The 57,671-nt window shown below is 73.4% G+C and carries 17 protein-coding genes and 4 pseudogenes (1 of these 21 running past the window's edge); 14 read left to right on the forward strand and 7 right to left on the reverse strand.

Features of this window, described 5'->3' with window-relative positions:
* Positions 1–221, reverse strand: a 221-nt coding sequence (locus tag ACIQHQ_RS31265; RefSeq protein ID WP_402618590.1) for a hypothetical protein, incomplete at its 3' end; no start/stop codon positions are given.
* Between ACIQHQ_RS31265 and ACIQHQ_RS31270 the strand changes: the two are divergent.
* From ACIQHQ_RS31270 to ACIQHQ_RS31290, 5 genes and pseudogenes are all read left to right on the forward strand, one after another.
* A pseudogene (locus ACIQHQ_RS31270) lies at positions 132–13,337 on the forward strand (amino acid adenylation domain-containing protein); the annotation flags it as partial. The gene ACIQHQ_RS31265 and the pseudogene ACIQHQ_RS31270 sit on opposite strands and share 90 nt — an antisense overlap.
* A 6-nt stretch (positions 13,338–13,343) precedes the next feature.
* Positions 13,344–15,161: pseudogene (locus tag ACIQHQ_RS31275) on the forward strand (amino acid adenylation domain-containing protein); the annotation flags it as partial.
* A 13-nt stretch (positions 15,162–15,174) separates the two neighbouring features.
* Positions 15,175–35,094, forward strand: coding sequence for a non-ribosomal peptide synthase/polyketide synthase (locus ACIQHQ_RS31280; RefSeq protein WP_402618269.1), 19,920 nt, complete (start codon positions 15,175–15,177; stop codon positions 35,092–35,094).
* 99 nt (positions 35,095–35,193) lie between these two features.
* The gene (locus ACIQHQ_RS31285) at positions 35,194–35,397 is read left to right on the forward strand and encodes an MbtH family NRPS accessory protein (protein ID WP_309060599.1); all 204 of its coding nucleotides are present in this window, start codon (positions 35,194–35,196) and stop codon (positions 35,395–35,397) included.
* Positions 35,398–35,499: 102 nt separating this feature from the next.
* Positions 35,500–36,012, forward strand: coding sequence for a GNAT family N-acetyltransferase (locus ACIQHQ_RS31290; RefSeq protein ID WP_402618272.1), 513 nt, complete (start codon positions 35,500–35,502; stop codon positions 36,010–36,012).
* Between the two features lie 611 nt (positions 36,013–36,623).
* Here the strand turns inward: ACIQHQ_RS31290 and ACIQHQ_RS31295 are convergent.
* Positions 36,624–36,956: a hypothetical protein gene (locus tag ACIQHQ_RS31295; protein ID WP_402618275.1), complete on the reverse strand. Its 333-nt coding sequence runs from the start codon at positions 36,954–36,956 to the stop codon at positions 36,624–36,626.
* A 418-nt stretch (positions 36,957–37,374) separates the two neighbouring features.
* Positions 37,375–37,854 carry an RICIN domain-containing protein gene (locus ACIQHQ_RS31300; RefSeq protein ID WP_402618277.1) on the reverse strand — a complete coding sequence of 160 codons (480 nt, stop codon included), beginning with the start codon at positions 37,852–37,854 and terminating at the stop codon, positions 37,375–37,377.
* A 125-nt stretch (positions 37,855–37,979) separates the two neighbouring features.
* Between ACIQHQ_RS31300 and ACIQHQ_RS31305 the strand changes: the two are divergent.
* The 4 genes and pseudogenes from ACIQHQ_RS31305 to ACIQHQ_RS31320 form a co-directional block, all read left to right on the forward strand.
* A pseudogene (locus ACIQHQ_RS31305) lies at positions 37,980–38,205 on the forward strand (transposase family protein); the annotation flags it as partial.
* 144 nt (positions 38,206–38,349) lie between these two features.
* Complete coding sequence (locus ACIQHQ_RS31310; RefSeq protein ID WP_402618280.1) at positions 38,350–38,871, forward strand: hypothetical protein; 522 nt, start codon at positions 38,350–38,352, stop codon at positions 38,869–38,871.
* Between the two features lie 648 nt (positions 38,872–39,519).
* Positions 39,520–40,053, forward strand: a complete 534-nt coding sequence (locus ACIQHQ_RS31315; protein ID WP_402618573.1) for a kinase — start codon at positions 39,520–39,522, stop codon at positions 40,051–40,053.
* Positions 40,054–40,284: 231 nt separating this feature from the next.
* The gene (locus tag ACIQHQ_RS31320; RefSeq protein ID WP_402618282.1) at positions 40,285–40,890 is read left to right on the forward strand and encodes a hypothetical protein; all 606 of its coding nucleotides are present in this window, start codon (positions 40,285–40,287) and stop codon (positions 40,888–40,890) included.
* A gap of 280 nt (positions 40,891–41,170) precedes the next feature.
* Here the strand turns inward: ACIQHQ_RS31320 and ACIQHQ_RS31325 are convergent, their stop codons facing one another.
* On the reverse strand, positions 41,171–43,753 hold the full coding sequence (locus ACIQHQ_RS31325) for an AMP-binding protein (protein ID WP_402618284.1): 2,583 nt from the start codon (positions 43,751–43,753) through the stop codon (positions 41,171–41,173).
* A 247-nt stretch (positions 43,754–44,000) separates the two neighbouring features.
* On the opposite strand from ACIQHQ_RS31325, the gene ACIQHQ_RS31330 reads away from it, so the two are divergent.
* The 4 genes and pseudogenes from ACIQHQ_RS31330 to ACIQHQ_RS31345 all read left to right on the forward strand — a co-directional run.
* Entirely contained in the window at positions 44,001–45,047 is a 1,047-nt protein-coding gene (locus ACIQHQ_RS31330) for an iron ABC transporter substrate-binding protein (RefSeq protein ID WP_402618286.1), read from the forward strand.
* A gap of 120 nt (positions 45,048–45,167) precedes the next feature.
* Positions 45,168–46,703 (forward strand): ABC transporter permease, encoded by a 1,536-nt coding sequence (locus ACIQHQ_RS31335; RefSeq protein WP_402618576.1) that lies wholly within the window; start codon positions 45,168–45,170, stop codon positions 46,701–46,703.
* The gene (locus ACIQHQ_RS31340; RefSeq protein WP_402618288.1) at positions 46,700–47,743 is read left to right on the forward strand and encodes an ABC transporter ATP-binding protein; all 1,044 of its coding nucleotides are present in this window, start codon (positions 46,700–46,702) and stop codon (positions 47,741–47,743) included. The genes ACIQHQ_RS31335 and ACIQHQ_RS31340 overlap by 4 nt, the downstream gene beginning before the upstream one ends.
* A gap of 426 nt (positions 47,744–48,169) precedes the next feature.
* Positions 48,170–48,382: pseudogene (locus tag ACIQHQ_RS31345) on the forward strand (transposase); the annotation flags it as partial.
* A 22-nt stretch (positions 48,383–48,404) separates the two neighbouring features.
* On the opposite strand, the gene ACIQHQ_RS31350 reads toward ACIQHQ_RS31345, so the two are convergent.
* Both ACIQHQ_RS31350 and ACIQHQ_RS31355 read right to left on the reverse strand, forming a co-directional pair.
* On the reverse strand, positions 48,405–49,649 hold the full coding sequence (locus ACIQHQ_RS31350; RefSeq protein WP_402618290.1) for a glycosyltransferase: 1,245 nt from the start codon (positions 49,647–49,649) through the stop codon (positions 48,405–48,407).
* A gap of 42 nt (positions 49,650–49,691) precedes the next feature.
* The gene (locus ACIQHQ_RS31355; RefSeq protein ID WP_402618293.1) at positions 49,692–50,489 is read right to left on the reverse strand and encodes an alpha/beta hydrolase; all 798 of its coding nucleotides are present in this window, start codon (positions 50,487–50,489) and stop codon (positions 49,692–49,694) included.
* A gap of 434 nt (positions 50,490–50,923) precedes the next feature.
* Between ACIQHQ_RS31355 and ccrA the strand changes: the two genes are divergently transcribed.
* Positions 50,924–52,252, forward strand: coding sequence for a crotonyl-CoA carboxylase/reductase (gene ccrA / locus ACIQHQ_RS31360; protein WP_402618295.1), 1,329 nt, complete (start codon positions 50,924–50,926; stop codon positions 52,250–52,252).
* A gap of 183 nt (positions 52,253–52,435) precedes the next feature.
* Here ccrA and ACIQHQ_RS31365 read toward each other — a convergent pair whose 3' ends face one another.
* On the reverse strand, positions 52,436–57,671 hold the 3' portion of the coding sequence (locus tag ACIQHQ_RS31365; protein WP_402618298.1) for an SDR family NAD(P)-dependent oxidoreductase. 1,472 nt of this gene lie beyond the right edge of the window; 5,236 of the gene's 6,708 nt are visible here — the last part of the coding sequence; the start codon falls outside the window, past its right edge; the stop codon is at positions 52,436–52,438.

Below are 57,671 nucleotides of genomic sequence, written 5' to 3' on the forward strand. Positions count from 1 at the left end.
ACGTCTCGGATCCGGCCGATGCCGATGCCGCCGACCTGAGCGACGCTGACGTCTCGGATCCGGCCGATGCCGATGCCGCCGACCTGAGCGACGCTGACGTCTCGGATCCGGCCGATGCCGATGCCGCCGACCTGAGCGACGCTGACGTCTCGGATCCGGCCGATGCCGGCGCCGCCGACCTGACCGACGCCGAGCGGACGGGACCGCTCGACCCGTCCCATCCCGCCTACGTCATCTACACCTCCGGCTCCACCGGCCGGCCCAAGGGCGTGGTCGTCACCCACCGCAGCGTGGCCGCGCTCGCCGCCTGGGCCGGGGACACGTTCGGTTCGCGCGGGTTCTCCCACGTCGTCGCCTCCACCTCCCTCAACTTCGACGTGTCCGTCTTCGAGTTGCTGTGCCCCCTGCTGGTCGGCGGCAGCGTCGAAGTGGTCGCCGACCTCACCGCCCTCGCCGACCTCGCCGCCCCCACCGACGGCTCCCGCCCGCGCCGGGCCGGACTGCTCAGCGGTGTGCCGTCCGCGCTGTCCCGCGTGTTCGGCGGCGACGGTGCCATCGAGGCGGACACCGTCGTCCTGGCCGGTGAGGCCCTGCCCGCCCGGACCGTCCGGGACATCAAGGACGCCATGCCCGCGGCCGAGGTGGCGAACATCTACGGCCCCACCGAGGCCACCGTCTACGCCACCGCCTGGTTCGCCGACGGCACCCTTCCCGACCAGGCCCCTCCCATCGGCCGTCCCGTCGCCCGCACCCGCGCCTACGTGCTGGACCGCCTGCTGCGCCCCCAGCCGCCGGGCGTCACCGGCGAGCTGTACCTCGGCGGCGGCGGACTCGCACGCGGTTACCTGCGCCGCCCGGGGCTGACCGCCGCCCGCTTCGTCGCCGACCCGTTCGGCGCTCCCGGGGACCGCATGTACCGCACGGGTGACCTGGTGCGCTGGAGCGCCGACGGCCAGCTCGAATACCTCGGCCGCGTCGACCAGCAGGTCAAGGTGCGCGGCTTCCGCATCGAACTCGGCGAGGTCGAGGAGGCCCTGCGCGGCTGCGCGGGCGTCACCGAGGCCGCCGCCACCGTCCGCGACGGCGACGGCCACCGCCGCCTGGCCGGATACGTGGTCGCCGGCCCCGGCGCCCGGGTGGAGCCCGAGGCCGTACGCCGCGAACTCGGGCGCACCCTTCCCGACTACATGGTCCCCTCGGCCGTCGTGGTGCTGCCCGCCCTGCCGCTCAACCCCAACGGCAAACTGGACCGCGGCCGGCTCCCCGACCCGGCACCGGCCGAACCCGCCGCACGCCATGTCGCGCCCCGCACCCCCACCGAACGGACCCTCGCCGCCATCTGGTCCGCGGTCCTGCACGTGGAGCGGGTCGGAGCGGACGACAACTTCTTCGCGCTGGGCGGCGACTCCATCCTCAGCATCCAGGTCGTGGCCCAGGCCAGGCAGGCGGGCCTGACGATCACCTCGCGGGACGTCTACCAGCACCAAACGGTCGCGGCCCTGGCCCGCCGCGCCGACGAGACGCACAGCCACCGGACCGCCGCCCCGCCCGCCCCCGTCGACGCCACCGGCGCCGCGCCGCTGACACCCATCCAGCACTGGCTCTTCGACAGCGCCGGCGAGCGGGCCGGACACTTCGCCCAGACCCTCTCGGTGGAACTACCCGTTGACGTCCAGGAGAGCGCGCTCCAAGCAGCCCTCGACGACGTGGTCGCCCACCACGACGCCTTGCGCTCCCGCTTCCTCGCCGACGGCACAGGCATACGGTGGGTGATCGACGGCCCGGCCGTCCGCTGCGGCCTCACCCAGCACACCGGCCCGGACACCGACACCCCGCACCTGGGCCCGTACGACCTGGGCCACGGCCCGCTGCTGCGCGCCGTCCTGCACGACCGGGGCGACGGACGGCCGCCCGTCCTGCACCTGTCCGTCCACCACTTGGTCGTGGACGGAGTCTCCTGGCGTCTGCTCCTGGAAGACCTCGACCGCGCCTACCGCGCCCGCCGCGAGGGCCGGGACGGCGAGGCCGCGCTGCCCCGTAAGTCCTCCCCGCTGCGGCAGTGGGCCGAGCGCCTGGCCGCGCACACCGCCGCCGGTGGTTTCGACGACGAGCAGGCGTACTGGATCCGCGAGACCGAAGGCGCCCGGGCGGCTCTGCCCGTGGACCGGGAGGGCACCGGCAGCTACGCCTCCCAGCGCTCGGTGACGGTGCGACTCGGCCCCGAGGACACAGAAGCGCTGCTGCGGACTCTCCCCGAGACGTACCGCACCCAGGCCAACGACGTTCTGCTCGCCGCCCTCGGCCGGGTGCTGTGCGGCTGGAGCGGGCACGACCGGGTACTGGTCGACGTCGAAGGGCACGGGCGTGAGGAGCTCTTCGCCGACGTCGACACCAGCCGCACCGTCGGCTGGTTCACCACCCGCCACCCCGTCGCCCTGACCGTCCCGCCCCAGGCACCCTGGGACACCGTGCTCAAGCAGGTCAAGGAACACCTGCGCGCCGTGCCCCGGCACGGCATCGGCCACGGCGCCCTGGCCCTGCCGGGCCGCGACGGCGCACCCCTGCCGGCAACCGGCGCGCAGATCAGCTTCAACTACCTCGGCCGGTTCGGTCTGTCCGAGACCTCCGGCGGCCTGTACCGCGGGCTGGTCCGCCCGCTGGAGCTGGACGCCGACCCGTCGGCGACGCGCCCGCACGCGCTGGAGGTCGTGGGACGGCTGGACGGCGACGGCCTGGAATTCACCTGGTTCTACTCCGACCAGGTGCACCGGCCGGAGACCGTCACCGACCTGGCGGAACGCTACGCCGACGCGCTGGCCGGCCTCGCCCGGTACGCGGCCCGCCCCGGCACCGCCGGACGCACCCCCTCGGACTTCCCGCTGGCCCGGCTCGACCAGACCCACGTCGACCGCATCGTGGGGGAGGACCCCGCCGGTGTGGAGGACGTCCACCCCGTGACGCCCACCCAGGCCGGCATGCTCTTCCACCGGCTCTCCCAGGACGATCGCGCCGTGTACTTCCAGCAGCTGACGTTCGTCCTCGACGGCGTGCCCGACCCCCGGCTGCTGGCGGACGCCTGGCAGCGGGTCACGGACCGCACGCCGGTGCTGCGCTCGCGGGTGGTGTGGCAGGACGTGCCGGAGCCGCTGTTGGTGGTGCTGCGCCGGGCGGCGGTGCCGGTGGAACTGTCCGACTGGCGTGGCCTGACCGCCGCCGAACGGGACGAGCGGCTGCGCGACCTGCTCGACCGCGACCGCGCCCGAGGGGTCGACCTGACCCGCGCACCGCTCCAGCGCCTGGTGCTGGCCCGGCTCTCCGACCGCGCGGTCCGCGTCGTGTGGTCCTTCGACCACCTGATCCTGGACGGCTGGAGCCTGTTCCAGGTCCTCTCCGACGTCTTCGCCTGCCACGCGGGACTGTCCGGCACCGCACAGATCGCGCTGCCCGAGCGCCGCCCCTTCCGTGACTACGTCGCCTGGCTGCGTGAGCGCGCCGACCGGGCCGAGGCCGAAGCGCACTGGCGCACCCGCCTGAACGGCCTGAGCGAGACCACAGCGCTCCCCTTCGACCGCGAGCCCCGAGAGAGCCACCGCGCGGAGTCGACGGCGGCGGTGCGCGTCACCCTGGCCGAGCCCGCCACGAAAGCGCTGGAGGACCTGGCCAGGGCGGCGGGCCTCACGATGAACACCCTCGTCCAGGGCGCCTGGGCGGTGCTGCTGAGCCGTCAGGCGGGCCGCGACGAGGCGGTCTTCGGCACCACCGTCTCCGGGCGGCCCGACGAACTGCCCGGGGCCGACGCCATCACCGGCCTGTTCATCGCGACCCTGCCCACCCGTGTGACCGTGCCGCGCGACGAGCCGCTGCTCACCTGGCTGGCCCGGCTCCAGCAGGAGCAGAGCGAGGACCGGCGTCACGACCACGTGCCGCTGCACCGGATGACGGCGTACACCGATCTGCCCGAGCGGGCCGCCCTCTTCGACAGCATCGTCGTGTTCGAGAACTACCCGGTCGACGACGACCTCGCCGCCGCGCACGGCCTGCGGCTGACCGGTCTGTACGGCATCGAGACCACCAACTACCCGCTGAGCCTCGTCGCCTACCCCGGCACGGAACTCGCCCTGCGCCTCGGATACGACCCCGACCTCTTCGACGCCGCCACCGTCGAGCGGATGGCCGAATACCTCACCGTCCTGCTGGAGGGCTTCGCCGCCACCCCGCGGCGCACTCCCGCACGCCTGCCCCTGCTGACGGCCGCCCGCCGTGAGCAGGTGCTCCACGCCTGGAACGACACGGCCACCGGCACCCCGGCGGCGACCGCCGCGGAACTCTTCGCCGCGCAGGTGGAGCGCACCCCGGACGCCGTCGCGCTGCTGGCCGGTGCCGAGCGGCTGACCTATCGCGAACTCGACTCGCGGGCGGCGGCACTGGCCGGCCGGCTGGCCGCGCTCGGGGTGCGCCCGGAGGTCGCCGTCGGCGTGCTGATGGACCGCTCGACCGCCCTGATCGTCACCCAGCTCGCCCTCGCCCGCCTCGGCGGCGTGTACGTCCCGCTCGACGGCCGGGCACCCCGGGAACGGCAGCGCACGATGCTCGCGGAGGCCGGCGCCGGCCTGCTGCTCACGGACGCGGAGTGGCACGAGACGGCCACAAGTCTTCTCCCGGAAGGACGCGTGCTGCGCCCGGACGAGGACACCGCCGCGACCGCGGACCTCACCACCGTGCCGCGCGTGGACCCGGACCACGTCCAGTACCTCATGTTCACCTCCGGCTCCACCGGCACCCCCAAGGGCGTGGCCGCGCGGCAGCGAGACGTCGCCGCGCTCGCGCTCGACCGTGCCTTCGCCGGCCACGACCGGGTCCTCGTGCACTCCCCGCACGCCTTCGACGCCTCCACCTACGAACTGTGGGTGCCGCTGCTGCGCGGCGGCACGGCCGTCCTCGCCCCACCGGGCGACCTGGACGCCGCCGCCGTCCGCTTCGCGATCAGCGAACAGGGCGTGACGTGCCTGTTCCTGACGGTCGGCCTGTTCCGCCTGCTCGCCCAGGAGGACCCCGGCTGCCTGCGCGGCGCCCGGGAGGTGTGGACGGGCGGCGAGGCCGTACCCGGCGCCGCCGTACGGCGCGTGCTGGACGCCTGCCCCGACCTCACCGTCGTCGACGTGTACGGCCCGACCGAGACCACCACCTTCGCCACCCGCCAGGCCTTCCGCGCCGGTGACGCGCTGCCCGCGTCACTCCCCATCGGCCGTCCCCTCGACGACACCCGCGCCTACGTCCTGGACGGGGCGCTCCAGCCGCAGCCGCCCGGCGTGCCCGGCGAGCTGTACCTCGCGGGCGCCGGACTGGCCCGCGGCTACGCCGGACGCCCCGGCGCCACCGCGGCCCGCTACCTGGCCGACCCCTACGGACCGCCCGGCGGACGGATGTACCGCACCGGCGACATCGTGCGCTGGAGCGCCGACGGCGCACTGCACTTCGTGGGACGCGTCGACGACCAGATCAAGATCCGCGGCTTCCGCGTCGAGCCCGCCGAGATCGAGGCCCGGCTCACCGCCCACCCGGCGATCGCCGAGGCGGTGGTGTCGGTCTCCCGGCACGAGGGACGCAAACGCCTGGTCGCACACCTGGTGCCGGGCCCCGGCACGACCGTGCCGCAGGCGGCCGAACTGCGCGCCCACGTGGCCGCGGAACTGCCCGACTACATGGTCCCGGCCGCGTTCGTCACCGTGGCCGAGCTGCCCCTGACCGCGAACGGCAAGGTCGACCGGCGCCGGCTGCCCGAACCCGAGTGGTCCGCGGCGGCCGACACCGCCTACCGCGCGCCGCGCACCGAGGCCGAGCGGGTGCTCGCCGGCATCTGGGCCAAGCTGCTCGGCGTGGACCGCGTCGGCCTCGACGACCACTTCTTCATGCTGGGCGGCGACTCGATCGTCAGCATCCAGGTCGTCTCCCGTGCTCGCACCGCCGGGCTCGCCCTGACGCCGAGGGACCTGTTCCGCCACCCCACGCTCGCCGACCTGGCCGCCGCCGCGACCGGCACCGCTGCGACCGTCGCGGGCACCGGCCCGGTCTCGGGGGAGGTCGCGCTCACTCCGATCCAGCACTGGTTCCTCGACGCCGAGCCACCGCGCCCGGAGTACTTCAACCAGTCGGTCGTCGTAGAGACGGCCGAGGACGTCGACCCCGGCGCGCTGAACGCCGCCCTGGCCGCGCTGTGGACCCACCACGACGCCCTGCGCGCCCGCTTCCTCCGCGCGGCGGACGGTACCTGGCGCCAGGAGTACGCCACCGCCGACGCGGAAGTGCCCGAGCTGCTGCGGGTCCACGACCTGGGTGGTCAGGACGCCCATGCCGCCGGACAGGCCGAGGCCCGCCTCTCCCACGAGGCGCACACCGGCTTCCGGCTGGACACCGGGCCGCTGATCGCCGCCCGCCTCTTCACCGGCGGCGGCCGGCCCTCGCGCCTGCTGCTGACGGCCCATCACCTGATCGTCGACGGCGTCTCCTGGCGCGTCCTGCTCGAGGACCTGGAGACCGCCTACCGGCAGGCCCTGATCGGTGAACCGGTACGGCTGCCGCAGCGCACCACGTCCGTGCGGGAATGGGTGCGGCGGCTCACCGTACGCACCGGCGAGGCGGACCTCGCCGCGCAGCGCGCCCACTGGGCGGACGTCTCGCGGCACTGCGCCGAACCGCTGCCGGTGGACCTCGACGGCGGCAACACCGTCGCCGACCTGCGCGCCGTGACCGTACGCATGGACCGGCGGCGCACCGAGGATCTCCTGCGCGAGGTCCCCGGCACCTACCGCACCCGCGTCGACGACGTCCTGCTGACCGCCCTCGGCCGCGTCCTGGCGGACTGGACCGGCCGCCGTGTCGTCGCCGTGGGTCTGGAGGGGCACGGACGCGAGGACCAGCTCTTCGACGACCTCGACCTGTCCCGCACGGTCGGCTGGTTCACCAGCCTCTTCCCGGTCGCCCTCGATCTGCCCGAGGGCGACTGGGGCACCGCGCTGAAAGCCGTGAAGGAACAGCTGCGGGCCGTGCCCGACCGGGGGATCGGCTACGGCGCCCTGCGCCACCTCGCGGGCGACGAACGGCTCACCGCCGCGCCGCTGCCCGGCATCAGCTTCAACTACCTGGGCCGGTTCGACTGGACCACCGCCGACGCCGCGCTGGTCCGGGCCGTTCCCGGCGGCCTTGACGGCGCGGAGGACCCCGCGGCGCCGCGCCCGCACCTGCTGGACGTGGTGGCCCGCGTCGAGGACGGCCGACTGGAGATCACCTGGCACTACAGCGGCGGCCGCCACCGCGAGGAGACCGTCGCCGCCCTCGCCGAGGGCATGCTGCGCTCCCTGGAGGAGATCGTCGCGCACTGCGCCGCCCCGCAGTCCGGCGGCCGCACGCCCTCGGACTTCCCGCTGGCCCGGCTCGACCAGGCCGCCGTGGACCGGGTCGTGGGCGACGGCCGTGGCGTCGAGGACGTGTACCCGCTGACGCCGATGCAGGCGGGCATGCTGTTCCACAGCCTGATGGACCCCCAGGGCCGCACCTACGTCAACCAGGTGCAGCTCGTACTGCGCGGTGTCACCGACCCCCACGCCCTCGCCGAGGCGTGGCAGCGCACCGCGGACGCCAACCCGATCCTGCGCACCCGCCTGGTGTGGCAGGAGACCGCCGAACCCCTCCAGGTGGTGGAGCGGCGGGCCGCCGTGCCGGTCACCCACCACGACTGGACCGGCTGGACCGCCGAGCGGTGCGCGCGGGAGACGGAGGCACTGCTCGCCGCGGACCGGGAGGCCGGGATCGACCTCGGCGCGGCCCCGCTGATGCGGCTCGCGCTGATCCGGCTCGCCCCGGACCGGGTGCGCATGGTGTGGACGTTCCACCACGTGCTGCTCGACGGCTGGAGCGCGGCCCAGGTGTTCGACGAGGTGTGCGAGCGGTACGCGGCCCTGACCGCCGGCCGCCGCCCGCAGGTGCCCGACCGGGCCCCCTTCGCCCGCTACCTGGAGTGGCTGGCCGCCCAGGACACCGCCCGCGCGGAACGCCACTGGCGCGACACCCTCGCCGGATTCGCCGCCTCCACCGAACTGCCCCGCGACCGGCGCCCCGCCGACGCCCACCGCGCCTCCTCCTCGGGGACGGTGCGGGTGGCCCTCGGGGAGGAGGTGTCGGCGCGACTGAGGGACACCGCCCAGCGGGCCGGCCTCACGGTCAACACGGTGCTCCAGGGCGCCTGGGGCCTGCTGCTGCACCACTACGGCGGCGGTGACGACGTCGTCTTCGGTACGACCGTGTCCGGCCGCCCGGCCGAACTGCCCGGCGTGACCTCCATGGTGGGCCTGTTCATCAACACCCTCCCCACCCGGCTGCGCATCGACCGGGACCGTCCCCTGCTGGAGTGGCTGCGCGAGGTGCAGGCCACCCAGTCGGAGTCCCGGCGCCACGATTTCGTGTCCCTCGCCCAGTTGCAGACGTGGAGCGAGGTGCCCGGCGGGACCAGCCTGTTCGACAGCATCGTCGTCTTCGAGAACTATCCGTTCGACGCGGGCGCCCTCGCCCGGCACGCACTCGCCGTCGAGCAGGAACGCGACGTCGAACCGACCAACTACCCGCTCAGCGTCGTCGTCGCCCCCGGCGACGACGTGACGGTCACCCTCGACTACGACCCGGCCGCCTTCGACGCGACCACCGTCGAAGGGATCGGCGCGAGCCTGCGCACGCTGCTGACCCAGGTCGCCGCCGACGCCACCGCCGACCGCCGGCTGTCCGACCTCGTACCGCTCGAACCGGCCGAGGGGCGCCGCCTGCTGGACCGGCTCGCGGGGCCGGGGGCGAACCTCCCGCGGCGCACCCTCGCGGACGCCTTCGCGGCCCGAGCCGCCCGCACCCCCGACGCCCCCGCCGTCAGCGCGGGCGCCGACCACCTCACGTACCGGCAACTGGACGAGCGCGCCAACCGGCTGGCCCGCCTGCTCATCGACGCCGGAGCCGGGCCGGAGCGGTTCGTCGCCCTGGCCCTGCCCCGGACCGCCGACCTGATCGTGGCGCTCCTCGCCGTCCACAAGAGCGGCGCCGCCTATCTGCCCGTCGACCCCGGCCATCCCGAAGAGCGCATCGCTTTCCTGTTCGAGGACGTGCGACCCGACGCGGTGATCACCTGCGCGGACACCTCCGCACGGCTGCCGGACGGCCCGTACACCAGGATCGCGCTGGACGACCCGGGCTGCGCCGCCCGGCTGGCCGCCGCGTCCGCCGCACCCGTCGGCGACGGCGAGCGGCGTGCCCGGCTGCTGCCGGACCACCCCGCCTACGTCATCCACACCTCCGGCTCCACCGGCCGGCCGAAGGGCGTGGTCGTCTCCCACGCCTCGGTGGTGGCTTTGACCGACTGGGCCGCCGCCGAGTTCACCGGCCGCGGGCTCGCCCACATCGTGGCCTCCACCTCGCTCAACTTCGACGTGTCGGTGTTCGAGATCTTCTCGCCGCTGCTGGCGGGCGGCCGGGTGGAGGTCGTCCGCGACCTGCTGGCCCTCGCCGAGCGACCCGAACCGTGGCGAGCGGGGCTGCTCAGCGCCGTCCCCTCAGCCCTCGGCCGGCTGCTGGCCGAGGACACCGTGCTGGTCGGTGCCGACACCGTCGTCCTGGCCGGCGAGGCCCTGCCCGCCCGCGCCGTCCGGCAGGTGCGCGCGGCGATCCCCGGCTGCCGGGTGATGAACATCTACGGCCCCACCGAGGCCACCGTCTACGCCACCGCCTTCACCTGCGACCCGGACGAGCCCGACCGGGTCCCGCCCATCGGCCGGCCCGTCGGCGGCGCCCGCGCCTACGTCCTCGACGCCCGGATGCGGCCCGTGCCGATCGGGGCGCCCGGTGAGCTGTACCTCGCCGGAACCGGGGTGGCCCGCGGCTACCTGAACCGGCCCGGCCTGACCGCGTCCCGCTTCCTCGCCGACCCGTTCGGCCCGTCCGGCAGCCGCATGTACCGCACCGGCGACCTGGTCCGCTGGACCGCCGACGGCGACCTGCTGTACCTGGGCCGCACCGACGACCAGGTGAAGGTGCGCGGCTTCCGCATCGAACTCGGCGAGGTGGAGGCCGCGCTGGCCCGGCACCCGCGGGTGGCGGCGGCCGCCGCGCGCGTCGTGGAACACGACGGCCACAAACGCCTGGTGGCCTACGCCGTCCCGCGGGGCGGCGACGCCCCCGAACCGGCCGACCTGCGGGCCTTCCTCGCCCGCACCCTGCCCGACCACCTGGTGCCGGCGGCCGTGGTGCCCCTGGAGCGGCTGCCGCTGGGCGCCACCGGCAAACTGGACCGGCGGGCCCTGCCGGAACCGGTGTGGTCCGCGGCCCTCACCTTGGAGGACGCCCGGCCGCCGCGCACCGCCACCGAGCAGACCCTCGCCGCGATCTGGTCGCAGGTGCTGGGCGTGCCCGAAGTGGGCGCGACGGACAACTACTTCACGCTCGGCGGAGACTCCATCCTCGGCATCCAGATCGTCTCCGCCGCCCGCCGGGCCGGACTGAACCTGACGCCCCGCCACCTCTTCCAGCACCAGACGGTCGCCGAACTCGCCGCCGCGGTCGACGAGTCACCGGCCGGCCCGGCCACCGCCACCGCCGACCAGGGCCCGGTCGTCGGGGACGTCCCCCTCACGCCCGTACAGCACTGGCTGTTCGACACCCTCACCGGCGACCCCGCCCGCTTCACCCAGGCGGTCTCCTTCGAGGTGGCGCCCGGCACCGACGAGACACTGCTGCGCGCCGCCCTCGCGGCGGTGCTGGAGCAGCACGACGCGCTGCGCATGCGCTACGAACCGGTGGGCGAGGGCCGGTGGCGGCAGCTGGGCACGCCGCCCGGCGCCGATCCGCACCTGGAGGTGCACCACACCCCCGAGGACCCGGCCGCCGTGGCCGCCGGTCTGTGCGCCGGGTTCGACCTGGCGAGCGGACCGCTGCTGAAGTCCGCCCTGTGCCACCGGGACGGCGACCGGCCGCCCGTCCTGCTGCTGGCCGCCCACCACCTGGTCGTCGACGCGGTGTCCTGGCGGGTGATCCTCGAAGACCTCGACACCGCCCACCGGGCGCTGCGCGCCGGCGAGACCCCCGACCTGGGGGCGAAGACGACCTCCTTCCGCGACTGGGCCCGGCGCCTGGCCGCGCACACCGCCGCCGACGGCGGCTTCGACGACGAGATCGCCCACTGGAGCGCCCTGCACCCGACGCCCCTGCCGGCCGACTTGCCCGGCGGCAACACCGCCGCCGACGAGGAGACCGTGACGGTGAGTCTCGGCGCCGAGGAGACGCGCCGGCTCCTCCAGGAGGTGCCCGACGCCTACCGCACGCGCGTCAACGACGTCCTGCTGTGCGCGCTCGGCCGGGTCCTGGGCCGCTGGACGGGACAGGACCGGGTGGTGCTCGCGCTGGAGGGCCACGGCCGCGAGGACCTCTTCGACGACGTCGACTTGTCCCGCACCGTCGGCTGGTTCACCACCATGTTCCCCGTGGGCCTCGACGTGCCCCACGACGCCGGTCTCGGCACCGCGCTGAAGACCGTCAAGGAGAACCTGCGGGCCGTACCGCGCGGGGGAGTGGGCTACGGCGCGCTGCGGCACCTGCACCCCACGGCGGGATCCGGGCTGCCCGCGCTGCCGCAGGTGGGCTTCAACTACCTGGGGCAACAGGACCGGAGCGCGGCGGGCGACGGTCTGCTGCGGGCGCCCCACGAGGGCCTCACCGGCGGCATGGACCGCTCGGCGGACCGGCCCCACCTCATCGACGTCCTCGGTCGGGTCACCGACAAGCGGCTCGAGTTCACCTGGTCGTACTCCCGCCGCGTGCACCGGCACGACACCGTCGCCCGGCTCGCCGAGGAGACGGCGGAGGAACTGCGCCGGATCGTCCGGCACTGCGCCGAGTCCGGCGCGGGCGGCCGGACACCGTCCGACTTCCCGCTGGCCGTCCTGGACCAGGCCGCCGTCGACCGGCTCGTCGGCGACGGGCAGGACGTGAGCGACGTGTACCCGCTCACCCCCACCCAGACCGGCATGGTCGTGCACGGCATGGACGAGCCCGGCGAGGGCCTGTACGTCGAGCAGATCACCTTCGTCGCCGACGGTGTGCGCGAAGACGCGCTGCTGGCGGACGCCTGGCAGCACGTCGTGGACGCCACGCCCGTGCTGCGCACCGCCGTCGCCCTGGGCCAGGGCCCGGCCCCGCTGCAGACCGTGCACCGCCGTGTCACCCTGCCCGTCACCCGGCTCGACTGGAGCGGTCTGGACCCGGCGCGGCGGGAGAGCGCACTGCGGCGGCTGCTCGACGAGGACCGGGCCCGCGGCATCGACCTGGACCGCCCCCCGCTGCTGCGCGTCACCCTCATCCGGCTCGGTCCGGACGAGGTGCGCGTGGTGTGGACCTTCCACCACGTCCTGCTGGACGGCTGGAGCGTCTTCCACGTGCTGTCGGACGTGCTTCAGGCGCACGCCGCGCTCGCCGCCGGGACCGAGCCGCGGCTGCCGCTGCGGCGGCCGTTCGCGGACTACGCCGCATGGCTGGCCGGCCGGGACACGGCCGCCGCCGAGGAACACTGGAAGGCCGCCCTCGCCGGACACGCCGCGCCCACCCCGCTGCCGTTCGACCGCAGGCCCGCCCCGGGCGCCGCCGCCCGGTCGGGCACCTGGCTGTCGCAGCGGCTCGACGCGGCCGGCACGGCCCGCCTGGCGGACTTCGCCCGCCGTCACCGGCTCACCCTCAACACCCTGGTCCAGGGCGCGTGGGCGCTGCTGCTGGCGCGATACAGCGGCGAGGGCGAGGTGTGCTTCGGCACCACCGTCTCCGGCAGGCCCGCCGACCTGCCGGGCGCGGACACCATCACCGGCCTGTTCATCACCACCCTGCCCGCGCGGGTGACCGTGGACGAGTCCGCGCCGTGCACCGCCTGGCTGCGGGAGCTGCAGGCCGCCCGCGCGGAGGACCGGCGCTTCGACCACGTGCCGCTGACGGACCTCCACCAGTGGAGCGCACTGCCCCCCGGCACGCCCCTGTTCGACAGCCTGCTGGTGTTCGAGAACTACCCGGTCGGCGACGCCACCGCAGGCGCGCACGGCGTGCGCGTGCGCGACCTGGACGCCCGCGAGGCGACCAACTACCCGCTCACCGTGGTGATCTCGCCCGGCGACGAGCTGACCGTGGAACTCGGCTACGACACGCGGTACTTCGACGAGACCACCGCCCGCGCCCTGGCCGACCGGCTGACCCACGCCCTGACCGCGCTCGCCGGGACGGAGGACCGGACCCGCCTGCACACGGTCGACGTCCTGCCCCCCGCCGAACGCCACCGGCTGCTGCACGGCCCCACCCGCCCGCAACTCCCGATACCGCCCCCGGCGACGCTGCCCGCGCTGATCGAGGCCGCCGTCGACCGGTGGCCGGACCGGCCCGCCCTCGACACCGGGGAGTCGCGGCTCGCCTTCGCCGAGGCGGAGGACCGCGCGAACCGGCTGGCGCACCGGCTCATCGCGCGCGGGGTGGGGCCGGGTGACATCGTCGCGCTGGTCCTGCCGCGCTCGGCGGACATGGTGCTGGCCCAGCTCGCCGTGACCAAGGCGGGCGCCGCGTTCCTCCCCGTGGACCCCGGCTACCCGGCCGAGCGGGTCACGCTGATGCTGCGCGACGCGCGGCCCGCCGTCACCCTCACCGCCGAGGAGGTCGCCGCCCTGCTCGCCGCGCCGCCCGACGACACGCCCGGCCACCGGCCCGCCGACACCGACCGCGTGCGCCCGCTGCACCCCGACGACCCGGCGTACGTCATCTACACCTCCGGCTCCACCGGCATCCCGAAGGGCGTCGTCGTCACCCACCGGGGACTGGCCGCGTTCACCGCCGCCGAGGCCGCGCATTACGAGGTCCGCGCCGGGGACCGCGTGCTGGCCTTCGCCACGCCCAGCTTCGACGCCTCCGTGCTGGAGCTGTGCATGTCCCTGCCGCAGGGCGCGGCCCTGGTCGTACCGCCTCCCGGACCGCTGCTCGGCGCGGAACTCGCGGGCGTCCTGCGCACCGCGCGCATCACGCACACTTTGTTGCCGCCCGCCGCGCTCGCCACCCTCCCGCCGGACACCCCCGGCACCCTGCCCGACCTGCACACCCTGATCGTCGGCGCGGACGCCTGCCGGGCCGAACTGGTCGCCCGATGGGCACCGCACCACCGCATGATCAACTCCTACGGGCCCACCGAGGCCACCGTCGTGGCCACCTGGTCCGGCCCGCTGGAGCCGGACGGCGGCGCACCCCCCATCGGCCGCGCGCTGCCCGCCACCGCCGCCTACGTCCTCGACGCGCGCCTGCGCCCCGTCCCCGACGGCGTGCCCGGCGAACTGTGGCTCGCCGGACCGGCCCTGGCCCGCGGCTACCTGGGCCGCCCCGGGCTGACGGCGACCCGCTTCACCGCCGACCCGTTCGGGCCGCCCGGCACCCGCATGTACCGCACCGGCGACCTGGTCCGCCGCGACGCCCGCGGCGAGCTGCACTACCTCGGCCGCACCGACCACCAGCTCAAGCTGCGCGGCCACCGCATCGAGGCCGGCGAGGTGGAAGCCACCCTGGTGCGCCACCCGGCGGTGCTGGACGCCGTGGTGAGCGTGCGGGAGGACGAACCGGGGCTGCCGCGTCTGGTGGCCCACGTGCTCGTCGCCCCCGGCGCCGAACCGCCCGCCGGCGCGGACCTGCGGGCTCTCGCCGCCCGCACCCTGCCCGGCCCCATGGTGCCGTCGGCGTTCGTGGTCCTGGACCGTTTCCCGCTGACGGAGAACGGCAAGACCGACCGGGCCGCGCTGCCAGCCCCCGTCCCGGAGACGCCGGAGCCGGCCGCCGGGCACGTACCGCCCCGCACACCCACCGAGGAGGCCGTCGCCGCCCTCTGGGAGGAGACGCTGGCGACCACCGTGGGCGCCGAGGACGACTTCTTCGCCCTGGGCGGCGACTCCCTGCGCGCCCTGCTCATCGCCTCCCGCGCCAACGACACCTTCGGCGTGACCCTCACGCCCCGCGATGTCCTGGTCAACCGCACCGTCGCCGCACTGGCGGACCTGGTGGAGGAACAGGTGCTGAGCGAACTCGAAGACGCCGCACGCGGCGACAGCGACCACGATGAACGGTGAGGACCGGACGACCATGACGTCTTCGAAGCGAAACCGTGCCGAGGCCCTCCCGCAGGACCTCCAGGAAGCACTCCGCCGCCGGCTGGCCGGACGGGCCGCCGCGGGCGCCCCCGGCACCACCGCCCGGCAGGCCATCCCGCGCGCCGACCGCACCCGGCCGCTGCCGTTGTCCTTCGCCCAGCAGCGGCTGTGGTTCCTGGACCGGCTGCGCCCCGGCGACCCGCGCTACAACAGCGCCGTGGCGCTGCGCCTGACCGGCGCCCTCGACCACACGGCCCTGTCCGCCGCACTGGAGCACGTGGTGGCGCGACACGAGGCGCTGCGCACCACGTTCGAGGAGAACGACGGCACCCCCGCGCAGACCGTGCACCCCGCCGGGCCGCTCCCGCTGCCCGTCCGGGACCTCACGGCCGCGGACGAGGCCGGGACCGACCCGGACGCGGCCCTGCTGGCCGAGTACGAGCGGCCCTTCGACCTTCAGGCCGGGCCGCTGCTGCGCGCCCTGCTGCTGCGGGAGGCACCCGACACGCACGTCCTGCTGCTGACGGCCCACCACATCGTCACCGACGGCTGGTCGATGGGCGTCCTGCTGGACGAGCTGTGCACCGCCTACGACGCCCTCGCCCAGGGCGCGCGGCCCGCACTGGCGCCGGTCACCACGCAGTACCCGGACTTCGCCGTCTGGCAGCGCGAGCAGCTGTCAGGCACCCGGCTGGAACGTCACCTGGCGCACTGGAAGGAGAAACTGTCCGGGGCGCTCGCCCCCGAACTGCCGCTGGACCGCCCCCGCCGGGGCGAGGAGTCCGGCGCGGGCGCGGTGCACACCTTCACCGTCCCCGCCGCCACCACCGCTCGCCTGAAGCAGCTCGCGGCCGACCAGCACACCACCCTGTTCACCGCCCTGGTCGCCGCCTGCCAGACGCTGCTGGCCCGCTGGTCCGGGCAGGACGACATCACCGTCGGCTCGCTCACCCCCGGACGCGGGCGCACCGACCTGGAGCGGGCCGTCGGGTTCTTCGTCAACACCGTCGCGCTGCGCACCCGCGTGGAGACGGGCGGTTCCTTCCGCGCGCTGCTCGCCGCCGCCGCGGACACCGTCAACGACGCCTTCGCGCACGGCGACACCCCGTTCGAGCGGCTGGTCGAGGCCGTCGGGGCGACCCGCGAGGCGGGCCGCAACCCGCTGTTCGACGTGATGGTCCTGCTGCACCCCGCGCCACCCGTGGCACCCGACCCGCACGGCCTGACCGCCTCTCCGGTCACCGTGCCCCGGCGGGCCGCCACGTTCGACCTGAGCGTCGAGTTCGTGCCCGACGGGGACGGACTGACCGGTCTGCTGGAGTACCGCACCGACCTGTTCGACGCGGCCACCGCCGAGCGCATGGCGGACCAGCTGCTGCGCACGCTGGACGGTGCCGCCGCCGATCCCGACCGCCCCCTCGGCGCCCTGCCGCTGCTCTCGCCCGAGCAGGAGCGGCAGGTGACGCGGGAGTGGAACGCCACCGCGCGCCCGGTGCCCGAGGAGACCCTGCCGGAGCTGTTCGCACGGCAGGCGGCCCGCACCCCGCACGCCACCGCCCTCGTCGCCGGGGAGGTCCGCCTCGACTACGCGGCGCTCGACGCGCGCGCCGACCGTCTGGCCCGTCATCTGGTGGCGCGCGGCGCGGGACCCGAGCGCCTGGTCGCCCTCGCGCTGCCGCGCACCGCCGACATGATCGTGGCGATCCTCGCCGTCTGGAAGGCCGGCGCCGGCTACCTGCCCCTGGACCCCGCGCTGCCGAAGGACCGGGTGCGCTTCCTGCTGGACGACGCGCGGCCCGCGCTGGTGCTGGACGAGGCCGCACTGCGGGAGGCCGGGGACACCACCGGTGGCCCGCTCGCCCCACCGCACCCCGACACCACCGCCTACGTCATCTACACCTCCGGCTCCACCGGCCGCCCCAAGGGCGTGGCCGTGACGCACCGGTCCGCGGCGAACCTCCTGGCGGGCCACCGCGAGGGCTTCGTCGCCGAGGCGGGCGGCGGTCCGCTGCGGGTGGCGCTGACGGCGTCGTTCTCCTTCGACACCTCGCTGGAGGGCGTGCTGCTGATGGCCGACGGCCACCCGCTGCACCTGGTCGACGAGTCGACCCGGCTGGACGCCGCCGCCCTGGTCGCGTACGTCGTCGAGCACCGCATCGACTTCCTCGACCTCACCCCCACCTACCTGCGCCAGCTGCTGCCCGCCGGACTGCTCGACGACCCGCGCCACCACCCGCGGGTCCTCATGCTCGGCGGCGAGGCCGTCGGGCCCGCGCTGTGGCGGGAACTGGCGACACGGCGGGACGTGGCCGCGTACAACTTCTACGGGCCCACCGAGTGCACCGTCGACGCGCTGGCCTGCCGCATCGAGGGCGACGGCCGGCCGGCCGTGGGACGGCCGCTGGCCAACGTGCGCGCCTACGTCCTCGACGACCGGCTGCGGCCCGTGCCGCCCGGCGTCGGCGGCGAGCTGTACCTGGCCGGTGTGCAACTGGCGCGCGGTTACAGCGGGCGGCCGGGGCTGACGGCCGCACGATTCCTGCCCGACCCGTTCGGCCCGCCCGGCGCCCGCATGTACCGCACCGGCGACCTGGCCCGCTGGACCGCCGACGGACGCCTGGACTACCTCGGGCGCGCCGACGACCAGGTCAAGGTGCGCGGCCACCGCATCGAGCCCGGCGAGGTCGAAGCGGCCCTGACCGACCTGCCCGAGGTCGCCGCAGCCGCGGTCGTCGCCGTCACCGATCCGCACGACCACGTCCGGCTCGCCGCCTACCTCGTCCCCGCCGACAGCGACGCGCCGCCCGCCGCGGGCGAGGTGCGGGCGGCCGTACGGCGGGTGCTGCCCGACCACATGGTGCCCTCCACCTTCACCGTCCTCGACGCCCTGCCGATGACGGTCAGCGGCAAGGTCGACCGCCGTGCCCTGCCTGCCCCCGACATCGAACACGGCGAGCGCGAGCGGGAGTTCGTCGCCCCGCGCACCCCAGAGGAGGAGACCCTCGCCCGCATCTGGGCCGAGGTGCTGGGCGCGCGCCGGGTCGGGGTGACGGACAACTTCTTCGAGCTGGGCGGCGACTCCATCCTCAGCATCCAGGCCGTCTCCCGCGCCCGCGCGGCCGGGCTGCACCTGACCTCGCGGGACGTCTTCCGCCACCAGACCGTCGCCGACCTCGCCGCCGCCGCGTCCGTGCGCACCGCGCAAGTGCCCGCGCCCCGGCGCCCGGCCGAGCAGGGACCGGCGCCGCTGACCCCCGTACAGGAGTGGTTCTTCGCCACCCACGGCCCGCTGCGGCACTTCACCATGTCGATGCTGCTGGACCTGCCCCACGACCTGGACGAGCCGGCCCTGGAGCGCGCCCTGGAGGCACTGGCCGCCCACCACCCGGCGCTGCGCACCCGCTTCGCCCGCTCGGAGGACACCTGGCTCCAGCACCCCGGCGAGGGCCCGGCCACCGGCCTGCTCACCCGCCACGACCTCTCCCGCGCCGCCGACCCGGCGGCAGAGCGCGAACAGGCCGCCGGCGCCGCCCGCGCCGCACTCGACCCGGAGACCGGCGCCCTGCTGCGCGCCGCCCTGCTGACCCGGTCCGGTGAACGCCCCCAACTCTTCGTCACGGCACACCACCTGGCGGTGGACAGCGTCTCCTGGCGCATCCTGCTCGCCGACCTCGCCGAGGCCTACCGGCAGGCGCACCGGGGCGAGACGGTCCGGCTGGAGCCCGTCCCCACGCCGTTCACCGACTGGGCCGCGCACCTCTCGCGCCGGGTGCGCGCCGGTGACCTCGACGCCGACCTGCCGCACTGGGCGGCCGAGGCCGCCGAGCCTCGCACCCCGCTGCCCGTGGACCGCCCCGGCACTCCGCTGGCCGGCTCGGTGCGCACCCTCGGCACCCACGTGGACCGCGCCACCACCGAGGCCCTGCTGCGCCGGGTGCCCGCGGTCTACCGCACCCAGGTCAACGACGTCCTCCTCGGCGCGCTCAGCCGGGTCCTCGCCGACTGGACGGGCGCCGAGCGGGTGACCGTCCTGCTGGAGGGCCACGGCCGCGAGGACGACACGCTGGACCTGTCCCGCACGGTGGGCTGGTTCACCGCCCAGTACCCCGTCACCCTCGCGCCCGCCGGACCGTCCGGGGCACCCGACTGGGGCGCCACCCTCAAGGCCGTGAAGGAGCGGCTGCGATCCGTGCCCCGGCACGGCCTGAGCCACGAGGCCCTGGCCCGTCTCGGCTCGCCCGACCCGGCCGCCCGCGCCCTGCGGGAGGTGCCGCTGCCGCAGTTCAGCTTCAACTACCACGGCCAGTGGGAGGCCGCCGACGGCGGGGACTTCGCCCCGGCGGGCGAGGCACCCGGCCGCGACATCGACGCCGGCGAACCGCTGGACCACCTGCTGGACGTCTCCGCCGTGGTCACCGACGGCGAACTGCGGATCACCTGGCACTACAGCGACCAGGTGCACGACGAGAACACCGTCCGCGACCTCGCCGACCGCATGACCCGCGCGCTCGCCGCGATCACCGAGCACTGCGCCCGCCCCGGCGCGGGCGGCCGCACCCCGTCCGACTTCCCGCTGGCCCGTCTCGACCAGGACCGCCTGGACCGGCTCGTCGGCGACGGCCGGGAGGTGGAGGACCTCCTGCCACTGACCCCGTTGCAGGAGGGCATGCTCTTCCACCGGCTGGTCGGCGGCCCCGACGACGTCTACGTCGACCAGGCGGGCCTGCTGCTGGACGGCGTCGCCGACCCGCACGCCTTCGCCGTCGCCTGGCAGCGCGTCACCGACCGCACGCCCGCCCTGCGTACCTGCGTGGTCTGGGAGGACGTCCCGGTGCCCCTCCAGGTCGTGCGCCGCGATGTACGGGTGCCGATCACCCATCTCGACTGGCGCGACCTGGACGAGGCGGAACGCGCGGAGCGCCTGGCCCGGCTGCGGGCCGACGACCTCGCGCGGGGCATCGACCTCGCCACGGCGCCCCTGATGCGGCTGACCCTGGTCCGGCTGCCCGACGCCCGGCTGCACGTGCTGTGGACCTCCCACCACCTCATCCTGGACGGCTGGAGCCTCGCCCAGGTGCTGACCGAGGTGTGCGAGGAGTACGCGGCGCTCACCTCGGGCACCGTGTCCCGGCCGCAGCTGCGGCGCCCCTTCGGCGACTACGTGCACTGGCTCGCCGGCCAGGACCCCGACGCCGCACGCACCCACTGGCAGGGGGTCCTCGCCGCCTTCGCCGAACCCACCCCGCTGCCCGCCGACCGCCCCCTGCGCGAGGCTCACCAGGCCCGCTCCGCGCACGTGCACACGGCCGGCCTGGACCAAGAGACGTCGGCCCGTCTCGCGCGCACCGCCCGTGAGGCCGGACTCACCCTCAACACGGTCGTGCAGGGCGCCTGGGCCCTCCTGCTGGCCCGCTACGCCGCGCAGGACGACGTCGTGTTCGGCACCACCGTCTCCGGGCGGCCCGACGACCTGCCGGGCGTCGAGTCGATGGTCGGCATGTTCATCAACACCGTGCCCACCCGCGTCCGCGTCGACGCCGCGCACCCGGCCGGGGACTGGCTGCGCCGACTCCAGGACGCTCAGGCCGAGTCGAGACGATTCGCCGCCGTGTCGCTCGCCGAGCTGACCCAGCTGAGCGACGTGCCGTCCGGCAGCCCGCTCTTCCACAGCATGGTCGCCTTCGAGAACTACCCCTTCGACGAGGCCCGCACGGCCGGCTCCGGGATCCGGCTGGCCGAGGTGACCTCCCGCGACGCCACCAACTATCCGCTCGTCCTGCGGGCCTACCACGGCGAACGCCTCGGCTTCGACCTCGCCTACGACCCGGCCCTGTTCGACGCCGCGACCGTCCGCGCGCTCGCCGGCCGGCTGTGCCTGCTGCTCACCGGGCTGGCCGACGGCATCGACCGGCCGCTGCGTACCCTGGCCTGGACGACGGCCGAGGAACGGCGCCGCATGCTCACCCACTGGAACGGCGCCGAGAGCGGCCGCCCCGCCGAGACGCTGGTGGACCTGTTCGAGGCGCAGGCCGCCCGCACCCCCGGCGCCGTCGCCGTCACCTGCGGAACCGAGCACCTGGACTACGCGACCCTCGACGCCCGCGCCGGCCGCCTCGCCCACCGGCTCGCCGAACTCGGCGCCGGACCCGAGCGGTTCGTCGCCCTCGCCCTGCCCCGCTCCACCGACCAGGTCGTGGCGATCGTGGCCGTGCTGAAGACCGGCGCGGCCTACCTGCCGATCGACCCGAACTCGCCCGCCGAACGCATCGCCCACCTCCTCGCCGACGCCGCCCCGGTGACCCTGGTGACCACCAGCGCCGCCGCGGACCGCGCCGACGGCACCGGCGTGCCCGCCCTCCTCCTCGACGACCCGGACGTGGCAGCCGACCTGGCCCGGCGCCCGGCCACCGGACCCGCCCCGGCCCGACGCCCCCTCCCGGAGAGCCCCGCCTACGCCATCTACACATCCGGCTCCACCGGCCAGCCCAAGGGCGTGGTGATCCCGCACGCCAACGTGGTGCGGCTGTTCACCCGCACCCAACCGTGGTTCGGCTTCGGCCCGGACGACGTGTGGACGCTGTTCCACTCCTACGCGTTCGACTTCTCCGTGTGGGAGCTGTGGGGCCCGCTGCTGCACGGCGGCCGGCTCGTCGTCGTGCCCGACGAGACCGCCCGCTCCCCGGAGGACTTCCTGCGGCTGCTGGCCGACGAGCGGGTCACCGTCCTCAACCAGACGCCGTCCGCGTTCTACCCGCTCATCCGCGCCGACGCCGAACACCCCGACACCGGCGACCGGCTCGCCCTGCGCACCGTGATCTTCGGAGGAGAGGCCCTGGACGTCGGACGGCTCGCCGACTGGTGGGCACGCCACCCGGCCGCCGCCCCGCGCCTGGTCAACATGTACGGCATCACCGAGACCACCGTGCACGTCACCCACGCCCCGCTCGACCCCGCCACCGCGGCGAGCGGCCCCGCCAGCCCCATCGGCGTGGCCATCCCCGACCTGCGGGTGTACGTGCTCGACCCGGACCTGGCACCCGTGCCGCCGGGGGCGACCGGTGAACTGTACGTGGCGGGGGAGGGGCTGGCCCGCGGCTACCTGGGCCGCCCCGGCCTGACCGCCACCCGGTTCCTCGCCGACCCGTTCGGCCCGGCAGGCAGCCGCATGTACCGCACCGGCGACCGGGCGAAGTGGCGGGCCGACGGCACCCTGGAGTACCTCGGCCGCGCGGACGCCCAGGTGAAGATCCGCGGCTACCGCATCGAGCCCGGCGAGATCGAGGCCGCCCTGCACACCCACCCCGGCGTCGCCGAAACCGCCGTCGGCGTGTTCGAGGACACCTCCGGCACCCGCCGGCTGGTGGCGCACGTCGTCGGCTCCGGCGGCGCGACGCCTCCCGCCGCCGAGCTGCGCGCCCACCTGGAACGGCTGCTGCCCGCCCACATGGTGCCCGCCGCCTACGTGCCGATGGACGCGCTGCCGCTCACCGTCAACGGCAAGCTCGACCGGCGCGCCCTGCCCGCCCCGACGGCGGACGGCTACGCCGCCGACACCGAACGGACCTTGCCGCGCACACCCGCCGAACGGGCCGTCGCCGCCGCCTGGTCGGACGTCCTCGGGGCCGAGGACGTGTACGCCGGGGACGACTTCTTCGCGCTCGGCGGTGACTCCATCCTCGCCGTCCGCGTCACCGCCCGGCTGCGCGCCGCGTTCGGCCCCGACGTCTCCCCGAGACTGCTGTTCACCCACAGCACGGTGGCCGCGCTCGCCGCCGAACTGGGCGACCCGGTCGGCGACGCCTCCGCCCCGCCCGCCGACGCGATACCGGCGACCGCCCCGCAGACCCCGGCACCGCTGTCGTACGCCCAGCAGCGCCTGTGGTTCCTCGACCGGTTCGAGCCCGGCAGCACCGAGTACACGACGCTGTCCGTGCTGCGCCTGCGCGGCCCGCTCGACGAGCAGGCCCTGCGCACCGCCCTGAACGGCCTCGTCGCCCGCCACGAGGCGCTGCGCACCACCTTCGCCGAACAGGACGGACAGCCCCGGCAGCTGGTGCGCCCGCCGCACCCGGTCGACGTCACCGTGGACGACCTCACCACCGCCCCCGACCCGCGGGCCGCGCTGGAGCAGCTGCTGGAGCGCGAGGCCGCCACGCCCTTCGACCTGGCGACCGGGCCGCTGCTGCGTGCCCGGCTGGCCCGCACGGCGGCCGGCGAACACGTGCTGACCCTCGCCGTTCACCACATCGTGACCGACGGCTGGTCGCTCGGCGTCCTCGGCCGGGACCTGGGCGAGCTGTACGCGGCGGCCCTCGAAGGCCGCAGCCCCGAACTCCCCGAGCTGCCCGTCCGGTACGCCGACCACGCCACTTGGCAGCGTGCCCGCACCGAACAGGCCGAGCGGCAACTCGCCCACTGGCGCCAGAAGCTGGACGGCGTACCGCCTCTCGAGCTGCCGACCGACCGGCCGCGTCCCGCCGAACGCACCCGGGACGGCGCGCTCGTGACCTTCACCCTGCCCGCCGAGCTGACCGACCGGCTGCGCGAGCGGGGTCGGGAGGCGGACGCCACCCTGTACATGTCCCTGCTGACCGCGTGCACGGTCCTGCTGTCCCGCTGGGCGGACCAGGACGACTTCGCCGTCGGCACCGTCACCGCCGGCCGCGAGCGTCCCGAACTGCACGACGTCGTCGGCATGTTCGTCAACACCCTCGTGCTGCGCAACCAGGTGCGCCCCGGCATGTCGTTCCGCGTCCTGCTGGAGCAGGTGCGCGAAACCGTCCTGGACGCGTTCGCCCACCAGGACGTGCCCTTCGAACAGCTCGTGGACGCCCTCCAGCCCGAACGGGACACCAGCCGCACCCCCCTGTTCCAGGTCATGGTCGCCCTGCACAACCTGGGCGCTGAGGCACCCGCGCTGCCGGGCCTGGAGGCCGAACCGGTCCTGCCGCCGGTCCGGCACGCCACCTTCGACCTGGCCTTCGACTTCGTGGAGAGCGACGGCGGCGTCACCGGCCACCTGGAGTACAACACCGGCCTGTTCGACGAGGACACCGTCCGCCGCCTGGCCGCCCGCCTGCGGCTGCTGCTGGAAGCGGCGGTGCGGGACCCGGACCGCGACGTACGGGTGCTGGAGCTGATGACCGCCGACGAACAGCGGCGGGTGCTGCACGATGGGCAGGGACCGCACCTCACCGTCCCGGACACCACCTTCCCCGCGCTGTTCGAGGCACAGGCCGCCCGCACCCCGCACGCCACCGCGCTAGTGGCCCGGGACGCCACCCTCGACTTCGCCGCCCTGAACGAGCGCGCGAACCGGCTCGCCCACCACCTGCTGGCCCTGGGCGCCGGCCCCGAACGGGTGGTCGCCATACAACTGCCGCGCACTTCCGCCCTGATGGTGGCAGTCCTCGCCGTCGCCAAGGCGGGCGGCACCCTGCTCTACCTCGACCCCGACCTGCCCGCCGAACGCGCCGCCGGACTCCTCGGGGACGCCGCCCCGCACACCGTGCTCACCGCCGACGCGCTGTGCGACACGCCGTGGGACCGGCTGCCCGCCCACAACCCCACCGACCACGACCGCCCGGCCCCGCTGCGTCCCGACCACGCCGCCTACATCATCTACACCTCCGGCTCCACCGGCCGCCCCAAGGGCGTCGTCGTGGAACACCGCCACCTGGTCAACCTGTGCCACGACCACCGCGAAGGACTCGTCGCCCCGCCCACCGCGGACGGGCGGCGGTTGCGCGCCGCGCTCAGCGCCTCGTTCTCCTTCGACACCTCCTGGGAGGGGCCGCTGCTGCTCGCCCTCGGCCAGGAGGTCCACCTCGTCGACGAGGACGTACGCCTGGACCCCGAGGCGTTCTGCGCACAGATCACCGAACGACGCCTGGACCTGGTCAACGTCACCCCGTCCTTCCTGCGCGAACTCCTCGCCGCGGGACTCCTCGCGCCCGGCCGCCACCACCCGCGCGTCCTGCTCGTCGGCGGCGAGGCGACGGGCCCCGACACCTGGCGCGAACTGTGCGCCGCCGCCGAACTGGGCGTCACCGCCTACAACATGTACGGCCCCACCGAGTGCACCGTCGACGCCACCTACGGGCGGGTCGCCGACCACCCCGACCGGCCGGTCATCGGGCGGCCCGGCGGCAACCTGCGCGCCTACGTCCTCGACGGCGCCCTGCGCCCGGTGCCGCCCGGCACGCCGGGCGAGCTGTACCTCGCCGGCGCGCAGGTGGCCCGCGGCTACCTGAACCGCCCCGGCCTGACCGCCGCGCGTTTCCTCGCCGACCCGTTCGGCGCGCCGGGGGAGCGGATGTACCGCACCGGCGACCGCGTCCGCCGCGACGAGCGGGGAGCGCTGGAGTTCCTGGGCCGCGCCGACGAGCAGATCAAGATCCGCGGGTTTCGCGTCGAGCCCGGCGAGGTCGAAGCCGCGCTGCTCGCCCACCCGGACGTGGCCGAGGCCGTCGTGACGGCACGCGAGCACCTGGGCCGGCTCATGCTCGTCGCCTACCTCGTGCCCGCCGGGGGTACCGTCCCGGCCGCCGACGAACTGCGCCTCACGCTGCGGCGCACCCTGCCCGACCGCATGGTGCCGGCGGCGTTCGTGCCCCTGGCCCGGATCCCGCGCACCGCCGGCGGCAAGACCGACCGGCGTGCCCTGCCCGACCCGCCCGCGCAGCCCGAATCCGACGCCGCGTACGTGGCGCCCCGCCCCGGCCCCGAGGAGACGCTGGCCGCGATCTGGGCCGACGTCCTGCGGGTCGAACGGGTGGGCGCGCGCGACAACTTCTTCGCGCTCGGCGGCGACTCCATCCTCAGCATCCAGATCGTCTCCCGGGCCCGCCAGGCCGGACTGGCGCTGACCACCAAGGACGTCTTCCGCCACCAGACCGTCGCCGAACTCGCCCTGCGGGTCAGCGAGTCGGCGCCTGTCGCGGCGGACACCGCCGCCCCTGCCGAGGCACCGCTCGCACCCATCCAGCGCTGGTACCTCGACGGCCGCGCCCCCGGCGACCCGCTGCGCTTCACCATGTCACAACGCCTGGAACTGGCCCCCGGAACCGACCTGTCCGCCCTGCGCCACGCCGTGGACGCCCTCGTACGCCACCACCCGGCGCTGCGCACCCGCTTCCGCCGCACCGACGACGTCTGGCGCCAGGAGGTCCTGCCCGGCGTCCCGGACGGCGTCGTCACCCAGCACGACGTGACCGGCCTGGACGGCCCCGTCCTGGAGGCCGAGACGGCCCGCCTCGCGGACGAGGCCCGCGCCGCCCTCGACCCAGCCGAGGGCCGGGTGGCGCGCGTCCTGGTCCTCGACCGCGGCCCGCACCTGCCCGCCCACCTGCTGTTCACCGTCCACCACCTGGTCGTCGACGGCGTCTCCTGGCGGATCCTGCTGGCCGACCTGGAGACCGCCCACCGGCAGGCCGCCGCCGGGCACCCCGTCGAGCTGCCCCCGGCCACCACCGCGTACGGCCACTGGGCGGCCCGGCTGGAGGCCCACACCCGCTCCGGCGCCCTGGACGGCGACCTCGACCACTGGCGGCGCACCGCGACGGCGCCCGCCGACCTGCCCGCCGGCCGACCCGGCCCCAACACCCACGGCACCGCCGCCACGGTCACCGTGGAACTGGAGCCGGAGACCACCCAGGCCCTGCTGCGGCAGGTCCCGGAGGCCTACCGCACGCAGGTCAACGACGTCCTGCTCAGCGCCCTCGGCCGCACCCTGGCCCGCTGGTGCGGGCGCGAGAGCGTACTCGTCGGCGTGGAGGGCCACGGCCGCGAGGACCTCTTCGACGACCTGGACCTGTCGCGGACGGTCGGCTGGTTCACCGCCGAATTCCCCCTCGCGCTGACCGTCGCCCCCGACGCCGGCTGGCACGACACCCTGCGCTCGGTCAAGGAACAGCTGCGCGCGGTGCCCCTGCACGGCCTGAGCCACGGCGCGCTGCGCCACCTCCTGCCCGGCAGCCCGCTGGCCGACGCGCCGGCACCGCGCATCGGCTTCAACTACCACGGCCGGTGGGACGCCGACGGCGGCGGCAGCGGCCTGTACGGCGCCGCCCTGCCACCGGCCGGCTCCGACACCGACCCCGACGCCCCCCGGCCCTACCTGCTGGACATCACCGGTGTGGTCCAGGACGGCCGGCTCGAACTCGGCTGGACCTACCCGCCGGCCGTCTACGACGAATCCACCGTCCGTGCGCTCGCCGACGAGATGTGCGCGGCGCTGCGCGAGATCGCCGCCCACTGCGTCCGCCCGGACGCGGGCGGCCGCACCCCGTCGGACTTCCCGCTCGCCGGGCTCGACCAGAGCGAACTGGACCGCCTCGTGGGCGACGGGCGGCACGTGGCCGACGTCCTGCCGCTGACACCGTTGCAGGCCGGCATGCTCTTCCACGGCCTGGTGGACACCGAGGGCGCCTACTCCGACCGCGTGGCCGTCCGCCTGGCCGGGGTGAGCGACCCGCAGGGCTTCGCCGCCGCCTGGCAGCAGGTCACCGACCGTACGGAGGCCCTGCGCACCAGCGTCCACTGGCAGGGTCTGCCGCACCCCGTGCAGGTCGTGCACCGGCGCGTGGAGCTGCCCGTCACCCACCTGGACTGGCGGCGCCTGACGCCCGAGGAGCGCGCGGCGGCCATCGAGGAAGTGCTGGCCGCCGACCGCGCGGCGGGCATGGACCTGAACAACGCACCGCTCACCCGCATCACCCTGGCCACGCTGCCCGGCGACGAGATCTGGCTGCTGTGGTCCTCCCACCACCTGATCCTGGACGGCTGGAGCACCGGGCAACTGCTCACCGAGGTGTGCGAGCGCTACGCCGCGCTCACCGGCGGCCGAGCGGCCCCCGCCCCACTCCGGCGCCCGTTCGCCGACTTCCTGCGCTGGCGGCACGACCAGGACGAGAACGCCGCCGAGGCCCACTGGGCCGAGACCCTCGCCGGGTTCCCCGCCCGCACCCCGCTGCCGTACGACCGCACCCCGGCCGAGGAGCACCGCGCCCGCGCCGCCGCCCTGGCGCACCGGCAGCTGGACGAGCACCTGTCGGCGCGACTGCGGCAGACCGCCGCCCGGGCCGGGCTGACGGTGAACACCGTGATCGAGGGCGCTTGGGCGCTGCTGCTGGCCCGCCACAGCGGCCGCGACGACGTCGTGTTCGGCACCACCGTCTCCGGGCGCCCGGCCGAACTGCCCGGTGTGGAGTCGATGATCGGCATGTTCATCAACACCGTGCCCACCCGCGTCCGGGTCCCGGGCGGGGGAGCGGCGTCCTGGCTGCGGGAGGTGCAGGAACGGCAGAGCGACACCCGGCGCTTCGACTTCCTCGCCCTGCCCCGCATCCAGGCGCTGAGCGAGACCCCGGCAGGCGAGGCGCTCTTCGACAGCATGGTGGTGTTCGAGAACTACCCCGTCGACGAGTCCGCCACGGCCCGCACGGGTGTGCGGGTCGAGGAGGTACAGGCCGAGGACGCGCCCACTTTCCCGCTGTGTCTGCGCGCCCACCTCGGCGACCGCCTCGGTATCGACCTCGCCTACGACGCCCGGCTGTTCGACGCGGACACGGCCGAACGCCTCACGGACCGCCTCACGGTCGTCCTGCGCGCCCTCGCCGACGCCCTGGAGACCGACGCCGACGTCACCGGCCTGGAACCGCTGACCCAGGACGACCGCGCCCTGCTGCAGCGGTGGAACACCACCGCCCGGCGGACGGTGCCGCGCAGCCCCGTCGATCTGTTCACCGAGCAGGCCTACCGCACCCCCGAAGCGCCCGCGCTGCGCGACGGCGAAACGCAGCTGACCTACCGTCACCTCGACGACTGGTCGGACGCCGTGGCCTGTCGCCTCCTCGCCGAGGGACTGCGGGCCGAGGACCGGGTGGCGCTGCTGATGGACCGGGGCGCCGCACTCGTCGTCGCCCAGCTCGCCGTCCTCAAGGCGGGCGGCGCCTATGTGCCCGTGGACGCCCGCGCCCCCGAGGACCGGCGCCGCACGCTGATCCAGCGGGCGGGCGCGACGGCCCGGTTGACCGCCGAGGACGTCGCCGCCACGCGGACTCCCGTGCCGGGCGCGCCCGTTTCCGTACCGGCGGACCCCGAGCGGCTCGCGTACGTGATGTTCACCTCCGGGTCGACCGGCGAACCCAAAGCGGTCGCGGTACGCCACCGTGACGTGGCCGCCCTCGCCACCGACAGCCGCTTCACCGGCGGAGTGTGCGAGCAGGTGCTGCTGCACTCCCCGGTGGCCTTCGACGCCGCCACCTTCGAGGTGTGGGCGCCCCTGCTCACCGGCGGCTGCGTCGTCGTGGCACCCGAGCGGCCGCTGGACGCGGCACTGCTGCGGCGCCTGGTCCGTGACACCCCTCTGAGTGCCCTGTGGCTGACCGCCGGCCTCTTCCGTCTGCTGGCGCAGGACGCACCGGACTGCTTCACCGGTCTGCGCCAGGTGTGGACCGGCGGCGACGTCGTACCCGCCGCGGCCGTCCGCCGTGTCCTGGCGGCCTGCCCCGGCCTGACCGTCGTGGACGGCTACGGGCCCACCGAGACGACGACGTTCGCGACGTCCTTCGCGCTCGCCGACGCGACCGCCGTCCCCGACACCGTGCCCATCGGCCACCCGCTCGACGACCTCCGCGTGCACATCCTCGACGGCGGGCTGCGGCCCGTGCCGCCGGGCTGCGCCGGCGAGCTGTACCTCGCCGGCGAGGGCGTGGCCCGCGGCTACCTGGGCCGTCCCGGTGACACCGCCGCCCGCTTCCTCGCCGACCCGGCCGGCCCGCCCGGCACCCGCATGTACCGCACCGGCGACCTGGCCCGCCGCCGGCCCGACGGCACCGTGGAATTCCTTGGCCGCGCCGACGACCAGGTGAAGATCCGCGGCTTCCGCGTCGAACCCGGCGAAGTCGAGGCGGTCCTCGCGGCGCACCCCGGCGTCACCGACGTGACGGTCCTGGCCCGCGAGGACCGGCCCGGCAGCCGCCGCCTGGTGGCCTACGTCGTCGGCATCCATGACGTCACGGCCCTGCGGGAGTTCGCCCGGCGCTCACTGCCCGACTACCTCGTCCCGTCCGCGTTCGTCGTCCTGCCCGCGCTGCCGCTCAGCCGCAACGGCAAGGTCGACCGGGCCGCGCTCCCCGCGCCCGAGCCCACGAGCGACCCACAGGACGCACCGGCCGAACCACGCACCGACGCCGAGCGGCGCACGGTGGAGATCTTCGCCGACGTCCTCTCCGGGCCGCGCCCCGGCGTGCGGGACGACTTCTTCCAGCTGGGCGGTGACTCCATCCTCAGCATCCGGCTGGCCGTCCGCCTGTCGGAGGCGTTCGGCACCGACCTGTCCCCGCGTGCGGTGTTCACCCACCCCACCCCCGCCGCCCTCGCCGCCCTGCTCACCGAGGAACGCCCCGGTGACTCCACGCCCACCGCGATCGTCCCGGTCAGCCGTGACACGCCCGCCCCGATGTCGTACGCCCAGCAACGCCTCTGGTTCCTGGAGGAGTTCGCGCCGGGCAGCGGAGAGTACGTCACCGCACTGGCCCTGCGGCTGCGCGGCCGGCTCGACGTGCCCGCCCTCACCGCGGCCCTGCGCGCCCTGGTCGAGCGGCACGAGGCGCTGCGCACCACCTTCGACGCGGTGGACGGCCACGGCGTGCAGATCGTCCATCCTGCGCGGGACGTGCCCTTGACGCTGCACGACCTGTCGGCAGAGGCCGGTCCCGACCGGGGGAAGCGGCTCGCGGACCTGCTGGAGGCCGAACGCGCCCGCACCTTCGACCTGCGGAGCGGTCCGCTCCTGCACACGGGACTGATCAGGCTCGCGGACGACGAGCACGTCCTGACGCTGACCCTGCACCACATCGTCACCGACGGCTGGTCCACGGGCGTGCTCACCGCAGACCTCGCCCACTTCTACCGCGCCGAAGTCGGTGCGGAGACAGGCACGTTGGAGCCGCTGCCGGTGCAGTACGCCGACTACGCCCACTGGCAGCGCGGGCGCGGCACGGACGACCACCTCGCGTACTGGAAGGAGCACCTGGCCGGGCTGGAGACGCTCGACCTGCCCACCGACCGGCCCCGTCCGGCGGTGCGCACCCACCACGGCGCCACGGTCCGCCTCGTCCTGCCCCGCGACACGACCCGCCGCCTCGCCAGGGTGGGCCGGGACCGGCAGGCCACCCTCTTCACCACGCTGGTCGCCGCCGCCCAGGCCTACCTGGCCCGGCTGACCGGCGGTGAGGACATCACCGTCGGCACGGTCACCTCCGGCCGCGACCGCGCCGAGACCCAGCACCTCGTCGGGTTCTTCGTCAACACCCTCGTCCTGCGCTCCCGCGTCGAACCCGACCGCCCCTTCCCCGAGTTCCTCGGCGAGGTCCGCGGCACCGTCCTCGACGCCTTCGCCCACCAGGAGGCGCCGTTCGAGCAGGTGGTGGACGAGGTGCAGCCGGTCCGCGACACCAGCCGCACCCCTTTGTTCCAGGTCATGGTGGTCCTCCAGAACGCCCCGGCCGCCGCCCTCGACCTGCCCGGCATCGAGGTCACCGACGTCGACACCGAGCTGCGGCACGCCGCGTTCGACCTCACCCTGGAGTTCGCCGAGGTCGGCACCGGGGAACTGCACGGCGTCCTCACCTACAACACCGACCTGTTCGACGCGGCCACCGCCGAACGCATGGCCGACCAGCTCGCCACCCTCCTGACCGCCGTCGCCGACGACCCCGACCGGCCCCTGGGCGCCCTGCCCCTCGCCACCGACGAGACGCTCAAGGCCGTTCTCGACCAGGGCCGCGGCACCGCCCGCCCCATCCCGGCGGCGACCCTGCCCGAGCTGTTCGAACGACAGGCCGCCCGCACCCCCGACGCCGTCGCCCTGGCCGACGCCGACGGCCGCGAGCTGACCTACGCGCACGTCGAACGCGCCGCCAACCGACTGGCACACCGCCTCATCGCCCGGGGCGCGGGACCCGAGCGGATCGTGGCGCTGGCCCTGCCCCGCAGCGCCGAGACGGTCGTGGCGCAGCTCGCCGTCACCAAGGCCGGCGGCGCCTTCCTGCCCGTCGACCCGGACTACCCGCAGCAACGCCGGGAGTTCATGCTGCGCGACGCGGGCGCCTGCCTCGTCCTGGACGACCCCGCCGCCGTATGGGACGCGGACGGCCCGGACACCGCCCCCACGGACGCCGACCGCACGACGGCGCTGACCGTCGACCACCCGGCGTACGTGATCTACACGTCCGGCTCCACGGGCACGCCGAAGGGGGTGACGGTGCCGCACCGCGGCCTCGCCGCCTTCGCCGCGGCAGCCGCCGACCGCTACGACGCCGGCCCGGGCGACCGGGTCCTCCAGTTCGCCTCACCCAGCTTCGACGCCTCCGTACTGGAGCTGTGCGTATCCCTGCTCAGCGGAGCCACCCTGATCACGGGGGAGGAGGGCCCCCTCGTCGGCGAGCGCCTCGCCCAGGCCCTCGCCGAGCGACGCGTCAGCCACACGCTGATCCCGCCCGCCGCCCTCGCGACGGTCGCTCCCGAGACCGCCGACACCCTGCCGCACCTGCGCACCCTCATCGTCGGAGCCGAGGCCTGCCCCGCCCACCTCGTCGAACGGTGGGCCCCCGGCCGGCGGATGATCAACTCGTACGGCCCGACCGAGGCCACCGTCGTCGCCACCTGGACCGGCCCGCTCGTCCCGGGCACGGGCACCCCGCCCATCGGACGCCCCGCCGGCGCCACCCGCGTCCACGTGCTGGACGCCGCCCTGCGCCCCGTCCCGCCCGGTGTCACCGGCGAACTGTACGTATCCGGACCCGGACTGGCCCGCGGCTACCTCGACCGGCCCGGCCTGACCGCGTCCCGCTTCGTCGCCGACCCGTTCGGCGCCCCCGGAGAGCGCATGTACCGCACCGGCGACCTGGCCCGCTGGGACGCGAGCGGCGAACTGCGCTTCGCCGGACGCGCCGACGACCAGGTCAAACTGCGCGGCTTCCGCATCGAACCCGGAGAGATCGAGAGCGCGCTGCGCACCAGTCCGCTCGTGCGCGACGCGGTGGTCACCGTACGCGGCGGCGGCAGCGACCCGGACGGCCGCTCCGGCGGACGGCTGGTCGCCCACGTCGTCCCTGCCGAGGGCTCCCCGGAGGCACTCCCGGGACCCGAGCTGCGCGACCACCTCGCCGGGCTGCTCCCGCCGCACATGATCCCCTCGGCGTTCGTACCGCTGGCACGGCTGCCGCTCACCGCGAACGGCAAGACCGACCGGGGCGCGCTGCCCGAACCCGGCCCCACCCACACCGCCACCGGCCCGCACACGCCACCGCGCACCGACACCGAGCGCCGCATCGCCCGCATCTGGGCCGACGTCCTCGGCGTGGCCGACATCGGGGCGCACGACAACTTCTTCCATCTCGGCGGCGATTCGATCCTCAGCATGCAGGTCGTCTCACGGCTGCGGCGCGACGGACTGCACCTGACCACCCGAGACCTGTTCACCCATCAGACCGTCGCCGAGCTGGCCGACGTCGTCACCGCCGCGCCCCGGCCCTCCCGGAGCGAAGCGGTGAGCGGAGAAGTACCGCTCACCCCCATCCAGCACTGGTTCCTGACCAGCCCGCGCGCCAGCCACGCCCACTTCAACCAGTCCCTGCTGGTGGAACTCGCCTCCGGCGTGGACGCCACCACTCTGGAAACGGCCCTCGACGCCCTGCTCGACCACCACGACGCTCTGCGCATGCACTTCACGGCGGACCAGGACGGCTGGCGCCAGTTCAACCCGCCGGCGACCGACACCGACCGCGACCGTCTCCTGACCCGCCACGACCTCAGCGGACTGACCTCCACCGAGGCCGACGCGGCGATGGAGAAGACCGCCGACGACCTGCACACCTCCTTCGACCTGGCACGCGGCCCGCTGCTGCGGGCGGCCCTGTTCACCGGCGCCGCCGACCGGCCCGCATTCCTCCTCCTGGTCGCCCATCACTTGGTCGTGGACGCCGTCTCCTGGCGCATCCTGCGCGACGACCTGGAGGCCGCCTACCGGCAGGCCGCCCAGGGCGAACCCGTGACACTGGGCGAACGCACCACCTCGTTCCGCGACTGGGCCCGAGGCCTCGCCGCGCATGTCGCGGCCGGTGCCCTCGACCACGAACTGCCCTACTGGGAACGCGCGGTGAACGCCGAACCACTCCCGGCCGAGACAACGGCAGGGGCGGAGACGGGCGCCGTCGACACGCTCACCGTCGAACTGAACGAGGCGGACACCGAAGCGCTGCTGCGCGCGGCGCCGACCGCCTACCGCACTCGCGTCAACGACGTGCTGCTCGCCGCCCTCGCCCTCGCCCTGGCCCGCTGGACCGGCCGCGAGGAGATCCGCCTGGACCTGGAGGGACACGGCCGCGAAGACGTCCTCGACGACGTCGACCTGACCCGCACGGTCGGCTGGTTCACCACCGTCCACCCCGTCGCCCTCCACGTGCCGGACCCCGCCGACCTCGGTCCCGCCCGCGACTGGCGGAACCTGGTGAAGTCGGTACGCCGCCAACTGCGCGCCGTGCCCGGCAACGGGCTCGGCTTCGGCGCGCTGCGCACCTTCGGCCCTCCCGAGGTGCGTGAACGCCTGGGACGGGCCGCACACGGACAGGTCGTCTTCAACTACCTCGGGCAGTGGGACGCCCGCCCCGAACACGCCGGTGACGGCCTGGTGCGCGCCGAGCACGGCTCGTTCGGCCGCCACCACGACCCACGCGACAGCGGGTCCCACCCGCTGGAGATCGTCGGCGCGGTCCAGCGCGGCCGGCTGTCCTTCACCTGGCACCACCGGCCCGCCCTGCACCCCACCGGCACGGTGCGGCGGGTCGCCGAGGACTTCGCCCAGGCGCTGCGCCACATCGCCCGCCACGCCCGCGACCGCCGGTGAGGCCCCGCCCCGTGGGCCGAGCCCCACCGCCGTCACCGCACGACCGACCCGAACCGCCACCACCCGTCACGAACGAACGAAGAGAGCGAGCCGACAGACATGGACGAGAACACCCGCTACCAGGTGCTGCGCAACGACGAGGAGCAGTACTCGCTGTGGCCCGCCGACATCGAGGTGCCCGCCGGCTGGCAGCCCGTCGGCAAGGAGGGCACGGAGGCCGAGTGCTCCGCATACGTCGACGAGGTGTGGACCGACATGCGCCCGCGCAGCCTGCGTGAGCGCATGGAGAACGCCGAAGCCTGACGCGCTCGCGCGGAGCCATGCGGGACCGGGCCGGGGCGCGCCTTTCCAGCAGCGCGGCCCGGCCCGGTCCGCCCGCCTGTCCGCCCATCCCGAGGAGCCCTGATGACACCGGTCCTGCACACCGCACGACTCACCTTCCGCCCCTATCGTCCCGAGGACGAGGACGCCTTCGTGGCCCTGCTGCGCGACGAGGAGGTCTGCCGCTGGATGGGCCAGGAACGCGTGCCCGAGGCGGACGTCCGCATGTTGTTCCGCACCATCCTCGACGACGTCTACCCGCAGCGCCGGTTCGACGTGTGGGGACTGTGGCAGGAGGACGTCTTCGTCGGGCACGCCGAGGTGAAGAAGACCGGAAACGTCGACGGACACGAGCTGATCGCCGCCCTGGCACCTCCCTACTGGGGTCACGGTCTCGGTACGGAAGCGGTCCACGGCCTGCTGCGCCACGCCGCCGACAACCTCGGGTTGAAGGAGGCCTACGGCATGGTCGGAGCCGACAACGCCGCCAGCCTGGCCATGTGCCGCCGCCTGGGCTTCCGGCACGTGCGGGACGTGACCGGCGACGACGGGAAGGTGACCAGGCTGATGGTGATTGCGACAACGGAAGCCGAATGACCCAGGAGGGCGTCTCGGTTCGCTCTCGAGGCGCTGGGCACTACCGACCTGACCCACTTTCCCTGTGTCGGAGAAACGGCGTCCGACACGGTGCGGCCGCTGACCCCGAGCGGCCCCTTGTCGATCTGGGGGTCCGTCAGCCCCGTGCCGTTACGCTCTGGTCATGCTTCGGGGAATGAGGCATCAGCCGATCCTGGACAAACTTGCGGCTCGAGGACTCGTCCAAGCGATGAATGGCCTCGCAGCACACCAAGAGCCCCGCACGGAGGCGATCCCCATGCAGGCGGCGGTCTGTGGAGCTTGACGGACATCGTCGACTCGCCACGGGCCACGGCGGCACTCTTCGACGACGGCCGGGAGCAGCACCTCCGCAGCGGCGGCGGGGTCTGACGACGTACTGGTCGCGGTATCCCGCATGGACACCGGACGCCACGGCGATCGCCACAGGCCGGACGGTGCGGCACACACGGCGACGGAGTGGGCGCCGCGGCAAGCCCGGACAGGGGCTGGTGCGGAAGCGGGGAGAGGGACGGTCGCTGTCCTCATGACGCAGCGGCGGCCGTACTCCTGAGAGCATCCGGCCGCCGCTCCTTCCCCCGTTCGTCCGGGTACTACTCGATGGTCCAGCCGACGCTGCCGACACCCGTGCTGTACCAGGCACAGGTGGCGGAGGACTGGCCGTACTGGCCCGGGTTCAGGGTCACCCAGTCACCGGAGACGTCGGGGGCCCGGCCGCAGACCACCTCGGCGCGGAACCGGATGGTGCGGTCGCTGTTGTTCGTGCAGCTGGCGATGCCCCGGTCCGTGTCGACACCGTGGACCGCGCCACGGCAGTCGACCGAGCCCGCGGCCGACGCCGGGGCGGCCATGGCGCCGACGGACAGGGCCACCGCCGAGACGGTGGTGGCGACACCTGCGGCGAACATCTTCTTACGGTGGATCATTATCGTGCCCCCGAGAGGTTGCGGTGTGCTTGTGCTGACCTCAGTGAAGGGCATGGGGGGCGGCCGTGGGCACCTGACGTCTGTCAGGGTGCCCGGTCCAGGGAGTGCCGTTCGGATCAGGTCGGCTGAAGAAGATCTGCGGCGGCACTGCCTTCGGCGTTCGGTGCGTCCGGGCCGACCGCTCACCGTCGCACCACCGGATGGACCGACCCCACCGGTCTGCTCGCCCGGCACGCAGGTGACTCGGTGGACATGCGGGTCTTGAAAGGACTTCGGGAAGGCGGTCCGGTGACGTCCAGCTGCGGGTGACCGCCGCTGCATCGCCGTCGTGGCCGGCGCTCGGCGCTCACCCGCTGATAGACCGTCACGGTTCAGTTCGCGCTCCCCGCGGTGGGGAGGCGCGCCTGGTCGCTCGGGATCATCCCTGGTCCTCGGACGAGGGGTAGATCCGCCACAACTGGGAGAGGTTCGGTCCGCCCCACATGCGGGTCAGGCCTACCAGCCGGTCGTTGCCCTGGAGGTGGTCGGCGATGGCCAGGGCGTAGCGCGGGTGCACGACCGAGACCATGTAGAAGTCGTTGCCTCGTTCCGCGTGGGACACCAGCCGCCAGTGCTGGCCGAGGCTGTCGGTGCGTTCTCGGAGGGTCACGGTGTCGGGCGGGTTGGCCCCCGCGGTGAGGCAGCGGTGGTTGGTGTACGACTCGATGCGCACGGTGCCGTCGGCGTTCTGCCGCAGGAACCACCGGTGCGAGTTGTTGTCCTTGGCGAACGGGTCCTGTGCCCAGGTCTGGGTGTGGTTGCCGACACCGTCGTGCCAGCCGTTGCACATGAAGTAGGTGCCGGTGACGTGGTGGGTCATCGTCACCGATCCGCCGGCGAGCAGTAGGAGGTCGCTCAAGTCAGTGCTCCTCAGCCTCGAGAGTTCTTCACAGGAGCGTGGCGCGCCGCTCCTGCAACTCAGCGTAAATAGCTGGCTGTTGCTCCACAGCTGGGCGAACCGGTCGTTTCCCGAGGTCAGAGCGCAAGGAGCGGGAAGAATCCGGCGCCAAGGGCCACCGTCGGCAACACCCACGATCGCCGACGGCGGCTACCCGGGCGCCGGGCCCGCATCCCGCACCATCGCGAGCGTGGTCAGACCGAACTGCCGGCCTGGAAAGAGGAACACAACCGGTCTCGCAAGCAGGTCCGAGCTCGCGTCGAGCACGTCTTCGCCCGGATGCAGACCTGGAAGATCCTCCGCGACTGCCGACCCGGCCCCAAGTCGAGTACTGGGCAGGCGGGGCCAGGCCGCCGGAGCCACCTGCCTCTACCTCGTACACCTGCGTCGCGGTGCGAAGCAGGTCAGGCTGACTCGGTGCGCATATTGTCGGCCGACCACGGGCAGTGCTGAACCATGGCTACGGATGGTGGCGTTGCGGCCGGAGTACAGGTCTGCTCCCTCAAGGTCGATACACCTCAACTGATCTCGCCGGGCACCGCGTACACGATTGTCCGGTTCCCTTTCGGGGCGGCGGAATCGACGGACCGATTCGAGATGCACCAGGCAGTCCAGCCCGACGGCTACGTGGTGAGTGACTGGGCGACAAACGACCGTAGCGGCCTGATCTGGCCGTCCAAGGCCGGCTGGGGCCACCTGCACGCGATGATCCAGTGGGAGGCCGCCAGCGGCACGGCCGGCTACACCGAGCTGCGTGACCAGTACGTACGTGACCCGCTGGGCCTGACGTCCCAACCCAACGACACCACGGCGACCGAGCACCGCACGCCGACGCCCGGCGGCCAGTTCTACGTCAAGAACCACGGCGTCTTCGTCGCCCCGGGCACCCCGGTTGCGCTCCGTGTCACGCACAACGACGCCCTCCCGCGTCTGTTGACCCTCGCCGAGTTCAAGCTCGTCATCCACGACGCCGCCTGAGCCGGTTTGTCCCGACTCTCTGGCGGCGGGGCCGCTGTCTGCTGATGGACGGCCTGAGCCTCACGGGTCGCAGAGGACAAGCGGGCCGTGCAGGCCACCCTTCGGACATGGAGTGAACTGTCAGGGCAGGCCGATGAAGTGTTCACAGTCCGGACAGCGCCTCCTGGCGCTCAGTGCGGTGTTACCTGCCGTGGCCTGTGCTGGCTCATGTTCACTGATTCTTGCCCACCGTCCTGGGGCTGGGCTGGGGATCCATCCCCATGCCGCGTCTTCGGGCGACTCCACATAGTGGACGCACGCACCCGGAATATGTGCGTAACCCCGAGGCGACACCAGGATTTTGTCGAGGACGAAGTCCTTTGGGGCGCGCGGGGCGGCAGTCGCCCCGTCTGCCTTTCGAGGACTGCTTCCGTCAGCAGGGCAGTCGCAGCCTTGTCCAATGATCAGCTCGCACCTGTCGCATCGTGAACCCATGGCTCCCATGGTCGCGCAAGGTTCGATGGCACACGCGCGAGATTCCGTGTCAGGGGACACCGGCCACGGCGGCACGACCCTGGCTACGACGCCGACCGTGCTGCCGCGCGCCCCGTCCATGGCAGGTCAGGACGTCCCTCGCCGTACAAGCGGGCCGGTAGCGTGCCCACCGTGATGGTGGGCACCGAAGAAACCAGGCTGGTCGTGCTTCGTGGCAACAGCGCCTCGGGCAAGTCGTCCATCGCGGCCGGCATCCGCGAGAAGTTCGGCCGCGGCCTGGCCCTGGTCGGCCAGGACAACTTGCGCCGCATCGTGCTGCGCGAGCGGGATCGGCCCGGCGCGGCCAACATCGGCCTGATCGACCTGACCGCCCGCTACGCCCTTGACTCCGGGTTCCACGTCGTGGTGGAGGGCATCCTGTACGCCGACCGCTACGGCGCCATGCTCGCCCGGTTGCGCGCCGACCACCGCGGCCCGACCCACGGCTACTACCTGGACGTGCCGTTCGAGGAAACCGTCGCACGGCACGGCACCAAGCCGATCGCCGACGACGTCAGCGAGGCGCAGTTGCGGGACTGGTACCGGTCGCGCGATCTGCTGCCCGGCGGGGTCGAGACCGTCATCGGCGCCGACAGCACTCTCGCCGCGACGGTCGACCGCATCATGCTCGACACCGGCCTGGCCGGCCTCCCGGCCGTGGATCGCTGACAGCGCCCGGTCGTTGCGCCGGGTATGGAGCTCACTGCGGAGCAGTCGGCAGTAACGAGACGACACCGCGAGTTCAGTCTCGGTGACGCGGCGCCGGACCGACCGTGGTGCGCGTCTTGCACGTCTGCGCGGTGAGCGCGGTGGAAGAGTGGGTTCCGACGACCGGCCGGCCGAGCCGCCGGCGGGGCGGCCGATTCTCCTCGACTCTTTGAACCGAACAGGACCTCGCCGTTGCGCCTCTACGCCCAGACTCCCGCACGCCGGAACCGCCAAGTGCTCGTGGACCTGACCGCCGTGGCCCTGATCGCTGTCACGGTGTGGGTGGCCTTCTTCGTCCGGGACACGATCATGCTATTGGCCGAGCCGGGGAAGAAGGTTGAGAGCTCCGGACACGGCCTCGCCGAGGACCTCGGTAACGCCGGGGACGCGGCGTCGAACGTACCGTTCGTCGGCGATGTCCTGAAGAAGCCGCTTCGATCCGCGGCCGACGCCAGTACCGGTTTCGCGGATGCCGGCGCATCGTTTCAGGAGACCGTCACTCGAGTCGCCGATGTGGCCACCACGGCTCTCGTTGTCGTCCTGGTGCTCCTGATCCTGGCGCTGTGGCTGCCCCCGCGTCTGCTCTGGATTCGTCGCAGCATCATCGTCCGTCGCCTCGCCGCCGCGCCGGGCGGTGCCGACCTGCTCGCCCTGCGTGCTCTCACCGGCCCGCCGGCCGCCCTCGTCAAGTTGCCCACCCCGCCCGGCGGTTTCGCCGACGCCTGGCGCCGGGGTGACCAAGAGGTCATCGCCACCCTCAGCGCGGCCGCCCTCGCACACACGGGCCTGCTTCCCTGACGGACGCCTCCGCGCAGGTCCTCGGCGGGCAAGCGCCGGGCGGGGCCGGCGCGCCGAGACCGGTCATACCATCGCTGCGGCGGACGATGCCGCCGACGATTCAGGTGCTGGGCGGCCCAGTCAGCGAGGTGGGCCGCCGGCAGCCCCAGCCTGGGGACGGGTGGCGAGGTCTTCATCAAGATCAACGGGCGGCTGCGGTACCTGCGGCGGGCCGTCGACCGGAGCGGGATGTCCTCGAGATCATTCGGCAGGGGGAAGGTGGGCGTCGCCGAAGCGGCTGTCACCGCCACCGGATCCTCCGCGCGGCCCGTGTCACGACCGCCGCGTAGCCGATGCCGACCGCGAGGGAGGCGAACAGGGCGGTGAGCGGGAAGTCCTCCTGGAGGTACGGATAGACCTGGTAATGCGTCAGGTATATGTACAGGGAACTGCTCGCCAGGACGCCCGCGAGCGTGCTGATCGGACCGATGCTGGGCAGGGTCGGCACCCAGATCAGCAGGCCCAGGCCGGCGATGACGAGGGCCGTGCGCAGGGGCTGGTCCTGGAACAGGCCGGGCACGGTGAGCAGCAGCACGGCCGTGAGCAGGGCCCGCTGCCGCACGGTGCCTGCCCGCGCCGCGGCCCACCCCAGCGCGAACAGCCAGAACACCACCGAGGGGCTCAGCTGGGGGCGTTCGGATGCCAGACCCAGCAGGTCGTAGCGGCCGACCAGGCCGACGGCCATGAGCGCCAGCGGCACCCCGAACGCGTATCGCCGCTCCAGCCGGTCCAGCAGCGGTACGGCCATGAGCGCGGCGAGGACGACGAGGTAGTAGACCAGGGCCTCCACGAACCAGTAGGCCCAGTCGAAGCGGTCGTTCCCCTGGGAGATCAGGCTGTTGAGCAGTAGGGCGTTGGCCGGGTCGTAGAAGTCGGTCAGGACCACCGCCCCGGTGATCCACACCATGCTCGGTACCGCGATGCGGGCGATGCTGCGCCACAGACGCCGTACGCGATCGCGGTGTGCGGCGTCGGTCAGCTGGAAGCGGGCGAAGTTGTAGCCCGCGACGCCGATGAGGAGGTGGGCGAAGCCCTTGATGCTGAAGACCTGGACGTGTGAGCCGACGATGAGGACGATCCCGACCGCGCGCAGGGCGATGCCGGTCTCCAGCGTGCGGCGGGTCCTGAAGGACCGCGGGGCCGTCCATGAGCGCAGTGCCCTGCGGACTCCCGGTGCCGGCCGGGACCGCCGCGGCTCCGGCCCGTCCTGTCCGTGCGGCCTTTCCGCCACAGGCGCGGCCATCGTGCGCAGCTCGCGGATCGTCCTCGTGTGCCAGTCGGTGGGCAGGTGGCCCAGCGCGTCCTCGAGGCGCAGGGACATCTCGACGTAGCTGAGGGAGTCGCCGCCCAGGCTGACGAAGCTGCTGTCCTCGGTGACGTCGGCGTGGCAGAGGATCTCCGTGTAGAGAAGCAGGAGATCCTCACCGGCGCCGGGTGCTTCCTCCTGTTCCGGGCGCGTCAGCCGTCGTACGGCCTCGTAGTCGGGCTTTCCCGAGGCCAGGCGGGGGAGTCCGGCGAGCACGCGGACCCGTATCGCGCGGGCCGGGAGCCCGCACTCCTGCGCGACCAGCCGCCGGATCTGCGCCTCCTCCCCGGCGCCTTCCAACTCGGCGCCTTCGAGCGCGGCCACCGCCAGCGCCTCGCCGTCGCCCGAGCAGTACGCGGTGACCCCATGAGCAGCCAGCAAGCTCTCCACCTGCTGCGGATCGATCCGCAGCCCGAGGATCTTCGCGAAGCGGCTGCGGCGGCCCACGATCTCGTACAGCCCGTCGGACGCCCTCCGGGCGAGGTCGCCGGTGTGCAGTTCCGCCACTGTCCGGCCCAGGGCGAGGTCGGCCGGGAACTCGGCGTAACCGAGCATGACGTTCGGGCCCGAGTAGACCAGTTCGCCCACGTCCGGACCATGACCGTCGACCGGCTGCAGCCGGAAGGAGCCGCCGGGTATCGGCACACCGACAGCCTCGGGGCGCTCGGCGGCGAGGTGCGGAGGGAGATAGGCCATGCGGGCCGTGGCCTCGGTCTGGCCGTACATCACGAAGAACTGCCAGCCGGAGCCACGCCCCGACTCGGCGTAACGCGCCACCCGTTCCGGTGCCAGCCGGCCCCCGGCCTGGGTGACACGGCGCAGGTGCGGCAGCTCCATCCGCTCGAAGCCGATCCGGTCGAGCAGGTCGAACGTGTACGGCACCCCGGCGAGCGAGGTGCCACGAGCGGCACGGAACTCCTCCCAGAAGGCGTCGTCGGCCACCGACCGCTCGGTGAGGATCAGGGCGGCGCCGCGCAGCAGGTGGCTGTGGATGACGGAGAGGCCGTAGCAGTAGTGCATGGGCAGCGTGGTGGCCGCGCGGTCGGTGTCGTCGATACCGAGGTACATGGCGATGGACTCGGCGTTCGCCTGAAGGTTCCGGTGGGAGAGCCGCACGAGTTTGGGCGAGCCGGTCGAGCCGGACGTGCTCAGCAGCAGGGCGAGGTCCGGGTGGAGGGTGTGGGCGCTGCCGGGGTGGCGTTCGTCGAGGGTCCAGGTCCCGTCGGTGTGCGGGCGGGCCACGACGTCGGGGGCGTATGCCTCGGTCAGCGAGCGGATCGTGCTCTCGCTGTCACCGGGGACGAGCAGGACGGGGTGACCGGCGGACAGGGCAGCCAGGTGCGTGACCAGGGCGTCGGCGCGGTTGGCGCCGGCCAGGAGGACCAACCGCCGTACCGGGCCGAGGCGCGCGGCGGTGGCGGTCACCCGTTCGGCCAGTTCGCGGTACGACAGGTCTCCGTCCGGGGTGATGAGCGCGACGCGGTCCCCGTACGCCGCGAGTCCGCGCGTGAAGGGCACGGATTTCGGCCGCGGCTGTGACGGCGAGTACGGGACGGCGGGTGCTGGGAGGGATCCGGAGAGGTGGATCACGGGGCGCGCCCTTCCTGCGGCAACGTCCGCTGTTAGCACAAAGCCCTTGACGGTTAGGTGAGCTTTACCTTATTCATGGCAGGGCCACAATCAAGCCACAGGAAAGTCACAGATCGCTTCGCCCCTCGCTCCGTACCGAATGGCGGAACGCGAGCCCGGTAGGAAGGCACACACCATGCGACGCCCCTCGGTTCGTCGGATCACTGCGCTGGCCGCGGCCGGCCTGCTGCTCCCCGCCCTCGCGGCATGCGGCTCCGACGACAAGGACAGCGGGGGTGAGGGCGGCGACTCCACCCTCGTCATCTACTCCGGCCGCAACGAGAAGCTGGTCAAGCCGCTGCTGGACAAGCTGGAGAACGCCGTCGGCGCCAAGGTCGAGGTGCGCTACGGCGACAGTGCGGAACTGGCCGCGCAGATCCTGGAGGAGGGCGACCGCACCAAGGCCGGCCTGTTCTTCTCGCAGGACGCGGGCGCGCTGGGTGCCCTGTCCAACGAAGGCATGCTGCAGAAGCTGCCTTCGGCCACGCTCGACGAGGTCGACGAGGCGTACCGCGGCTCCGACGGTGACTGGGTCGGTCTCTCGGGGCGCGTCCGCGTGATCGCCTACAACTCCGGCAAGGTCGCCGAGGACAAGGTCCCCGACAGCGTCTTCGACGTCGTGAAGCCCGAGTGGAAGGGCAAGGTCGGCTTCGCGCCCACCAACGCCTCCTTCCAGGCGTTCGTCACCGGCATGCGCGTGCTGAAGGGCGAGGACGTCACCCGCAAGTGGCTCGAGGACCTGAAGGCGAACGGCGCCAGGACCTACGCCCACAACCTCGCCACCCTGGACGCCGTCGAGGCCGGGGAGGTCTCGCTCGGCCTGGTCAACCACTACTACTGGTACGAGCGCGTCGCCGAGAAGGGCGAGGACAAGGTCGGCTCCAAGCTGCACTTCCTGCCCGGCGAGGACCCCGGCGCGCTGATCAACGTCGCCGGCGCCGGCATCCTCAAGGACAGTGGGCAGAGCGCGACCGCCCAGAAGGCCGTGGACTATCTGCTGTCGAAGGAGGCACAGACCTACTTCGCGGACACCACGAAGGAGTACCCGCTGGCCGCGGGCGTCACCAGCACCGTCGAGGGACTGCCGGAGTTCGACTCGCTCGAATCGCCCGACATCGACCTCGGCAAGCTGGAGTCCCTCCAGGAGACGCTGGCCATGCTCCGAGACGTCGGACTGGTCTGACCCGTCGTGCCCACACCACCGTCCGCCTCGCGCCCGGCCGCAGCCCCGGCACCGGCCGGGGACGAGCATGTGCGCGAGGCGAGCGGGGGCGGTCGCTCGTTCCTCACGCCGGTCAGGGCATTGCGTACGGCGGTCAAGGCCCGTGGGCCCGGCCGCCGACCGCCCCTGATCCTGCTGATTCCCGCCTGCGTCGCCGCCCTGTTCGCCCTGCTGCCCCTCGGCTACCTCGCCGTCCGCGCTCTGGAACGCGGCCCGGCCTTCGCCTGGGACGTCGTCGCCGACGAGCGGACGCTCGACCTCCTCGGCCGCAGCCTCGCCCTGACCACGGTGGTCGTGGTGGCGTGCCTGGTACTGGGAGTCTCCCTGGCCTGGCTCACCGTGCGTACCGCACTTCCCGGCGCCCGCGCCTGGTCGGTGCTGGCCACGCTGCCGCTCGCAGTGCCGAGTTACGTGGCCGCGTTCGCCTGGCTGTCGGCCGAGCCGGGGCTTGCCGGCTTCTTCGGTGCCGCCCTCTCCCTGACGGTGGTCAGCTTCCCGTACGTCCATCTGCCGGTCGCCGCCGCGCTGCGGGGCATCGACCCGGCGCAGGAGGAGGCCGCGCGTTCCCTCGGCCACGGCCCGCTGCGGACGTTCGTCCGCGTCACGCTCCCGCAGCTGCGACCGGCGGCCGCAGGCGGGGCACTGCTCGTCGCGCTCTACGTGCTCTCCGACTTCGGTGCGGTCTCCCTGATGCGCTACGACACCTTCACCCGGGCCATCCACACCTCCTACCGCGCCTCCTTCGACCGCACCCCGGCCGCCGCGCTCAGCGTCGTCCTGGTGGTCATGACGGTCGCCCTGGTCGCCGCCGAGGCCCGCACACGGGGCCGCGCCGGACACACCAGGACCGGGACGGGCACCGCTCGTCCGGCGGTTCCGGTGGCCCTCGGCCGGTGGCGGCCCCTCGCCCTGCTGTGGTGCGGGGCGGTCACGGCCGTCGCCGTGGCCTTCCCGCTGGCCACGCTCGGGTACTGGCTGGCCGTCGGCAGCTCGGCCACCTGGGACCTGGGTGGGCTCGCGGAGACTGCGTCGGGCACCTTCGGGGTCGCGGCGGCGGGCGCGGGCCTCACCACGGTCCTCGCCCTGCCGGTCGGGGTGATCGCCGCCCGGCACCGGGGCCGCGGCGCCCGCCTGCTGGAGCAGGCGGCGTACGCGGGACACGCACTGCCCGGTATCACGGTCGCCCTGGCGCTGGTGTTCTTCGCCGTGCGCTACGCCTACCCGCTCTACCAGCAACTCCCGCTGCTGGTTTGTGCCTACGCGGTCCTCTTCCTGCCGGTCGCGGTGGCCGCCACCCGTGCGGCCGTGCTCCAGGCGCCGCCCGTCCTGGAGGACGTGGCCCGCTCGCTCGGGCGACGGCCGTTGCAGGTGCTGCGAGAGGTGACCGTGCCGCTGGCCGCGCCCGGTGTAGCAGCCGGGGCCGCGCTCACCTTCGTGGTCTGCATGAAGGAACTGCCTGCGACCCTCCTGCTGCGCCCCACCGGCATGGACACCCTCGCCACCCGGCTGTGGACCGAGACCGGGGCCGGCTCCTTCGCGGCGGCCGCCCCCTACGCCGCCGTGCTGATCCTGCTGGCCGCCGTCCCCTCGTACCTCCTAGGCAGGCACCGGACATGAACGAACTGCACGTGGAAGGGCTCACCAAGTCCTACGGAGCCGGAGAGCCGGTCCTGCGGGAACTGCAACTCACCGTCCCGGCAGGCGCGTTGGCCGCCGTGCTCGGCCCCTCCGGTTGTGGCAAGACCACCATGCTGCGGATCGTCGCCGGGTTCCTGCGGGCCGACGCCGGCACGGTCCGGCTCGGCGGCCGGACGCTTGCCGGCCCGGGCGTCCACCTGCCGCCGGAGCGGCGCCTCATCGGCATCGTGCCCCAGGAGGGCGCCCTCTTCCCCCACCTGAGCGTGGCCAGCAACGTCGCGTTCGGACTGAGGGGCACCACCCGAGCCGAACGGCGCCGCCGCACGGAGGAGTTGCTGGAACTGGTAGGTCTGGCCGGGTACGGCGACCGCATGCCGCATGAACTGTCCGGCGGTCAGCAACAGCGCATCGCCTTGGCCCGTGCACTCGCCCCCCGCCCTCAACTGGTGCTCCTGGACGAGCCGTTCAACGCCCTCGACAGCGCGCTGCGGGCGGGAGTGCGGTCCGACGTACGGGCCGCGCTGCGGGCGACGGGCGCCACGGCGGTCCTCGTCACCCACGATCAGCAGGAGGCCCTGTCCACCGCCGACCTCGTCGCCGTCGTACGGGACGGCCGCGTCGCCCAGTGCGCCACCCCGCAGGATCTCTACCTCCGCCCCGCCGACCCCTGGATCGCCGACTTCGTAGGCGACGCCGTCATGCTCCCCGGCACTGTTGACAGCGACGGCACAGCCCGCACCGTCCTGGGCTCCGTGGCCCTCGCCGCCCCACCGGGCGGCATGCGCGCAGGCACGGTCCTGCTCCGTCCGGAACAGCTCCGGCTGACCGACGTGGACTGCGAGGGCGCGGTCAGGGGAACGGTGACCGACATCTGCTACTACGGCCACGACGCCATGGTCACCGTGGCCGTCGAAAGCCACGCCACCCCGGTCGGCATCCGCGTCGCCGGTCCCCTCACGGTCCGTCCGGGGGAGCAGACGGGCATCCGTGTGGTGGGAGAGGCGAGCCTGCACCCATAGCGGCGGTTCCCCGACGCTCCCGCTGTGCGTGTCAGGGCGGAGCCGGCCCGGCTCCGCCCTGACACGGGCGGAGCCGGCCCGGCTCGCCGGGGACAACACACCATCACCACGGGTGCGGCGGCCGGCCGGGGCTCGCCGGACGAGTTCTGGGACGCTCTGTCCGAGTCGAGGGACGGAGGCGGGTGCCCGGCCGTCCACGCGGCGTGCCGGCACCGTGGCCAGGAGGACCGGAAGGCCGCCCACTGCGTGGAAGGGCGCTGACTGGGGAACTACGCCCCGGGCGTGCACAGACCCTGCTTGCCCCGGCCCTGCGTCTCCACCAAGGCGGGATACTGAGGGGGAAGGCGACGGCACCACGCAGCAGGTCCACGACCTGTTACGGGACGAGACCCACCGCGCTCACGGCCGCAGCGAGAGCCCACCGCGACCGTGGTGGACGCGCAGAGCGTGAAGACCTCGACAAACGGCGCCGAGGCCAGCCAGGACATCGACGCCGGCAAAAAGATCAAAGGACGCAAACGGCACCTGATCACGGACACGCTCGGTCTCGTGCCGGCCGTCCTCATCACCGCCGCGAACATGCACGACCCCACCGGCGGCAAGCTACGGATCTCCCGCTCACATCGGCGTGAACACTGATCAGATGCTCTTTGAGGGGCGTTCAGTTGCTGACGAGCCGCTGCACGACACGGCAGGCGTGGGCGACGCCATCCTCTGCAGCCAGCGCCCGGCCGAGTCGACGGGCGGCTGCTGCGTGGGCAGCGTCGCCGGTGACGGCGCGCAGACGTCCGGCCAGAGCCGAGACGGTGAGGCGGCGGCTCGGCAAAGGCACGGGGCCCGCACCGAGGCTGTGTACGCGGGCCGCCCAGTAGGTCTGGTCACCGAAGAAGGGGCACACCAGGGAAGGGACCCCGGCGCGCAGCGCCGAGGCAGTGGTGCCCGCCCCACCGTGGTGGACCACCGTGGCCATCCTCGGGAACAGCCAGTCGTGGGGAGTCTCGCCGACCACGAGCATGTCGCTTTCACTCGTGGCGGGGTCTCCGGCCAGCACGCCGCGCAGTCCCGCCCGCCGCAGCGCTGTCCGTACGAGGTGATCCGTGGCCTCGGGGTCGCTGGTTCTCATGCTGCCGAACCCCACGTATACCGGACGGGGCCCGTCGTCCAGGAAGTCGAGCAGCCGCCGCGGCGGCTTCCACAGCGGCTGCTCGTGGTGCCAGAACCCTGTCACATGGACGTTCGGCCCCCAGTCGGCCGGCCGTGGCACGACGGTGGGACTGAACGCGCAGAGCACCGGGGCCTGCCGGGCCAGGCGCAGAAGGGCGCGCGGGGACACAGAGGGAAGGCCGAGGTCTTTCATACGCCAGTCGTCGAGGAACTCGCGGAACACGAGCCAGGACCCCAGGTCGACCGCTTCGAAGCTGAGACGGTTTCCCGGGGCTCCGAGGAACCGTGCGGCCGGCAGAAAGGGGTGCGGGAACACCCTCGTGGGCTGGCTCGGCTGGAAGTGGATGATCGCGTGCGGAACCCGCAGGTACTGGCTCAGGTGAAGGCCGAGAAAGCCGAGCGTGGGAGCCAGCACGAGATCGGCGTCCTTGGCACCGGCCTGGGTCTCCGCGAGAATCCGGTTCATCAGCGGCCGAAGGATCCGGTTGATGCCTCGGATGAAGGCGACCGGGTTGCTCCGGCCGGCGAGCAGTTCCTGGCCCTCCGGGGATCCGATGATGTCGGCCGGGTCCGCGGGGAGGGGGTGGTACTCCAGCCCTGCCTCCGTGATCAGCTGGTGGTAGCGACTGCTGGCCAGCATACGTACGGCGTCACCCTGACCGGCCAGCGCCCGGCCCAGTGCGAGACATGGCTGGACGTCCCCGCGGGATCCGGCGGCGACCATGACGAATGTTCTGCCCACGATCCCTCTCCCTGGCATTCCGCGGGAAACGGCGAACGAGCCCTATGCGAGTTCCTTCGTCACCGTGGGCCAGATGGCGTGCAGTTCACGCTCCCAGTAGGGCCAGGAATGCGTCCCGGGGCTGTAGAGGTGCGTCGACACCTCGACGCCCGCAGAACGAAGCGACGTCGCGAATCGTGCAATCGACCTCGGAAGGAATGCCTCACCCGCCGCGGCGAACATGAGCACCGGCCCCGACCGATTCGCGTCCAGGGGCCCGATGTCCCCGTCGCCCGAGGAGAGATGAACCCTGGTTCCTCTGAAGGCTCGTGGCATGGCGGCGGGGTTGTGGGCCCGCCAGATGTCGGCGTTCACCCTGGGGTCGCCCCAGACGTCGCGGAGGTTGACGCCGTCCTTCAGGGAGCCGAGGTTGAGTGCCACGCGTACCGCCGGGTCATTGAGGTCGACATAGGAGCTCATGGAGGCCACGTAGCGGAACATTCCTCGATGGTGTGCCGCGTAGTTGAGTGCGCCGAAGCCGCCCATGGAAAGGCCGATCACCGCCCGGGCGGAAGAGGCGCGGAACACCCTTTCCATGAGCCGGACGAGCTCGACGGTGTGGAAGGTCTCCCAGAGGGGGCTGCCGGCGTACCAGTCGCTGTAGTAGCCGGCTTTCCCCGCGTCGGGCATCACGATCAGTACGTCGGATTGCTTGGTCAGCTCCTCGACATCCGTCTCGCGCGTCCAGGAGGTGTAGTCGTCGTTCCCGCCGTGCAGCAGGTACACCACGGGAAACCGGCGCTCCGCGTCGCTGCGCCAGCTTCTGGGGAGAATCACCCGGACCGGCACGGAACCCCGCATGGCCGGTGACCTCACTGTCAGGTCCAGCGTTCGTTCGTCGAGTTCGCGGATGCCCGTGATCCGGGCATCGGCGCCGACCGGGACTGAGGCTCCGTGTGGGCCGCGAACTGCCGAAGCCGTCCCGGTGCCGCACAGCAGCGACAGAAGCAGCAGGCATACGAGCAGCGAGCGGCGGGCAGGCCGGGCACACCCGCTGGAGAGGAAGTAGACACGCACGGAAAGGACAGTGTCATGTAGAACAAAAGACGCCCGACAGCCACACCGATACGGTCCTGAAAGATCAGGCGCCCTCAGTACACCGACTCTTCTTCCTGCTCCTTTCGGCGGTGCGTCGCGTCGCGTGGGTGGCGGCACGACTGCTTGCCGGGGAAAGTCGGAAACGGATCGAGCCGACGACCCTCACGCACGCGCCCTGACAGGAAGAAGGAACCACGATGCAGTCTTCGCTGACGATGTTCGAAGCCGTTCTCGCGGGTGCCGGTTCCGCGGAGCTTTCCTCGATCGCGCTGCCGGACCATTTCCTCGCCGCTACCGTGCGGGAAAGCGATGTCGACACCTTCAAGGATATGGCGGACAAGGACATCCGCAAGTCCCTGCTGGTCGACCGTGTGCCCATGCCGGAACTGGCGCCCGACGAGGCGCTGATCGCGGTGATGGCCAGTTCCATCAACTACAACACCGTGTGGACGGCGATGTTCGAACCGCTTCCGACTTTCCAGTTCCTTAAGCAGATGGGGAAACAGGGCGGCTGGGAGGCACGGCACGACCTCCCTTACCACATCGTGGGATCGGACGCCTCCGGCGTCATCGTCCGGACCGGATCGTCCGTGCGCAGGTGGAAAGCCGGTGACCACGTCGTGGTCGCTCCCGCGTATGTCGACGAACAGGAGCCCGACACGCACCGGGACGGCATGCTCGGCGAAGGCCAGAAAGCGTGGGGATTCGAGACCAATTTCGGCGGACTGGCACACTACGCCGTCGTACGGGCCAGTCAGCTGATGCCCAAACCAGCGGCGCTGACATGGGAGGAAGCGGCCGTCAACCCCCTGTGTGCGAGCACCGCCTACCGCATGCTGGTCAGCGACCGTGGCGCCCGGATGAAGCAAGGTGACATCGTGCTCGTGTGGGGGGCGACCGGCGGCCTGGGCGCCTACGCCGTCCAACTCGTCCTGAATGGAGGCGGGATCCCGGTGGGCGTGGTCAACTCGGCGGCCAAGGCCGAGGTGCTCAGAAACCTGGGGTGCGAGGCCGTCATCAACCGTGAAGAGCTCGAGGACGGCGATCCGGAACTGCTGGAGCGCCCCGACGGATGGAAGAAGATGGGGCGGGCCGTTCGCTCCCTGGTCGGAGAGGACCCGCACATCGTGTTCGAACACGTCGGCAGGAAGACCTTCGCGGCGTCGGTCTTCCTCGCCCGGCGCGGGGGCACCGTCGTGACCTGCGGATCCAGCACGGGCTACCAGCACGTCTACGACAATCGGTACCTGTGGATGCGCCTCAAGCGGATCATCGGCAGCCACGGCGCCAACCTGCACGAGCAGTACGAGGTCAACCGGCTCATCGCACTCGGGCACCTGGTACCGGCCCTGTCGAAGACCTACACCCTGGCCGAGGTCGCCGCGGCGGCCCGCAGTGTCCAGACCAACCAGCACATCGGCAAGGTAGGAGTGTTGTGCCTGGCACCCGAGCCCGGTCTGGGGGTCACCGACCCGCAGGCCCGCGCCCGGATCGGTGAGCAGCGGCTGACCCTGTTCCAAGGGTGAGAGGGCGCCGGGCCACCGGAACGCCCTCCGGGAGCCGCCGGCAACGTCACCGTCCAGGTGACCACTCTCGCGGGCAGCGCCCCGTCGCGGGCGGATTCACCTACGAGTGACCGCGCAGTCCAGTGGCCCGGCGCATGACCGGGCCACTGGCAGGTCCGTGTCCTCGGGACCCGCCCGGCCCGCCTACCCGGGACGCGGCGGCGTCCGGTCGTCGGACGCCTCAAAACCGGGGGCGTGCGGTCGCAGAGCCCGTGCGAGGTGCCGGGCGATGGTGGCGACATGGGGAGGATCGATGAGGGACAGGTGGTCGCCCTCGACCGGGACGATCTCGAGGGAGGGGCACAGCGGCGCCCATCCGAGGTCGGCGTCCGAACGCAGGTAGCGCGGGTCGAGGGCCGTGGTGAGCGGTTGGGCCTGCTGGGCGCGGTAGAGCACGACGTGGCCGTCGTAGGGGCCGGGCACGTAGCGCTCCCCGACGCGTGCGTCGACGTACGACGTCCGCTGGTGCTCCATGATCCCGGGGCTCATGTCGAGGCCCGCCTCGGCCACCAGGCGCATGATCACGTCGATCTGCCGGTCGTCGGGGGTGGCCGCGAGTTCGTCCCAGGGCAGCTCGAGGTGATGCCCGTACGTCTTCTCGACGTACTCGGCGAACCGTCCGAAGCGCTCGAGCAGAAGTTGCTGTGAGTCCAGGTCCGCAAGAGCGGCGGGCAGGATGGTGTCGATCAGCCCGACAAAGGCGACGCTCTCGCCCGCTTCACGCAGTTGGCGTGCCGCCTCATAGGCCAGGCAGCCGCCGAAGGACCAGCCGAGGACTTGGTAGGGCCCCTGCGGCTGGATGTCCCGGATCAGGGTGAGGTAGTGCGCTGCCTTGTCCTCCAGCGAGGTGACCGCGTCCAGCCGCTCCATCCCGTAGACGGCCTGGTCGGTCGGCAGCTGCCGGGTCAGGGGGAGGTAGACCGACGTGGGACCGCCCGCGGGGTGGAAGGTGAACAGCGGAAGCCGCCGGGAGCCGGGACGCGGCGGACGCAGGACGTTGACCACCGACTCGCCCGTCCGGTTCACCGCGGGCCGGATCAGGTCCGCGATCGCGGACACCGTACGCGCGCTCAGCACCGCCTCGGGCGTGAGGGCCGGCCCGGCATCGCCCAGGCGGGCGCGGACGGCGTCGACGAGAGCCTGAGCCGCCTGCCGGTCGCCACCCTCCGCGGCGAAGTCGGCTCGGACACCGGCGGGGCGGTGTCCCAGAACCTCCGCCCACACACCGGCCACCAGGCGCTCGGCGGCGTCACGCGGCTGGATCGAGTTCGGCAGTGCCGGGCCGGGTGGCTGTGCCGCTGCCGGTGACAAGCCGGGTTCGGACGAACTTGTCGCGGCAGCCGTCTCGGTGGTGCCGGGGCGCGGCAGCCCGAGAGTCTCCAGTACGGTGTCGCCGACCTGCCGCAGCGTGGCACCGCGCAGCATGAGGTTCGCGGGAAGGTCGACGGCGAAGTCCTGCCGGGCCGCGTTGCGGAGCCGCACCGTCATCAGCGAGTCCAGACCCAGGTGGATCAGGGGAACCTCGTCGTTCAGCTCCGACACCCCGAATCCCATGATGGCCGCGGTGCGTTTGACCAGGCGCTCGTACACCTTCTGCGCGGCGGCGTCCCCGAAGGCCGCGATCCCGGCGGGGCCGGCCCAGTCGTCCGCCTGGGAGGCGGCCTCGCTGAGGCTGTTCGCGAAGAAGGGGAGGTCCGACAGGCCTGGGAAGGCCTCCAGCACCCGCTGGGCGTCGAGATGGACGACGCCGGTGTGCGCCCGGTTGTGCACGACCAGGACCTGCAGGGCGTCCAGGCCCTCGGACGGTGTGATCGGGTCGAGGGCCAGAGCCGGATTGCCCGGCGCGGCACCGACGTCGGTCCAGGGCCCCCAGGCGATCGAGACCGCGGGCAGGCCCTGCGCTCGGCGGCGGTGCGCCAACGCGTCCAGCCACGCGTTGGCGGCGGCGTAGGCGGCCTGGCCGGGGGAGCCGAGAAGTGCCGCGGCGGAGCTGTAGGACACCCACCAGTCGATGTGGTGAGGGGCGGTGGCCGCTTCGAGGTGGAGTGCCCCGAGAACCTTCGGCCGCAGCACCGTGTCGATGTCGGAGGCCTCGAGGTCCGTGATCATGCGGTCGTGGAGGACCCCGGCACAGTGGGCGACACCGCGCAGCGCGTGCCCTTCCGCGAGGGCGGCCCGCACCAGCTGCGGAGCCACGCCGGGGTCGGCGATGTCTCCTTGCACGACGGCGACGGATGTTCCGTGATCGGCCTGCACCTGGGCGATGACCGCCTGGGCCTCGGGTCCGGGGGCTCGTCTTCCGTTGAGAACCAGGCGGCCGGCTCCCCTTTCCGCGAGCCGGCGGGCGGTGGCCAGGCCGAGCCCGGTCAGGCCGCCGGTGATCACATAGGCGCCGTCGGGCCGGACGAACGGTGCCTCGTACTGTTGCCCGGTCAGGTCGGCGCGCGTCAGGCGGGCGACGAGGCGGGTGCCCGCTCGCCAGGCCACCTCGTCGTCCGCGCTGCCACCGAGCAGTTCCTGAGCGAGGTCGTCGACGGCTCCGGGCTGGGAGTCGATGTCGACCAGCCCGGCGCGCAGGGCGGGCTGTTCCAGGGCGAGTACGCGGACCAGACCGCGCAGGCACGCCGCGCCCGGCTCGCCGGATTCTCCCGGTGCCACGGCCTGCGCCCGCACGGTGACCAGCCAGAGCCGGGGAAGGTGCTGTCCGGGCCGGCTGGAGGCGAGGCGTCGCGCGAGGTGTACGGCTGCCCGCAGTGCCTCGGCGTCCTCGCGGGAGGCGACGGGCCGGGACAGAAGCAGGACCACGGCGCCGGGAGTGTCCTGTTCGGTGTCCACCAGCCAGTTGCCGAGCAACTCGCCGGTGTCCGTGGTCGGGGAGGCGGTTGTCACCTGGACGTTCTTCGTCTCAAGAGCCGCGCCCAGGGTGGCGCACAGGCTGTCTGCGCCGGCGTCGGGTTCGCCGGTCAGCAACAGGACCCGGTCGAGCGGGCCCGGAACGGGCAGGGCGGACTTCTGCCACTGGATGTCGTAGGTGAACGCTTCAAGAGGCTGGGGCACCTCGCGACGCTCTGTTGGTCGTAGCTCCACTCCCCGTGCGGTGACCCGCGTCTGTGCCGCGCTCGCCACGACGTCCCAGTGGTGACCGGTCCCGTCGCCTGCGGCGGGGCAGCGTGCGGGTTCCCCGGGCGCAGGGTCGTCACGCCGAGGGCTCGGGAAGCACTCGATGCGGTACGGGCCGGCTTCCACGGCGAGACCGTGTAGCTGCAACGACCGCAGCGCGGTCGGCACGACCTCGGCGGCGCCGGGTGCCGTCCGGACGGTGTCACAGCCAGGCTCCGCGGTGGTGCATTCGGCCGGCGCGTACAGCACTGCGGTGAGCAGTTCCTCGTGGCCCGGTGGCCGCGGTGAGGGCTCCTCGTGCGCGATGGGGGTCCAGTCGGTGACTCCGGCCGGTGGTGTGGCCCGCCTGACCTCGTCGGAGGATCCGGGGCCCGTGTGCAGCCGTGCGGAGGCGTGACAGCGCCATGTGCCGTCCGCGGAACGGGCGTTGATGGTGACGGTCGCGTGGGGCCCGGCGGGCTCCCAGACGATGGTGACAGGAGTGCTGTCGGCGAGCGGCAGCCACTGGTGAATCGTCAGGTCCTCGATGCGCAAGTAGTCGATGTCGTCGTGCCTGTGGATGTCCTGAGCTGCCGCGACCATGAGGGTTGCGGAGGCGGGGAGGGTGAGGACCGGGCGGCCGTGAGGGCTTCGCCGTGGGGACTGTCCCCGGCCGGTGCCCAGGTCCGCCTGCCACAGCACGGCGCCCGTGCGGGGGTCGTCGATCCGAAGGCCCAGCAGGGCGTGGCCCGCATTGCCCCCGTGGGCGGCGTTCCGGCGGCCGACCCAGTAGCGTTTGTGGCGCCATGCGGGGGTGGGCAGGGGGGTCCGTCGGCCGCCGGGCCACAGCATCCGCTCGTCCACAGGCACGCCGGCCAGGTGCAGCCGGGCGAGAGCGGCACGCAGGTCGACCGCCTCGTCGCCGTTCCTGCGCAGGGTCCAGACCACCGAGGCTTCGGGCGTGGTTGCCGCCGCCTGCACGGTTTCGCCCAGGGGGACGAGGGCGACGGGGTGGGGCGAGATCTCCAGGAAGAGGTCGTGTCCGTCGGCCGCGGCAGCGGCCACCGCCTGCTGGAAGCGTACGGGGCGCCGGACGTTGGCGCACCAGTACTCGGCGTCCGCGTGGACGTCGGCGCGGGGGTCGTCGAGCACGGTGCTGTACCAGGCCGCCTCCGGGCTGCGGTGATGCAGCGTGCCCAGACGCTCGCGCAGCCTGGGCACGACGGGGTCGACCGCCGGGGAGTGCCCGGCCCCGCCGACGTCGAGCAGGCGGGCCAGGGTGCCCCGTCCGGTCAGCTCCTCGACCAGGCGTCGCACGGCTTGTGCCGGTCCCGCCACGGTGCATCTGCGGGGGGAGGAGTGAACGGCGACCTCGACACCGGGGAATCGCGCCAGAACGTCCGCCCGCTCCGTCTCGGGCAGTTCGACGGCGGCCATCGCACCGGCGCGCTCGGCGTCGATGGCGGCGAGTTCCGCCGAGCGGTGGAGGATGATGCTCAGCCCCTCGGAATCATCGATGACACCGGCGACGACGGCGGCGACGACCTCCCCCATCGAGTGGCCGATGACGGCGGCCGGTCGTACCCCGTAGGCGCGCAGGGTGCGGGCCAGGGCGAGCTGCATGCCGAAGAGCAGGGGCTGGGTGTGGTCGACGCCGGTGCCGTGCTCGCTCCGGGTGAGCATGTCCCGCAAGGAGATGCCCGCCTGCACGGTGTAGAGCGGGTCAAGCTCGTCGACGGCGGCGGCGAACAGCGGGTCGTGCCGAAGCAGACGCTGTCCCATGCCTCGCCACTGGGAACCGTATCCGGAGAAGACGAACACCGGATGGCGCGCACCGGATGCCCGCGCTGCGGGGTGGTCGGTGCAGGGAGCGACAAGGCCGGGGACTTCCTCGTCCCGTGCGAGCGCCGCGAGTCGGTCGGTCGCCTCTCGATGGGTGCGCGCCACGATGGCGGCGCACGCCGGTCCTCTGCGGTGGCGGGCGAGGGTGTGGGCGATGTCGGCCAGGGCGGGTGCATCCTGGGCAGCCGTCCACCGGGCGAGGCAGGCGGCCACGTCGGCGATACGGTCCCCGCTCCGGGCGGAGACGACGAGCACGTGCGGGATGCCCGCGCCGTCGTCGAGGGCGGGGGCCGGCGAGGGCTTGGGGGCTTGTTCGAGGATGACGTGCGCGTTGGTGCCCCCGAAGCCGAAGGCGGACACGCCGGCCCGGGCGGGGCCGTCGGCGCGGTCCGGCCACGGGATCGGCTCGGTGACGACGCGCAGCCGCAGTCCGGTGAAG

The sequence above is a fragment of the Streptomyces sp. NPDC092370 genome (assembly GCF_044755265.1).
Classification (GTDB): domain Bacteria; phylum Actinomycetota; class Actinomycetes; order Streptomycetales; family Streptomycetaceae; genus Streptomyces.

What these genes read in the sequence shown, in the direction of transcription:
- ACIQHQ_RS31315 (WP_402618573.1), top strand. Translation starts at nt 39,520, where the DNA reads ATGGTGGGCACCGAAGAAACCAGGCTGGTCGTGCTTCGTGGCAACAGC.
- ACIQHQ_RS31330 (WP_402618286.1), top strand. Translation starts at nt 44,001, where the DNA reads ATGCGACGCCCCTCGGTTCGTCGGATCACTGCGCTGGCCGCGGCCGGC.
- ACIQHQ_RS31290 (WP_402618272.1), top strand. Translation starts at nt 35,500, where the DNA reads ATGACACCGGTCCTGCACACCGCACGACTCACCTTCCGCCCCTATCGT.
- ACIQHQ_RS31295 (WP_402618275.1), bottom strand. Translation starts at nt 36,956, where the DNA reads ATGATCCACCGTAAGAAGATGTTCGCCGCAGGTGTCGCCACCACCGTC.
- ACIQHQ_RS31310 (WP_402618280.1), top strand. Translation starts at nt 38,350, where the DNA reads ATGGCTACGGATGGTGGCGTTGCGGCCGGAGTACAGGTCTGCTCCCTC.
- ccrA (WP_402618295.1), top strand. Translation starts at nt 50,924, where the DNA reads ATGCAGTCTTCGCTGACGATGTTCGAAGCCGTTCTCGCGGGTGCCGGT.
- ACIQHQ_RS31340 (WP_402618288.1), top strand. Translation starts at nt 46,700, where the DNA reads ATGAACGAACTGCACGTGGAAGGGCTCACCAAGTCCTACGGAGCCGGA.
- ACIQHQ_RS31280 (WP_402618269.1), top strand. Translation starts at nt 15,175, where the DNA reads ATGACGTCTTCGAAGCGAAACCGTGCCGAGGCCCTCCCGCAGGACCTC.
- ACIQHQ_RS31285 (WP_309060599.1), top strand. Translation starts at nt 35,194, where the DNA reads ATGGACGAGAACACCCGCTACCAGGTGCTGCGCAACGACGAGGAGCAG.
- ACIQHQ_RS31355 (WP_402618293.1), bottom strand. Translation starts at nt 50,489, where the DNA reads ATGCGGGGTTCCGTGCCGGTCCGGGTGATTCTCCCCAGAAGCTGGCGC.